48 protein-coding genes, 5 tRNA genes and 1 pseudogene (1 of these 54 only partly in view) are annotated in these 57,671 nt (G+C 58.2%); 27 read left to right on the top strand and 27 right to left on the bottom strand.

Translation table 11 applies throughout. The features are described 5' to 3' along the window. The 5 genes from HPT27_RS12950 to HPT27_RS12930 form a co-directional block, all read right to left on the bottom strand. On the bottom strand, window positions 1-1,101 hold the 5' portion of the coding sequence (locus HPT27_RS12950; RefSeq protein WP_211197956.1) for an efflux RND transporter periplasmic adaptor subunit. 111 nt of this gene lie to the left of the window's left edge; 1,101 of the gene's 1,212 nt are visible here — the first part of the coding sequence; the start codon lies at window positions 1,099-1,101; the stop codon falls past the left edge of the window. A 27-nt stretch (window positions 1,102-1,128) separates the two neighbouring features. Then, window positions 1,129-2,475 carry a TolC family protein gene (locus HPT27_RS12945; protein ID WP_172244109.1) on the bottom strand — a complete coding sequence of 449 codons (1,347 nt, stop codon included), beginning with the start codon at window positions 2,473-2,475 and terminating at the stop codon, window positions 1,129-1,131. 104 nt (window positions 2,476-2,579) lie between these two features. Then, the gene (locus tag HPT27_RS12940) at window positions 2,580-3,083 is read right to left on the bottom strand and encodes a hypothetical protein (RefSeq protein ID WP_172244106.1); all 504 of its coding nucleotides are present in this window, start codon (window positions 3,081-3,083) and stop codon (window positions 2,580-2,582) included. Window positions 3,084-3,260: 177 nt separating this feature from the next. Next, on the bottom strand, window positions 3,261-5,486 hold the full coding sequence (locus HPT27_RS12935; RefSeq protein WP_172244103.1) for a heavy metal translocating P-type ATPase: 2,226 nt from the start codon (window positions 5,484-5,486) through the stop codon (window positions 3,261-3,263). A 9-nt stretch (window positions 5,487-5,495) separates the two neighbouring features. Beyond that, window positions 5,496-7,526 carry an FTR1 family protein gene (locus HPT27_RS12930; protein ID WP_211197955.1) on the bottom strand — a complete coding sequence of 677 codons (2,031 nt, stop codon included), beginning with the start codon at window positions 7,524-7,526 and terminating at the stop codon, window positions 5,496-5,498. Between the two features lie 22 nt (window positions 7,527-7,548). Here HPT27_RS12930 and HPT27_RS12925 point away from each other — a divergent pair, with 22 nt between their 5' ends. After that, window positions 7,549-7,965 carry a MerR family transcriptional regulator gene (locus HPT27_RS12925; RefSeq protein WP_172244099.1) on the top strand — a complete coding sequence of 139 codons (417 nt, stop codon included), beginning with the start codon at window positions 7,549-7,551 and terminating at the stop codon, window positions 7,963-7,965. 285 nt (window positions 7,966-8,250) lie between these two features. On the opposite strand, the gene HPT27_RS12920 is transcribed toward HPT27_RS12925, so the two are convergent. After that, window positions 8,251-9,051, bottom strand: coding sequence for a DNA-binding protein (locus HPT27_RS12920; protein WP_172244096.1), 801 nt, complete (start codon window positions 9,049-9,051; stop codon window positions 8,251-8,253). Between the two features lie 275 nt (window positions 9,052-9,326). Between HPT27_RS12920 and HPT27_RS19715 the strand changes: the two genes are divergently transcribed. The 3 genes from HPT27_RS19715 (at window position 9,327) to HPT27_RS12905 (ending at window position 14,346) form a co-directional block, all read left to right on the top strand. Next, on the top strand, window positions 9,327-9,755 hold the full coding sequence (locus tag HPT27_RS19715; RefSeq protein WP_172244093.1) for an antitoxin Xre/MbcA/ParS toxin-binding domain-containing protein: 429 nt from the start codon (window positions 9,327-9,329) through the stop codon (window positions 9,753-9,755). Window positions 9,756-10,044: 289 nt separating this feature from the next. After that, window positions 10,045-11,103 carry a tyrosine-type recombinase/integrase gene (locus HPT27_RS12910; RefSeq protein ID WP_211197954.1) on the top strand — a complete coding sequence of 353 codons (1,059 nt, stop codon included), beginning with the start codon at window positions 10,045-10,047 and terminating at the stop codon, window positions 11,101-11,103. 585 nt (window positions 11,104-11,688) lie between these two features. Then, complete coding sequence (locus HPT27_RS12905) at window positions 11,689-14,346, top strand: AAA family ATPase (RefSeq protein ID WP_172244087.1); 2,658 nt, start codon at window positions 11,689-11,691, stop codon at window positions 14,344-14,346. Between the two features lie 144 nt (window positions 14,347-14,490). Here the strand turns inward: HPT27_RS12905 and HPT27_RS12900 are convergent, their stop codons facing one another. The 5 genes from HPT27_RS12900 to HPT27_RS12880 are packed head-to-tail and all read right to left on the bottom strand — an operon-like array spanning window position 14,491 to window position 20,268. After that, entirely contained in the window at window positions 14,491-14,970 is a 480-nt protein-coding gene (locus tag HPT27_RS12900) for a hypothetical protein (protein WP_172244083.1), read from the bottom strand. 54 nt (window positions 14,971-15,024) lie between these two features. Next, complete coding sequence (locus tag HPT27_RS12895; RefSeq protein ID WP_172244080.1) at window positions 15,025-16,635, bottom strand: TniQ family protein; 1,611 nt, start codon at window positions 16,633-16,635, stop codon at window positions 15,025-15,027. Next, window positions 16,628-17,632 carry an ATP-binding protein gene (locus HPT27_RS12890; RefSeq protein WP_172244077.1) on the bottom strand — a complete coding sequence of 335 codons (1,005 nt, stop codon included), beginning with the start codon at window positions 17,630-17,632 and terminating at the stop codon, window positions 16,628-16,630. The genes HPT27_RS12895 and HPT27_RS12890 overlap by 8 nt, the downstream gene beginning before the upstream one ends. Window positions 17,633-17,650: 18 nt before the next feature. Next, window positions 17,651-19,648, bottom strand: coding sequence for a hypothetical protein (locus HPT27_RS12885; RefSeq protein WP_172244074.1), 1,998 nt, complete (start codon window positions 19,646-19,648; stop codon window positions 17,651-17,653). Further along, the gene (locus HPT27_RS12880) at window positions 19,645-20,268 is read right to left on the bottom strand and encodes a hypothetical protein (protein WP_172244071.1); all 624 of its coding nucleotides are present in this window, start codon (window positions 20,266-20,268) and stop codon (window positions 19,645-19,647) included. Before HPT27_RS12880 ends, HPT27_RS12885 begins: the two co-directional genes overlap by 4 nt. Window positions 20,269-20,722: 454 nt before the next feature. Here HPT27_RS12880 and HPT27_RS12875 point away from each other — a divergent pair, with 454 nt between their 5' ends. The 13 genes from HPT27_RS12875 to fnr all read left to right on the top strand — a co-directional run bounded on the left by HPT27_RS12875 (window position 20,723) and on the right by fnr (window position 34,912). Then, window positions 20,723-21,448 carry a YfiR family protein gene (locus tag HPT27_RS12875; protein WP_172244068.1) on the top strand — a complete coding sequence of 242 codons (726 nt, stop codon included), beginning with the start codon at window positions 20,723-20,725 and terminating at the stop codon, window positions 21,446-21,448. Further along, the gene (locus tag HPT27_RS12870; RefSeq protein WP_172244065.1) at window positions 21,445-23,664 is read left to right on the top strand and encodes an ATP-binding protein; all 2,220 of its coding nucleotides are present in this window, start codon (window positions 21,445-21,447) and stop codon (window positions 23,662-23,664) included. The genes HPT27_RS12875 and HPT27_RS12870 overlap by 4 nt, the downstream gene beginning before the upstream one ends. Window positions 23,665-23,887: 223 nt before the next feature. Beyond that, a complete protein-coding gene (ccoN, locus tag HPT27_RS12865) occupies window positions 23,888-25,324 on the top strand; it encodes a cytochrome-c oxidase, cbb3-type subunit I (RefSeq protein WP_172244062.1) in 1,437 nt (478 codons plus the stop codon). Between the two features lie 13 nt (window positions 25,325-25,337). Continuing rightward, window positions 25,338-25,946: a cytochrome-c oxidase, cbb3-type subunit II gene (gene ccoO, locus HPT27_RS12860; RefSeq protein WP_172244059.1), complete on the top strand. Its 609-nt coding sequence runs from the start codon at window positions 25,338-25,340 to the stop codon at window positions 25,944-25,946. A 5-nt stretch (window positions 25,947-25,951) separates the two neighbouring features. Continuing rightward, on the top strand, window positions 25,952-26,125 hold the full coding sequence (locus tag HPT27_RS12855) for a cbb3-type cytochrome oxidase subunit 3 (protein WP_172244056.1): 174 nt from the start codon (window positions 25,952-25,954) through the stop codon (window positions 26,123-26,125). 2 nt (window positions 26,126-26,127) lie between these two features. After that, the gene (ccoP, locus tag HPT27_RS12850) at window positions 26,128-27,015 is read left to right on the top strand and encodes a cytochrome-c oxidase, cbb3-type subunit III (RefSeq protein ID WP_172244053.1); all 888 of its coding nucleotides are present in this window, start codon (window positions 26,128-26,130) and stop codon (window positions 27,013-27,015) included. 23 nt (window positions 27,016-27,038) lie between these two features. Then, window positions 27,039-28,427: a cytochrome c oxidase accessory protein CcoG gene (ccoG, locus tag HPT27_RS12845; protein ID WP_172244050.1), complete on the top strand. Its 1,389-nt coding sequence runs from the start codon at window positions 27,039-27,041 to the stop codon at window positions 28,425-28,427. Next, on the top strand, window positions 28,427-28,960 hold the full coding sequence (locus tag HPT27_RS12840; protein ID WP_172244047.1) for a FixH family protein: 534 nt from the start codon (window positions 28,427-28,429) through the stop codon (window positions 28,958-28,960). The genes ccoG and HPT27_RS12840 overlap by 1 nt, the downstream gene beginning before the upstream one ends. Before the next feature lie 50 nt (window positions 28,961-29,010). Continuing rightward, entirely contained in the window at window positions 29,011-31,518 is a 2,508-nt protein-coding gene (locus HPT27_RS12835) for a heavy metal translocating P-type ATPase (RefSeq protein ID WP_172244044.1), read from the top strand. Next, entirely contained in the window at window positions 31,515-31,703 is a 189-nt protein-coding gene (gene ccoS / locus HPT27_RS12830) for a cbb3-type cytochrome oxidase assembly protein CcoS (RefSeq protein WP_172244041.1), read from the top strand. The genes HPT27_RS12835 and ccoS overlap by 4 nt, the downstream gene beginning before the upstream one ends. Further along, window positions 31,696-32,490, top strand: coding sequence for a sulfite exporter TauE/SafE family protein (locus HPT27_RS12825; RefSeq protein ID WP_172244038.1), 795 nt, complete (start codon window positions 31,696-31,698; stop codon window positions 32,488-32,490). The genes ccoS and HPT27_RS12825 overlap by 8 nt, the downstream gene beginning before the upstream one ends. A gap of 148 nt (window positions 32,491-32,638) precedes the next feature. Beyond that, on the top strand, window positions 32,639-34,045 hold the full coding sequence (gene hemN, locus HPT27_RS12820) for an oxygen-independent coproporphyrinogen III oxidase (RefSeq protein ID WP_172244035.1): 1,407 nt from the start codon (window positions 32,639-32,641) through the stop codon (window positions 34,043-34,045). 123 nt (window positions 34,046-34,168) lie between these two features. Further along, entirely contained in the window at window positions 34,169-34,912 is a 744-nt protein-coding gene (gene fnr / locus HPT27_RS12815; protein ID WP_172244032.1) for a fumarate/nitrate reduction transcriptional regulator Fnr, read from the top strand. 138 nt (window positions 34,913-35,050) lie between these two features. Here the strand turns inward: fnr and HPT27_RS12810 are convergent, their stop codons facing one another. From HPT27_RS12810 to HPT27_RS12795, 4 genes are all read right to left on the bottom strand, one after another. Further along, window positions 35,051-35,641 (bottom strand): SCO family protein, encoded by a 591-nt coding sequence (locus HPT27_RS12810; RefSeq protein WP_172244029.1) that lies wholly within the window; start codon window positions 35,639-35,641, stop codon window positions 35,051-35,053. After that, a complete protein-coding gene (locus HPT27_RS12805) occupies window positions 35,638-36,435 on the bottom strand; it encodes a formylglycine-generating enzyme family protein (RefSeq protein ID WP_172244026.1) in 798 nt (265 codons plus the stop codon). The genes HPT27_RS12810 and HPT27_RS12805 overlap by 4 nt, the downstream gene beginning before the upstream one ends. Before the next feature lie 114 nt (window positions 36,436-36,549). Continuing rightward, complete coding sequence (nirK, locus tag HPT27_RS12800; RefSeq protein ID WP_172244023.1) at window positions 36,550-37,965, bottom strand: copper-containing nitrite reductase; 1,416 nt, start codon at window positions 37,963-37,965, stop codon at window positions 36,550-36,552. A 215-nt stretch (window positions 37,966-38,180) separates the two neighbouring features. Further along, window positions 38,181-38,633 carry an Rrf2 family transcriptional regulator gene (locus HPT27_RS12795; RefSeq protein WP_172244020.1) on the bottom strand — a complete coding sequence of 151 codons (453 nt, stop codon included), beginning with the start codon at window positions 38,631-38,633 and terminating at the stop codon, window positions 38,181-38,183. Between the two features lie 223 nt (window positions 38,634-38,856). Between HPT27_RS12795 and HPT27_RS12790 the strand changes: the two genes are divergently transcribed. From HPT27_RS12790 to HPT27_RS12750, 9 genes are all read left to right on the top strand, one after another. Further along, complete coding sequence (locus HPT27_RS12790) at window positions 38,857-41,142, top strand: nitric-oxide reductase large subunit (RefSeq protein ID WP_172244017.1); 2,286 nt, start codon at window positions 38,857-38,859, stop codon at window positions 41,140-41,142. Between the two features lie 184 nt (window positions 41,143-41,326). After that, window positions 41,327-42,520, top strand: a complete 1,194-nt coding sequence (locus HPT27_RS12785; RefSeq protein WP_172244014.1) for an NnrS family protein — start codon at window positions 41,327-41,329, stop codon at window positions 42,518-42,520. Between the two features lie 256 nt (window positions 42,521-42,776). Beyond that, entirely contained in the window at window positions 42,777-43,268 is a 492-nt protein-coding gene (locus HPT27_RS12780; RefSeq protein ID WP_172244011.1) for a hemerythrin domain-containing protein, read from the top strand. Window positions 43,269-43,644: 376 nt separating this feature from the next. Continuing rightward, window positions 43,645-45,681: a ribonucleoside triphosphate reductase gene (locus HPT27_RS12775; RefSeq protein WP_172244008.1), complete on the top strand. Its 2,037-nt coding sequence runs from the start codon at window positions 43,645-43,647 to the stop codon at window positions 45,679-45,681. A gap of 63 nt (window positions 45,682-45,744) precedes the next feature. Then, window positions 45,745-45,921, top strand: a complete 177-nt coding sequence (nrdD, locus tag HPT27_RS12770; RefSeq protein ID WP_172244005.1) for an anaerobic ribonucleoside-triphosphate reductase — start codon at window positions 45,745-45,747, stop codon at window positions 45,919-45,921. Between the two features lie 79 nt (window positions 45,922-46,000). After that, window positions 46,001-46,708: an anaerobic ribonucleoside-triphosphate reductase activating protein gene (locus HPT27_RS12765; RefSeq protein ID WP_211197951.1), complete on the top strand. Its 708-nt coding sequence runs from the start codon at window positions 46,001-46,003 to the stop codon at window positions 46,706-46,708. A 177-nt stretch (window positions 46,709-46,885) separates the two neighbouring features. Then, the gene (locus HPT27_RS12760) at window positions 46,886-48,709 is read left to right on the top strand and encodes a thiamine pyrophosphate-binding protein (protein WP_211197950.1); all 1,824 of its coding nucleotides are present in this window, start codon (window positions 46,886-46,888) and stop codon (window positions 48,707-48,709) included. Window positions 48,710-48,739: 30 nt separating this feature from the next. After that, window positions 48,740-49,738, top strand: coding sequence for a ubiquinone anaerobic biosynthesis protein UbiU (gene ubiU, locus HPT27_RS12755; protein WP_172243999.1), 999 nt, complete (start codon window positions 48,740-48,742; stop codon window positions 49,736-49,738). A gap of 25 nt (window positions 49,739-49,763) precedes the next feature. After that, a complete protein-coding gene (locus HPT27_RS12750; RefSeq protein ID WP_172245354.1) occupies window positions 49,764-50,657 on the top strand; it encodes a U32 family peptidase in 894 nt (297 codons plus the stop codon). A gap of 119 nt (window positions 50,658-50,776) precedes the next feature. Here the strand turns inward: HPT27_RS12750 and ubiT are convergent, their stop codons facing one another. From ubiT to HPT27_RS19340, 3 genes and pseudogenes are all read right to left on the bottom strand, one after another. After that, on the bottom strand, window positions 50,777-51,256 hold the full coding sequence (gene ubiT, locus HPT27_RS12745; RefSeq protein WP_172243996.1) for a ubiquinone anaerobic biosynthesis accessory factor UbiT: 480 nt from the start codon (window positions 51,254-51,256) through the stop codon (window positions 50,777-50,779). 46 nt (window positions 51,257-51,302) lie between these two features. Beyond that, entirely contained in the window at window positions 51,303-51,731 is a 429-nt protein-coding gene (locus HPT27_RS19345) for a putative zinc-binding protein (protein WP_172245352.1), read from the bottom strand. Continuing rightward, a pseudogene (locus tag HPT27_RS19340) lies at window positions 51,732-51,992 on the bottom strand (chorismate mutase); the annotation flags it as partial. 186 nt (window positions 51,993-52,178) lie between these two features. Between HPT27_RS19340 and HPT27_RS12730 the strand changes: the two are divergent. Further along, a complete protein-coding gene (locus HPT27_RS12730; protein WP_235951037.1) occupies window positions 52,179-52,709 on the top strand; it encodes a DUF2799 domain-containing protein in 531 nt (176 codons plus the stop codon). Window positions 52,710-52,728: 19 nt separating this feature from the next. On the opposite strand, the gene HPT27_RS12725 is transcribed toward HPT27_RS12730, so the two are convergent. From HPT27_RS12725 to rmf, 9 genes are all read right to left on the bottom strand, one after another. After that, window positions 52,729-52,819: transfer RNA gene (locus HPT27_RS12725), tRNA-Leu, on the bottom strand. Window positions 52,820-53,061: 242 nt separating this feature from the next. Then, window positions 53,062-53,137 (bottom strand) — tRNA-Gly (locus HPT27_RS12720). Between the two features lie 84 nt (window positions 53,138-53,221). Next, window positions 53,222-53,295 (bottom strand) — tRNA-Cys (locus HPT27_RS12715). A 133-nt stretch (window positions 53,296-53,428) separates the two neighbouring features. Beyond that, window positions 53,429-53,504: transfer RNA gene (locus HPT27_RS12710), tRNA-Gly, on the bottom strand. Between the two features lie 86 nt (window positions 53,505-53,590). After that, window positions 53,591-54,151, bottom strand: a complete 561-nt coding sequence (pgsA, locus tag HPT27_RS12705) for a CDP-diacylglycerol--glycerol-3-phosphate 3-phosphatidyltransferase (protein WP_172243990.1) — start codon at window positions 54,149-54,151, stop codon at window positions 53,591-53,593. Window positions 54,152-54,324: 173 nt separating this feature from the next. Continuing rightward, complete coding sequence (gene uvrC, locus HPT27_RS12700) at window positions 54,325-56,142, bottom strand: excinuclease ABC subunit UvrC (protein ID WP_172245350.1); 1,818 nt, start codon at window positions 56,140-56,142, stop codon at window positions 54,325-54,327. A 167-nt stretch (window positions 56,143-56,309) separates the two neighbouring features. Further along, complete coding sequence (gene uvrY / locus HPT27_RS12695; RefSeq protein ID WP_172243987.1) at window positions 56,310-56,954, bottom strand: UvrY/SirA/GacA family response regulator transcription factor; 645 nt, start codon at window positions 56,952-56,954, stop codon at window positions 56,310-56,312. 308 nt (window positions 56,955-57,262) lie between these two features. Continuing rightward, window positions 57,263-57,352 (bottom strand) — tRNA-Ser (locus tag HPT27_RS12690). Window positions 57,353-57,463: 111 nt separating this feature from the next. Then, complete coding sequence (gene rmf / locus HPT27_RS12685; protein ID WP_172243984.1) at window positions 57,464-57,637, bottom strand: ribosome modulation factor; 174 nt, start codon at window positions 57,635-57,637, stop codon at window positions 57,464-57,466. Window positions 57,638-57,671: the final 34 nt, after the last annotated feature.

Here is a 57,671-nt window from a genome sequence, read left to right as displayed (position 1 = left end):
GCGGTCGCCGCGGCCGGCACCGGTTTTGACCGGCACGGCGTCGAAATCACCGGGGCCGTTGGCCTTGAACAGCACCATCTGGCCGCCAAGTTGCACCAGTGCCTCTTTCGGCACGGCCAGTTGTTCACTGCTGCCTTGCGTGGCGATCCAGACTTCGGCGAACTCGCCCGGATGCAGCTGGTCCTTGTCGTTACGCACTTCGATGCGCACCGGCATCGTGCGGGTGCCTTCTTCGGCCCGATGCGACAGCTGAATGACTTTGCCGAGCAGCTCGATCTTGTCGTGCGCGACCACGCGGACGCTGGCGCCCACGGCGATCCGCTCGGCGCTGGACGGCGGCAGCTGCGCGACAATCCAGACCTGCGCTTCGTTGACCAGGGTGAACAACGTGCGTCCTGGTTCGGCACGCTCACCGATCAGAAAATCGTCGGAAGTCAGCCGGCCAGCATGTGGCGCCAGCAGGGTCAGCTCGCCGTTGGCATGGCCGGATTTGCCGGCCAGCAAGGCATCGATGGCGTTTTCATGCATGCCAAACGCGCGCCCTTTCGCCAGTGCCTGATCGCGCGCCACTTGCGCTTCGAGATAGCGGCGGCCGGAGACCGCTTCGCTGCCGAGCGCTTTGACCCGCTGCCATTCCCGATCGGCCACCAGCAGCGCGCCTTGTGCTTCTGCGAGTTCAATGCTGGTCAGCGTCACCAGCGGTTGGCCGGCTTTGACAGCGTCGCCCAGTTTGGCGTGGCGTTTCTGCACCAGGGCCGGTATGCGCGGGCTGATGAGAGTGGTGGCGTAGGCATTGGATTTGACTTCGCCCGGGGCGCGGATCTCGTCACTCAGGCGTTCGGCACGCAGCGTTTCGGTGACGATGCCGAGTTGCTTGATTTCAGCCGTGGTCAGCGCTTTTCCTTCGTCATGCGCAGCTTCTTCGTGCTGGCCTTCTTTGTGGTCGTCATCGTGTTCGGCGGCAAAACTTGTCGGCGCCACCAGGGTCATCAACGCGAACAAGGCCAGTGCGGCGAGCGTGGATGGCTCGCTGCGCAGGGGGTTGCGAACATGGGTGCGAACGTAAGTGCAAATGTCGTTCAGTCGTATGGCTTTGTTCATGTGGTCTTCCATCAGTTCGATTTCAGTTCAGCGAGCGGGGCGACGGTCATCAGCCGATGCGGTGCCGGGCGTATCGTTTTCGGGCAGACCGGCCCAACCGAGGAATTCACCGGCGGTTTGCAACCAATCCAGCCAGGCTTGCCACACCTGCGCATTCAGTTGGCGGCCTCGGGCGCTGGTGTCGAGCGTTTGATTGAGTTGCACCAAGTAGTCGGCACTGGACAACTCGCCGGCTTCCCACATCCGCTGCAGCAAGTCGGCGCGCGCCGTGACCCGGCTGGCGGGACTTTGTTGCCAGCGTTGCCAGGCGGTCAGCAGCGCGTTGTAGCGGACGGTGGCCTGATACGCTTCGGCACGCAGGCGGCGACGCATTTCGTCCAGCAGTGCATTTGCTTGCTCGGCATCGGCCTGCGCGGCAGTGACCTCAGCCCGATAGCTGTTGAAAATCGGCAGCGGAATGCTGACGTTGACGCCAACGATATTGTCGCGCAGGCCATCGGCCTCGACGGTTCCGGAGGTCAATGACAGCACCGGATCCGGACGTCGTTCGCGCTCGGCCACGCGAATGCGCGCAGTCGCCGCCTGCGCACTCTGATTGGCTTGGCGCAGCAACACGTGTTGGGCCAGTTTGCCGTCATCAACTTGCACGGTTGCGGTGGACGGCAGCGTTGCCATCAGTGTCGGCAACGCCACGGTATCGCTGCCGAGTGCGCGCAGCGATTGCTCGGCACGCGCTTGCTCGGCTTCGAGTTCGGCGAGCTGAGCGAGTGCGTCCTGCAAGGCGAGCTCAGCCAGATCGCGTTCGATCTGATTGATGTCGCCGGCCCGCAAACGCCGACCCGCCAGCTCGGCAAAGCGGGTCATCAGTTCGACCCGTTCATGACCGAGGCTGGTTTGTTCCTGCGCGGCCTGGTATGCCACGACCTCGCGCAACCAGTCGGCAGCCACTTGCTGCAAAGCCGCCTGCCACTCGGCCAACGTCGAATCATATTCGGCTTGTGCGACACGCTCGCGCGCCGCCACCTTGCCGGACCAATCGATCGCCATCGCCACGCCGATTTCGCGGCGCTCCTCCAAACCGCTTTCGCTATCGAGGCTCAGTTCCGGGTTGTAAAGCGATTGCCCCGCGGCATCGACGCGGGCCGCCGCAGCAGCGAGTTTGGCGCGTGCGGCGCGCACGGCCGGGTTGTTGGCCCAGAGTTGCTGTAACGCCGGCCGCAGTTCCTCTGGGAGTTGTCCCGCCGGTAAATGTGCGCTCGGCAGCAAGGTGTCGATATTGTGTCCGTCATCGGCTTCGGCGGCCTTCACGGCCGGCGCATTCAAAGCGAATGCGAACACGAGCAGCGGCAATGCCGCGCCAACAGAAAACTGCATGATGTTATCCTTCAAAAAAATCGGGCCTGACCGATACGCAAAAAAAACACGGTCGAGCGTCGGCTCACGCGAGGTAAGCGTTTCGAACGAAGGGAAGGACGAACTTAAATGAGCAGACGAACGGTGCGGGCAAACTCTGCCGACGCGCGCCGTTGTACCGGTTCCGAGGTGAGCCGTGAAGCGAGATGACGCGTACAGGCGAATGTTGTTGCGACTGGTGTCGGTAGCGCGACCGGCGTGACGTTGTTGAGCTTGCTGTCTTTGCCTGTTGTGGCTTGCTCGCTGTCGTCGTCACAATACGTCACGACATGGTCGCCGTGACCATGCGAGGCCGCGTCGGTGTCGTCAAGCGGATCCGCGTTGTCCGCCACGGCAGGTTCGTGCGCATCGCGATGACCGACGTGATGCACCACCAGTTGGCGGGCTTGTTCCGTCGCCATCAACACCGTGTCGGCCGGTTCAGAGGCCGTCACGCTGTGCAGCGTGGCGAGCCGATCCAGCCCGGTGGCGCACCACAGGTAGGTCAGCAACGCGAAAAGCAAGTAAGGACGATAGCGGCGCATGGCCAAGCCAGCAGACTCGGTGATGAATGAAGACAGGCTGGTCATGCTAGGGAGTCGGCTGCAATGGCGTCAAGCATGACGGGGGCTTTTGGCGATGGCCGAACGACAGGTGGTCGAGCCGTGATCACGAACAATCCGACGAAACCGGTTCCCCTTTCATTGGCGATTTTTTCCGACTGACAACGCCGCCCGTTCATCGCGAATCGCACCTGCCGCTGGTTATCACGCGCGCGAAGTCCACGCCACATTGCGCAGTAGCCGCAACCCGTTGAACACGACCAGCAGGCTGGCGCCCATGTCGGCGAACACCGCCATCCACATGGTCGCTTGTCCGGTGAAGGTGAGCACCAGAAACAGCGCCTTGATGCCGAGCGCCAATGCGATGTTCTGCCACAATACCCGGGCAGTCGCGTGGGACAGGCGCACGAATGCGGGGATCTTGCGCAGATCATCATCCATCAGCGCGACGTCGGCGGTCTCGATGGCAGTATCGGTGCCGGCCGCGCCCATCGCGAAGCCGATGTCGGCCCGTGCCAGCGCCGGGGCATCGTTGATGCCATCCCCGACCATGCCGACCGAACCGGTCAACGCCAGTTGCTCGACCTCACGCAGCTTGTCTTCCGGCAACAGATTGCCTTGGGCGCGATCGATGCCCACCTGTGCGGCGATGGCCTGTGCCGTATGCGGGTTGTCGCCGGTCAGCATCAGGGTCTTGACGCCCAGGAAGTGCAGATCGGCGATCGCGCGCCGGCTGCTGTCCTTGACCGTATCCGCCACCGCGAACAGCGCGTGCACGCGGCCGTCGGCGATCAGCATCACCACGGTTTTACCCTCGGCCTCCAGCAGCGAAAGCTGGCGCTCCAGCTCCGGCGAGCAAACGCCCAGGTCCTCCACCAGCCGGTGATTGCCCAACTGGCAGATCAGCGCTCCGATCCGGCCGCTAACGCCACGACCGGGTACCGCGGCGAACTCGCTGACGACGTGCAAGCCGACACCATCGACCTGTGCCGCGCGCGCGACCGCCTTCGACACCGGATGATCGGAGCGGGCGGCCAGGCTGGCCGCCCATTCACGGGCCGCGATCGGATCGGCGCCATTCCAGGCCAGGAAATCCGTTTGCACCGGTTTGCCATGGGTGAGGGTGCCGGTCTTGTCGAGCGCCAGCCATTGCAGTTTGCGCCCTTGTTCCAGGTAGGCCCCGCCCTTGATCAGGATGCCGTGGCGGGCGGCGGCGGCCAGGCCACTGACAATGCTCACCGGCGTGGAGATGACCAGCGCACAGGGACAGGCGATGACCAGCAGCACCAAGGCCTTGTAGATCCAGTCGAGCCACAACCCACCGGCCACCAGCGGTGGCACGATGGCAACGGCGAGCGCGATGGCGAAAACGGCCGGGGTGTACCAGCGGGCGAACTGATCGACGAAACGCTGGGTCGGGGCGCGGCTGCCTTGCGCGCTCTCCACGGCGTGAATGATGCGGGCCAGCGTGGAATGGCTGGCCGCAGCGGTCACGCCGAACTCGAACGAACCGGACTCGTTGATGGTGCCGGCAAAGACCAGATCGCCCGGGGCTTTCTCGACCGGCAAGCTCTCGCCCGTGATGGGCGCCTGATTGATCGTGGAGCGCCCCTCCAGCACCTGGCCGTCGAGCGCCAGCCGTTCGCCCGGCTTGACCCGCACGCGGCTGCCGACGGCCACCCGTCTGGCATCGACCTCACACCAGGTGCCGTCGGCTTGCTGCACCGTGGCACGTTCCGGTGCGAGCTCCATCAGCCCGCGGATGGCATTGCGGGCACGGTCCAGCGACTTCGCCTCGATCACTTCGGCCAGCGCGAACAGCGCCATCACCATCGCCGCTTCCGGCCAGTGTCCGATGGCCATGGCGCCAGTAACCGCGATCGACATCAGTGCGTTCATGTTGAGGTTGCGGTTTCGAAGCGCGATCCAGCCCTTCTTGTAGGTGGACAAGCCGCCCGTCAGCACCGCGGCCAGCGACAGCACGACCACCGACCAATGATTGCCGTTATTGAGCCAGTAGATCGTTTCCGCGGCCAATGCGGCCAGGGCCGACAACGCCAGCGGCCACCAAGGCACGTTGGTGGGCGTAGCCTCGGCCACTGGCGCTGCACTCGCGGACGTTTGATCAGTCGGGGTGTCGTCTTCGCGCACTGCCCGCATGCCGATGGCGGACAGTGCCTGCTCCACCGGAGTCAGTGAAGGCAACGTGTGCGACACCGTCAGCCGTCGCTGCACCAGATTGAACGTCAGCCCCACCACGCCCGGCAGCACCGCCAGTTTGCTGCGAATCAGCGCCTCCTCGGTCGGGCAATCCATGTTCTCGATGTGGTAGCTCGCTTGTCCTGCAGACGCTGTGGCATCGGAAGGCGTGTCGGACTTCGCCACCGGAGGCGTCGAACAACTGCACGACGTCGAATCTTTCTGGCGCATGAGTTCTCCTTAAACTTTGGTCTCTGTTACCGGAGCACGCGCGGTTCGCGTGTTGACCAGGAAACCGATCACCGCCGCGATCGCCACGGCCAGCTGTGCCAGCACCGATTGCCAGGACGGATAGATGCCGAGCCATTCAATGCGCGGCACCGCGATGAGCGCCTGCGCCACCCAGCCCGCTTCCTGCAGCGCGGCCACGCCCTTGCCGACCAGGATCACCGCCAGCACGGCGATCAGTATCGAACTGACCGAGAAGAACCGGCCGATCGGTAGGCGCTTGCTCAGCCGCAGCATCCAGTACGCTACCGCGACCAGCACCGCACTGCCGGCGGCCAGGCCGGCGACGATGGCGCCGGACGCCGGTTCGCTCCACATCGCGATATAAAACAGGATCGTCTCGAACACTTCGCGGTACACCGCGACGAAGGCCAGCACGAACAGGAAGACCGCCGAGCGCCGAGTCAACGCCGCCGACAGCTTGGCGTGCAGGTACTGTTGCCAGCGGCCAGCCAGGCTTTTCTGATGCATCCAGATGCCGACACTGAGCAGAACGGCGGCGGCGAACAGGGCCGACACGCCTTCGGTCACCTCGCGGTTGGCGCCGCTGATGTCGACCAGGTAGGTGGCCGCCGCCCAAGTCGCCGCGCCGGCCAGCAGGGCTCCGAGCCAGCCGGCATGGACGTAAGGCAGCACCTCGCGACGTTCGGCCTTGCGCAGGAAGGCGATCATGCCGATCACGATCAGCAACGCTTCTATCCCTTCGCGAACCAGAATGGTGAAGCTGCCGAGGAACGCCGTTGTCGTATCCATGTGCGAGTCCTGCAATACCGCCTCGGCACGGTCAAACAGCGCATTGATCTGGGCGAGTTGCGCGGCGATTTCTGCCGGCGCCGCGTGGCCGCTCAGTTGCGCGCGATAGCGAGCCATGGCGGCTTCGATCTCGCGCAGCAACGCCGCATTGTGCGTGGCCAGCATCGGTTCGACGGGTTCTACGCCGTCCAGGTAGGCAGACAGTGCCAGCGTCGTGGCTTGGGCCACGTCACCGGCGGCAAAGGCGCGCTCGCTGCCAGCCAATTGCTGGCGGGCCAGAGCAAGCGTGCCGGTGCCGGCAACCGATTCGGTGACCGCCTGCGGCTTCGAGCGCAGATAGGCGACGATGGCGCGGGCTTGCGCTGCTGGCCAAGTCGCCGCGAGGTCGGCTTCACGCGTGCGAGTCAACGTCTCCAACGATGGGATGCGCCCGCGTACTTCCGCGTTCTCGCGCCACAACCCCTCGCCGTCGGCACGGGCTTGTGGCGAATACGCCAGGCTGCCGACATAGAACGCCAGCGCCCACCGTTCCGCCTCGGGCAAACCGGCAAAGCTGGCCATGCTGGTGCCAGGCACGCCCTGGGAGATCACTTCATACAGGGCCAGCGGTGTGCGCTGGGCTGCGCGTTCGGCGTTGGTGAAAGCGATCGGCGGCGGCTCCAGACTGGCGGCGGCCGGACCGTCACCGTGTCCTTGCGGGCCGTGGCAGGCCGCGCATTGCTGGGCGTAGAGCGCCGCCGCCCGGGCCGGCTCCGGTGGCGAGGTCGGCACCGCCGCAATCGGGAAGCTGGCCAGCAGCGTATCGGCCAGTCCACGTGCCAGCGCAGCCACTTGGTCAGGCTCAGTCTTGGCCGCCACTGCCGCGATTAGCTGGTCGGCCTGGGCCAGCAGTTCCGGTTGTTTGGGGCTGGCAGGCAAGGACGCCAACTGCGTACGCACCGTGCCGGCAAATTCCTGCATTTCGGCATACTCGCCGGGCGCAATGATGCGACCACCCTGGACGGCGCCGGCATAGTCCACGGCGATGTAATCGAGCATCTGCCAAGTCTGGCGCGGGTCTGCCTGGGCTGACGCGGCGGCATGGACGGGCGGCTGCAGGGCCCACCCAAGCAAAAATAGGGCGAAGAGGCCGAGCCGGATTGGGATGTTTGGAAAAGACATGGGCATTGACTCTGCGGACGAGTACCGAGCTGGTACCGGCAATCCCCTCAGGGTAAAGTCCGTAGCCACTACAGAGTCAAGCGGAATGCGAATGAAAATCAGTGAAGCCGCCGCTGCCAGCGGATGCCATGTCGAAACGATCCGCTATTACGAGAGCGTTGGTCTGGTGCCAAAGCCGATGCGTACAGGAAGCGGCTACCGCGCCTATGCGCCGGCCGACGTGGATCGCTTGCGCTTCATCAGTCGCGGGCGCGAACTGGGTTTTAGTCTGGAAGAAATCCGCAGCCTGCTACGCCTGAACGACGATCCGAAGCTGTCGTGCGGCGATGTCGATGCGTTGGCCCGTACGCATTTGACCGACATCCATCAACGGATCGAGGAACTGACCCGCATGGCCGGCGAGCTCGAGCGCGTGATCTCCCAGTGCGCCGGTGGCGAGCGAGGAACGTGCAGCATCTTGGGTGCACTGCGGCGAAGAGGCAACGATACACCGGAATGCCGTCGATAACGCTGATTCTCCGCCGTTCACAAGAAAGGCACCCGAACGTGTGCGAGGAAATAGATACCCGTCGCTGGAAATTTCATAAATTCAATGAGTTAAGGCCTTAATGGCGAAATTGACGCGAATCCCGGCCCACCCTCAAGTGCAGTAATGCCAATGGTATTTGACGACGCCGTAGCGAATCAGTTGCACCGCAGCGCGAATCAGCACCGTACGCACGCTCAAAGTTGGCCCTCTCTCTGCATAACACGCTGGCAAAGATCACGGTTCGCCAGAGAGAGTACGTTACGGCTAACGACTACGTCGTGTTCGGGCTGGCTTGGAGGATGACCGCTTGGTGTTCACCGCGTCGCTTTCCGGCACCGTCACGCGCTGCCGTTTCGACGTGCTTTTCGGTGCTTGCGCGGCTACCGTGCGTTGTTTTTCCAGCAAAGCACAACGCTCGGCCAGCTCCCGCAGCTGCTGTCTCGTGGCATCCAACTGCTGCAGCCAGCGCGCCAGTTCGCTATCGTGTCGCGCCCGCTCGCTGGCCAGCTGTGCGGCCGAGGTTTTGGTGTGCTCAGTCAGCGAAAGCTCAGCCTGTTGTAGCTTAGTAGCGAGCGCCCTACTTTCCTGTTGGGATTGTTGGGCCGTCTGATTGAGTTGCAGGTTTTCCACTTGGCTGCGGCCAAGTGCTTCCGTTACCGCCGTCAACTCCTGTGACAACTGCCGCTCGCGGTGCTGCAAGCTGGCGAGTTGCTCCGTCAACACCTGCAATTGCCCCTCCCGGACGTGATCGCGTTCACGCAGAGTCTGTCGCTCTTGCTCAAGCCGATTTCGCTCGTCGGCCAATTGTGCAGCGGCCTCTTCGCCAGCGCGACGCCAAAACGCTTCAATGAGTGGCAACAAGCTTGTTGGCAAGTCGGCCAAATCGAATGACGGCGACAGGGTCGCCAGCTCGTGTCGCCATTGCTGCAGGTGCTTTAGCAGTGTGGTGCGGCTTCCTCGCCCCAGCACTTCCCGCACCCGATCAACGGTCACCGTTTGCCGCTGCGCATGCAATTGCCGCGCAACCACCACAAACTCCTCGAACGTTACCCCGATCCGTCCCATCCCGGTCCCCACAACGGCCGCCTCGCTTTTGCATACTTTATCATGTTATGTATTCCGTAATATAAAGCATCATATTGGATATAAATTCATGATTACGGCACTTATCATGAATTTGTTAGAATTACGCTCTTAGCGCCCGTAGATGGGGTTTGGGATGGCGAGAGGCATCGAAGGGATGGCGCCAGTCAGCACCTGTCTGGAAGCACCGCAGCACTCTTCGCCATGGCAGGCAGACAGGTGCATTTGAGCTATGCGCTTGGAGACCCGGAGGCCGTATGAAGAAACCAGTTAAGACGGACGCAATTCGCCAGCTAGTTAAGGGAACTGCATGGGAGTGCCTAGCCTATGAAGCCTATGGCGACTCCATTCACTTGCTACGCGATGGCCTCCCCGTAGACGTCATTAGGTTCCTGGCTCAGCTCCTGGGGCTGGACCCCACTACGTTCAGCCGAACAATCGGTGTCCGGTGCCTAAAACCTAGAAATAAGAAGTTGCCCCGTCCGGACGGTGACAAAATCTATCGGACCATTCGCGCTCTGATGGCCGCTTCGCAGACATTTGACTTCAATAATGCACGCGTGTGGCTCTGCCGCCCCATCCGGTCATTGGGCGGGTTGGCGCCATTAACCTTTATGGATACCGAGGCCGGGTTTGAATTGGTTATTCAGACGCTCGGTCGAATTGACCATGGGGTGGTTGCGTAAGCACGGCAACGACCATCTACGCCCTACGGCGCCAAGCCAGAGCCAATCCAGCTCCAGCCTGGCCCGCATACACGATCTGCATGCTCTCCAATCGCGTGTTCAGATTGGACTGCGGCAATTTATGCAAGAAACTATGCGACATGTTATGCCAGAAACCATAAAACCACTGACGTTGATAGCTGCATCCCCGGTTCCGTTCGAGGCATTGTCCGCACCGGGGCCAGGGCTGGATGGCTCGCAAGGGGGTAACCGCGGCCGCGGCCATTGCCAACTGGCGGCGGTGGACGATGTGGCAGCGGTGCAAGCCTGGCTGAGTGAGTTCGTCGACTCGCCGCAAACCTGGCGCAGTTACCGGAAGGAGGCCGAACGCTTGCTGCTGTGGTGTTGGCTGGTTGCCGGCAAGGCGCTGTCGGATTTGCAACGCGAGGATTTGCAGCGCTACCAGCAGTTCCTGAAGCAGCCGCGGCCGGCGTCGCGCTGGTGTGGCCCGCGCGCCAGCCGGGATTCGTCACAGTGGCGGCCGTTTCAGGGCCCGTTAAGCCCAGCCAGCCAAGCCCAGGCGCTGATCATCATCAATAGCCTGTTCACGTATCTGGTGACGGCGGGCTATCTGGCCGGAAATCCGATGGGATTGGTGCGCCGCAAACTGAAAACGGCGGCCCGCAGCAACAGCGAGGCAACCTCCCGCTATCTTGACCAGGCATTGTGGCAGCGGGTCTGGCAGCACATCGAGCAGCTGCCACAGGAAACCAGTTCAAACCGCGATCGGGCGGAGCGGCTCCGCTACCTTTTTACACTGCTCTACAGCTTGGGTCCCCGCGTCAGCGAGCTCGCCAGCCACCCAATGGGCAGTGTGCAATGCGTGCGGGGACGTTGGTGGTGGTTCGTCACCGGCAAAGGCGGCAAAGCAGCCAAAGTTCCGGTGACACCAAGCTGCCTCGCTGCCCTGCAGCGCTACCGCACCTACTTGGGTTGGCCAGCATTACCTACTGCCGATGATATGAGGCCCTTGGTGCCAAGCCAGAAAGGTTCGCGCGGCATTTCGGCCAACATGATTTACCGCTTGGTCAAAACCCTGTTTGCCGAGGTTGCCGACTCATTGCAGCCTGACGCGCCCGATCTTGCCAACACCCTTCGTCGGGCATCGACCCACTGGATGCGGCATACCGCCATCACGCATCTGGCCGACCGTCAGATCGATATCCGGTTTCTGAACAAAACCGCACGGCACGAAAAACTGGAGACCACTGCGATCTACCTGCATGCCGAGGACGATGCCTGGCACGACGCCATTTCTGGTGCAGTGCCGCAAGATGCAAGCAACGATTCGAAAGGACCGACACCCTGAAGAGGCGGAAGGCGTGTGAGCAAGCTCTCGCGCAGGAACTTGCAGACCAACAGCTGCTGTCGGCCAGAAGCGGACCGCCAAAGTACGTTATGCAAGCAGCTCTTGATTTTAAAAAGGGGGGCCCCATCATCGGACAACAAGCATTTATCAAGACTCTGCCATGTATGTTCGGGATTATGCAGGACTTGAGCCCGTCCTTGTTTACAGGCGACCAGCTTCTCGCTGGCGAAATGGGCCTTTTATCCATGAGATAATCGGCCTCAGAAACGGCCTTGCCTTCCACAATACGCCTGAACGAGGTGAGCATTTCGATACTATAGAAAATGCGCTTCAGGGCTTGCCGTTTCAAGTAAGACGGATTGATCCTCAGCGCCGGCGTGCAGCCCTTCGGCGGTTGTTACAGGCTTCACGCATGCCGCGAGCCTATCAACTGCTTGCCAACAATTGCCAGCAAACCCGCAGCCGCATCGAGACGGGAAAGCCGCAAAGCGACACGCTGCGATTGTTAGTGGCGAGCGTAACAGCGGTGTGCATAATCAGCGCCGCTAACGACACTCGCTAACAACTCAAGAAAGGAAAGTGGACATGCCATCTGCCAAGCGAGATTTTGAACGATTCGTCGCCTGGCTCCATCTTCCAGCCACCCAAGCACCACCAAACGTGAAGCGTTTAGCGAATTTCGTGCTGGTTGAGTTTGAGCGTGTGGCTAGGACTGTGCGGCAAAACAGCCAGCGTTCGAATTATTTGGTCGGTCTCGTCCGTCAGACTTTGGCAGAAACCTCTGACAGTCCGCCGAACATCGCAGCGGCAGATATTGACGGGTCTTGGCCGTGGCAACGGATGCGAAGCATGACCATTGGCCCCTTCCGAGGCTTTCGGACTCCCGAACACTTCGACCTACAGAAGCGAATCACTCTTTTCTACGGCCCTAACGGTAGCGGCAAGACCAGCTTTTGCGAGGGCCTGGAGTACGGCCTGCTTGGCGCTGTCGAAGAGGCCGAGACAAAACGAATCGATGGACGCACTTACCTTGCCAACCTCCACGCGCGACGCTTTGAGCCTCCCGTCCTGCGAGCGAGTGACCAACTGAATCGCGAAGTTACCGTAGCATCCAACCCCGACGCATTCCGTTTTTGCTTCATTGAAAAGAACCGCATCGATGCATTCTCTCGAATCGCTGCCAGACCACCCGCGCAACGCACTGAGCTGATCGCCACGCTGTTTGGAATGGACAAGTTCAATGAATTCGTGAGCCATTTCAATGAATCTATTGACCAGCAACTCATACTGACCGGCGCCAAGCAACTCGTTCTGAATGGCAAGCGCAACGCGCTGGCCGTCGATCAAGCCAGCGTCAACGGCGAAGCTCAGGCATTACTGGATTTGGCGAAAGAAGAATCCGCACTGGCGCTCTCGCACTCTGAGGGGATGTCGTATGAAGGACTGAAAGCCCTCATTGGCACTGCTGAGGCGCCGGGTCGTCTGAAACAACTCGAAGACATAATTAACGCTGTGCCGCCTGAGGCAATAGGTCTTTCACGCCAAGGCGTGCTCAGCGCTTTCGATACAGCGCACCAAAACCAACAAGAGCTCATAAGCATCGCGGCCAGTCTCGAATCCCAAAGCAGCCAAGTTTCATTTAAGGAACTCTACACCGCCATCTTGGCACTCAAGGCCATCGAAGGTGACCGTTGCCCAGCATGCGACACTCCTTTGACAGAAACAAAATCTGACCCATTTGAAAAAGCCAATAGTGGACTAATTCAGCTAAAGGAGCTGGGTGATCTACAAGAGCAGCTGAAGGCCAAGCAAACCGAAGTCAACAATGCTTCGCGAGAGTTGCGTCGACAGCTTGCAACGATGACAGCCTTTCTTGTGGCTAATGGGGAGCATGAAACACCTGTTTACCGATACCTTGCAAACCTACCAGGAGAGCCGGCCGCAGATTGGTGGGTGACTGTTTATCCCATGAAGTCACCGCAGCGAAATGACGCGGTGACACTCGATCAAATCTTGGTAGTCGCTGACCGAGTGGCGGCGCAAGACGCGGCCTCGCTGCTTTCGCGTCAAGAGCGCCAGCGCAACATCAGTGAGCGCGACAATCTCAACACGCTCCGCCTTGCCGTCCAAGCTCAAGATTTGAAGCGACAGCAACTCATTGATGGCGTAGCAGCGGCCAAGGGGCGGATTGCCGCTTTTGAGGCGGACAATGCCGCGCTTATCCTCGAGGTCGCACAGGAGGCGCATGACATCGGCCGCGACACTCCAATTAAGGCGGCTTACGACCATTTCCTTGTCTTGCTCAAGAGTTATCGCACGCAGCTTCCTGGCTCTCTAATGGCTGGTCTCAACGATACAGCCATGAACCTCTACAACGAGTTTAACCGTAATGACTTGGATGCGGACAAACTCGCAGCGCTGCATCTGCCACTAACGAGTGAAGAGAAGATTGAGTTGTCATTCCGGGGCAATCCTGAAGTTCGGGTGGATGCCCTGCGCATTCTAAGTGAGGGCCACATCCGTTGCTTAGGCTTAGCGATCCTGCTTGCCAAGGCCAAAACCATCCAAAGTCCGCTGATTGTGTTCGATGATGCGATTAACGCGATTGATCACGATCACCGTAGTGGCATTCGTGAGACAATTTTCGAGAGCGACCATTTCTCCCAAACACAGCTTATCGTTACCTGCCACAGCAATGAGTTTATCAAGGACATCCAGCAGCATTTGCCAGCACAGCGGCGTGACGAGTGCCAGATCTATTTATTCCGTAACCACACTGGCGACTATCAACCTCGTGTAGTCGGCAACGTCCCTAGCAAGAACTATGTGGAGAGGGCTCGAGCCTCGAAAAATGCGTTAGACGACCGAGAGGCTTTGGCGACTTGCCGCCGCGGACTCGAAATGCTGTCTGAAAAAGTATGGCGATGGCTCGGCAGTCACGATCAAGGAGTGTTGAATCTTCAGCTCGCTGGTGTTGGCGCCGAGCCAAGCTTGCGTAACTTATGCGAGTCGCTTCTGAAGCGACTCAATGATGCAGGTACCTTCACTCATGCCAATAAGTCCGCGCTGATTGCTGCGTACGGGCGGATTCTTGGCATCCCAGCCGCGAATCTTGTGTGGACGTATCTGAATAAGGGTACGCATGAGGAAGCGAACCGTGACGATTTCGACGCCGACCTCGTGGAGACGGTGGTCCAGACATTGGAGGCACTGGATGGTCTTGACCTTCGCGTAGGCCGGTAGCCATGTATTAGTTGTACCGTCTAGGATGGGAAAAACGGGACGGATTTAATTTTCTCCAATCGTCCGCAGCTGCTCGTTAGCGGTCTGAGCTAGTCATAAGTTGTCGGTTTCACAGGACGCACGGAGAAGTCTGAATCCCTCTACTCATGCCGGGGCAGCGCCAGCCAGTTCGCGGCGATGCACCACGGTCTGTTGCAGGATACGGCGGTTGATCTTTTCTTTCCACGCCAACTGCTTCGGCGACAATTTTTTCTTGAAGCGAGTATCCATGAGAAACTTGTATTCCTCTTCGTAGATGTACCCGAATTGATGGGCATGAACGATGAGATCTTCGTTGGGGTTGGCGTGGCTATCCTCCATGATCCGCTTCAGGCCGGCAAACAGGTTGCCTGTTTCGATGCCGAGAAATCGATTCACGCACACATTTCCGACGTAGGTTTTGTGGCCGTTCCATCGGTTTCGGATGTAGCAAAGCTCTTTGATTTCCTTGCCACAAGGGCAATGATCCCATTCGGGTGAAACCTCGACACCAAACAGTGACCACTCCTTGCGTGCTGCCTCGAAGTCCTGCGCAACTGACAATGGCAGGATATGGGCGGCCAAGCGTTCACGGTTATGGTCCACATCGCTTCCTTTCGCTTGCAAACATTGAACCGGTAACCGGGCTTCACGAAATCATTACCGCTCAAGCCTCGGCTCGCTGTTGGCATAATGCCCTATCTTGAACCGTTTTGGATTGCGCGATGACCACTGACGATGGCGCTCCGGTTTATAGGGTGTCATTCCCTTCAGGGTTTCCAGATGTCGCTGATAATGCGGCCGGCCCGTCTCCGCGCTGGGGGGCAGATGGCAGCCTACCAGTGGTTCCATGAGTACTGTGACCTCGCGGGGTGTCGTTTTCGATTCGAGGGCAGCCCAATAGGTGATCATGTGTCCGCAGCCTACATGTCGGTTCCATTGCCACATCTGACGCTTGGCCGAGACATGGGCGGCCCGAGCCAACCAGTGCTCAAAGGTCGCAAGACAATCCGCTGCAAACACACGGTGCCGCAGCCATTCCTGCGTTTCAGTAGGCCATGTCGCTGGACAATAGGGTGCCGCGTCGGACAACCACGCGAGGATGCGATAGGGTGCATGACGTGGTGGCTCCATCAGCTGATGTGGCGTTCCACATTCCTCCCAGAACATGCGCCACATCACGAATGCATACGCCACCGGACAGATCGGCTCGGACGCTCGCCCCTCCATGTGCCACCAAAGGTGTCGCACCGTGGCAGCGATGCAATCGCGATGTGACGCAACGACATGGTGAAAAAAATGCCGGCAGATGGCTTTGTAGATGGGGAGTACAGACCAGAACTTGCTGTCATTCTCGAACCAAGGCCGAGTGATCTTGGTGCCTTTCTCGGCAGGCCCATGGCCAGCATGCGAGGCCATGGGGCCCGAATGCAATTGCAGTAGGTCCTGATCGTCCATGTGCAGTTGGGCTGCATCTTGAGCAACGGCCCGGTCCAGCCTTGCCAAGAAACTGAAAAACTCCTCTCGACGGCGTGCCATCAATGCCAACTGGTGACCGTTCTCCAAGTCCCTTGCAAAGGCCGGATGGGTTGAGCAATTGACCAGCACACCAAAGCGCCTGCGGTCGCCAGACAGGACCTTCCAAGTTTTGCTCAGCCGCTCCACGTGGCGTTGATGAAGCAGCGGATAGCCTTTAGCTTTTTCGAAAAGTGCTGGCGCCCAGGGCAGTTCGCAGTGTGGGCAGCAAAAAGGATTGGCGGCTACTGCGGCCGTGAAGCGATACGGCATGACGGCGTGACACTGCGGGCAGTGGGTTTGCAGCCGGCGGTTGTGTGCGGGGCACTTGGCAAGAAACACCAATTGGTGCAGCGTGCTGTGGTAGCACGCTGCCAAGCAGGCGGGGCAAAACCGAAAATCCGCAGTCCACGGATACATGGTTTTGTCCCACGAGCCTTCCAGAGAAGCCTGCTGGACCTGTTGCCCGGACAGCTCTGCATGTGTCGACAAAGCCGAAGTGGATATCACGCCCATCGAGATCAGATCGATACCGCTATTCCGTGCAGTCGTCACCTTCCCTCTTGGCTCTCGCCGGACAAACAGAGTAACCAGCTGCTGCAGACCCAGTCCATTCAGATAGGCAAATTTGCTGAGTAAGCCATAGCTAGACTCATAGCGGTTTACCCAGTCCGTTCGCCAGGTGTATCGAGACTCCACCGCTTCCGGTTGTGCCACCTGGATCTGAAGAGGCTTGCGAACCCTGCGCTCAGACATCTTGCACCGACATGGTCATGCGCAGACGCAGATTTTCTTCCTGCTCCTTGAATCCGGTTTCTTCGACGGCACCGGCCCACATGCGCTCACTGACCCCGAAATCTGCATTGTCTTCACCGGAGTAGTTGCGAAAGATGTGCTCAACTGCACCAGCAAAGTACTGCATGGGAATTTCGAGCTCGCCTGGTGAACCCGCAACCTCATGATGCTTCTGAAAGACATTCCACAATGTCGTCGCCGAATTGACCGCGCGCAGCCCGCACAGATAGGCCTTGGGAAAGAAAAATCGGGTATAACTCCAACCCGACTCTTCAGGGCAGCAGGATTCGTCGTAGGCGTTCAAACAGGTCGCGACGTCAGATGCAGACGTCAGGCCATTGAAACGAAGGTGCTGGACCATGAATCGGCCAACAATTTCCATCTTGTTGGCTTTGATGAGCGCAACCTTCTGGTTGGCGAGATCGGGCTGACCGACAAGAAAGGTAATGACCGTCACTCGCTTCGCGTCCAGTTCATTGTAAATGTCAGCCAGCCACGAATACATGTTGTAGGACAGACGCTGCGCTTCATCCGCAAAAAGGACGACAAGCCCTCGCCGGCCTTTGCCGGCATTTTTTCTCAGCATTTCGGTCAGACGCACTCTTTTCTGTCGGCTTTTTCCGCTGAACGGGTCCGGATGATTAAAGGAGTACAACAGGTGCGAGAAGAAGTCGCTGGGATTGTCTGTGAGGTCCCGTGTGCAGGAGAATCGATAAACAGCAGCGTCTGGCACCTCTTTTTTCAAGGTTTGCACCGTATAACCAATTCCGGTGGTCTTGCCGCTGCGGTTAATCCCTTCCAAGATCGCACCAGGGATGCGTTGCTCGATACAACGCATGGCCATTGACACCATCGCATCAATCGCAGGCGTGGGTATCGTATAGTCCTTGTTCGTCAAGGGATGATTTGCAATAGCCATGGGGCGTATCAGATCCATGGACTGGGTAATCTCGGCCACTGCCTCCATAAGCCCCCCTTATCGGGAATGAAATGTTTGCTTGATGCGAAGTGTTTTGACCGCTGGTATGCCGTCCGCGGTTGGTTGCCGTGGCTCAACGGTAAGCGGCTCACTTTCGCCCGGATGATCTGGAAATGCGCCCGGCCGGCTAGCTTGGCTTGCAGATACCTGTTTCAACGCCCAGGCATAGCTGGTTGCCGCCTGTCTTGATCCGGTCACCTGGGCCTCTTTGAATTCAAGATACGCAGCAATGGGGTTCTGGCCAGGTCGGATCTTGAATCGACCAAGTCGCTGCGCGCGAAGAATGGCTTTGCGCAGCTTCAACGAGTGTGGTGTGCTGCTCCATGGATGTTCTGCAATGATGATTCCGAACTCCGCGCCATCCATGTAGAACGCCTTCATGCTGGATATGTCGTTTTCGTTATAGCGTATGCGTAGCTCCGTCCCTATCAGCTGCGGCAACTTCTCCATGGTCGAGTTGGTGTATTCTGCGCCGTGAAAGTTGATATGAGGTCGATCCCCTTTTTTGAGGCTCCCCCGCACCGTAACCACTTTCTCGTTGTGGAGCAGATAGAGATCGGAGCGCTTCGAGGAGGGAATATGACGCAACTCCTGGTTTGACTCCTTGAGCTTGCGCAGATGGAAGTCGACCGCCTCAAGCGGCGTTCTGGCGCCGAGCCCTATGGTCGGCGAACAGTTGTGCTCAGCAATGACGACATCAATCAGTTCCTCGAGCTCGTTCAGCCGCATCAGCCATTTGATATTGTTGTCTGGATCTGCCAGCACTCTGGCAATATCGTCCGGGCTGCGCCCTGTCGTTCCTGGTAGCTTGTGAGCAAAGTGCTGACTCAGCAGATGGAAGAAACGTTCCACAACACCTCGTACGATCGGCTCGCCAACCGGCCCGGCGTCTGTCCAGCATCCGACGGTACGAGTCACCAGTGCCAACGTGTTCTGTGCAAGGTGTGTACTCGCACGATCAAGTGCCAGTACTCGCCAACAGGCGTATGCCATCTCCGGAAACCGGAAATTGGGAAATTCTGAGCCCGCAGGATATGCCAGCATGGGAATGGTGAGTTTTCGGGGGGCTTGGGGTATCAGCGCGTTGCATATCGCATTGACCACGTCGTTGGCGCTGTATTGCCGTGCAATTGCAAGGCTATAGCCAAGCGCGGATCGTGTCGCGACATCCACCACCACCAAGATCCAGACTCTTTCGATTTCAATTATCGTTTCCATGCCGAACGGGTCGGCAATCGCGATGGAAAGGCGGAGATCTATGCGATGCCCGTCGATCTGCACTTCATCCAGCAGCCTGATGGCTGGTCGGCTCCTTTGTAGCTCATGGCCATGCCTCGCTGGCCGGACGTAGGTTGCGCCCTCACTTCTTGCCGCCAGTTCGAATGAGCTGCTCAGTCTCTTTTTGACGTACTGTTGGAGCGATCGCAATCCCATCTCGTCTCGGTTAAACGGGTATTCACTGCTTTTGATGTTCAACCCTCTGCACAGTTCGATGAACTTGCTATGCAAATCAATCAGGTAGATGCGGACCTGCCGCAATGATTTGATAGGGACAGCCCGATTTCTAATCTCCTTGTCAATAAATTCAACAAGCACACCGTGGCGCAGCAACAATTGAGCAAAAAGTCCGGAATCGCCACCTGAACCACTTCGTGTTATCGACGCCTTCTTCCTCCGCTCGTAACCCTTGCGGAACTTGTAAGGGATCAGTGCGCGAAAGCCCCACATCCTTCCATCAGACGACTCCGCGATACATTTCGCGAATAGACCCTCGATACGCTGGCGAGGCACTCCAGTTTTCCTTTCGATATCAGCAAGGCTCACCGATGAGTGTTCTACAAAAAGCCGAATTGCCTCAACGCGATTGCAGAACGACGCCAGCACCTCTTCTGGAAGTGCTGTTTGATCAACGGTTGGCCACAGACTCAGATCGCCGAGTTCGCTGGGAATCGTCCCGCGCGTGAAGTTCCTGTCTGCGGAGTCGAAGGTTTTCATGCGGCCGCCACTAACAGCGAATTGCTGAGCGGATAACTCATCAGATCCTCACACTTCAGCTTGGCGTTTTGTATCAGCTGAAAAATGGCCGCAAGGCAGATCTCCCGGTCAACGCCTTGCTGATGATTCACAATGGCATCAACAGACACAGGGCCAGCCTTTGCGGCGATCAGCACGCCTTCGAGCAACGGCTCGGTTACGTACTGGCCATTAGCAGCCAGGTGGTGAATGATCTGTATCCAGTTATCTAATCCAACGGGATGCTTTCGTGTGTCGGTCTCGTCTACGACCTTGAGCCCAATACCATTGCGGGCTCCCCACGACACTAGGTCAGCAGCGTTTCCAAGAGTGGTTCGGAGACTGAGACTTTCATCGGATGGCACGACAAACCAGAAGGTGGCGGCACCGGCTGAGGACACCCAGAACGAAACGTAATAGATGCGTCCATTCAGGGTGAAGCGGGAGGGATACTCGCAGAACGTTTTGACCGATGGGTCGGCCTCGAGCAGGACCCATGCTTCCAGCTCCAGACGGCTGAACAGCCGCAGCTGACGCTTGAGCTTTGGGCTCCAAACGTAGAAGACATGCTGCTTTTGCGGCAGCGGGCGCGCCAAGGGCACGGAAAAGGTCCCGTCACTCTCTTGGGGAAGGCCGATTCTGGGTTTTGGCACAGGCAGGCTCCCGTCCACAGGGAAACCGCCGGGATGGGGCGAAACGGCTCGAGATCGTCTCTTCTCGGTGGTACAAATTTACTTCGCGAGATATGTAATGGGGCAAATTTACTTCGTTTCTTCGCGAAGTAAATAAGTATCAGGCATGAAATTTTGGCATTATAAATCAGACACTTAGATTGCGATTGGATGGTGCAGATTTACTTCCGCGGACATCCCCGGACTTTTCCCAGGTTTACTGGTTACCGCGTTGGGAATCCCTGCCTTGCTGGCGCTTTCCATGGTTCTACCGCTGACTCTGCTTTTAGCGAGTCTGTAGCCGCAAACCGGACTCCGGCTGGTTTGGCATTTAGCCCGCCGTGCCCGGCCATTACGGCTGGACGCTAAACGGCTGAACGCTGTAGTGGCTGAACTTTGGGCGGCAGCGTCCGGGCATTTTGGCCAGAGTTACCTATTCTTATTCAAACCTTGTTGTTTAGGGATTCGTCGGTTGGCGCATTCAGTTCGAACTGCTGCGGGTTGTTGCGCGGGTCTGCCTTCGTTGCGGCTTGCGCTTGCGGCAGCCTGCCTGCTGCCGTCGTTGGCTCGTTCTGAAGCCGCGACGGTCGATCGGGAATTTCAGGTCAAAGCCGCTTTCTTGTTCAACTTTGCCAAATATGGCGAGTGGCCACCGGAGTCTCTGCAGAATTTACCGTTCGAGTTTTGCATCGCGCAGCAGCCTCAGCTGGTCAGCATTCTGCTCCGCAATGTGACGGGTCGGCAGCTGCATGAGCGTGAGATAAAGGTCGCCGAGCTGTCCGACGGACTGACCGACAATTGTCGGGTCGTCTATATCGGCGCAGACGCCGGCACAAGTCTTCAACAACAAATCATTGCGTCAGTGCGGGAAAAGCCAACCTTGCTGGTTGGGGATGCCAGCAATTTTCTGGCTGATGGCGGTGCCATCCAGTTCCATCTGGCGGCAGGTACCGTGCATTTTTCCGTCAATCTCGATAATGCCCGGGCCCAGCACATATCCATTAGTTCGAAATTGCTGCGTCATGCCGATACGGTAATCGGCAAATTCGATGCAACGGATCTTGATGCAAATGACGCCAGTTCATCTGACAAGGCTGGGGCCAAACCATGAAGTCCGGTGGCATCAGTCTGCGCCAGTCCCTGCTCCGCCTGCTCGGCGTGACTGCCATTATCGCGGTCGCGCTGGTCGCGCTGGCCATTTTGACGTACGAGGCCAGAACCCACCAATCGCGTGTTGAACAGGAAGTGGGCTCTCAATTGAGTGTGGTCGCGCTCAATTTGCAGGCCTCGCTCGATTTTGATGATCGGGAAGCCGCTCTGGAAACGCTGCGCACGTTGTCACTGGACCCGCGCTTTCGCGCCGTTCAGGTGCTACGCAAGCGTGACGGCCTGTTTGCATCGCTAAAATCGCCACTGGCCCAGAGCTTTGTCTTTCCCGAACAGCCGGCTAGCGGTTTGCTGCCGTTTGGCACAGAAGAATTGTTGCCAATAACGCAGACCATTTTCTATGAAGACGAAGTGCTCGGCGAGATCAATGCCTATTACGCATTGCCACCACTGAGCTCTCGCCTGGCGCAATATGTCGTGGTGTTGTCGGCGGTTGTGGTGGCGCTTGGCATCATGGCCGTTCTGCTGTTCATGTTTGCCGAACGCCTGATCGCCAAGCCGGCGCGGCAGTTGGCATCGCGCGCCCGGATCATGGCTGCCGATGAAGGCGGCGATGTCGATCTGCCGGAAAACGAAATCGAGCAGTTGCAAGTGGATTTCGAGCGCATGCTTGCCGCCATCGGTCGGCGTGAAGCATCGCTGCGGGAGCAGCAGGCGCGAATGCAACTGGCGCTTTCCGCGGCCCAGCAAGGGGTTTGGGAGCTGGATCCCGCGTCGGGCGCAATGATTTGGGACGACACGTCTTACCGCATTACCGGTTTGTTACGGGAGAATTTTGCCCCGACATGGAGCGGTTTTCTGCAGCTGCTGTCGCCAGATGATGCTGCCACGCTGGCTGAAACACTGGTCAGGCTTTTGCAGAATGGCAACGCCGAGTCGATCACTTTTCGCTGGCATCATCTGGACCGCGGTGAACGCTATTTGCAGCTGGTCGGCAAATTGTTCAATGCTGAGTCATCGGCAGGTCGCATCGTCCGCGGTGTGGTTCGCGATGTCACCGATCCGATTATAGCCGAGCAGGTGTTGCGCGAACGGGAGGCGCAGTTCCGGCAACTGGTGATCCATTCGCCGGTTGCCATGTCCGTGACCGACAAAAACAACGACATCAATCTGATCAATGATCAGTTTGTCCGGCTGTTTGGTTATTCCACAGCTGATATCAGTAACGTATCGCAATGGTGGCCACTGGCCTACCCGGATCCGGAATACCGCAGCAGTGTGGCAACGGAATGGCGGCACCGGATAGAACATTCCGAATCCACTGGCGAACCTTTTGAGCCGATGGAAGTCATCGTCCGCTGCCGCGATGGCAGCGATCGCGTCATTGAGTTCAGCAGTCAGCTGATTGGCGAACGGCGTCTGGTCATTGCGCTGGATTTGACCGAGCGTAAACGGGCTGAACGGGAAATTCGCCAGCTGAACGAAGAGCTCGAGAATCGGGTCAGACAGCGCACGGAAGAGCTGGAAATCGCCAACCGCGAACTGGAAGGCTTCAGCTATTCCGTTTCGCATGACTTGCGTGCACCGCTACGTGCCATCAGCGGCTTTGGTGCGGCGCTGGTGCAGGATTATCGCAACAAGCTGGATGAAGAAGGCCAACTGTATCTGGACCGCATGATGGCGGCCAGCCAGCGTATGGGCATGCTCATTGATGATCTGCTGCGCTTTTCGCGGCTGTCACGAACCGAGATGATCCGTGAAGTCGTCGATATGTCCGCCTTGATCGAACAGATTTGGCAGGAGCTGGAGGACATTCACGAACAGCCAATCGGCAAACCTGAATTCGGCAGTCTGCCGTCTTGCTACGCCGATCGCAGCCTGCTGAAACAGGTGCTGTTCAATTTGTTGGCAAATGCCGTCAAGTTCACTCGCGATGCCGATCCGCGTCGCATTGAGGTGTATTCCGAGCAGGTCGACGACGAAACGGTTTACGTGGTCCGTGACAATGGCGTCGGCTTTAGCATGGCCTATGCTGACAAGCTGTTCGGTGTGTTCCAGCGCCTGCATCGGGCGGAGGAATTCGAGGGGACCGGGGTCGGTCTCGCGCTGTGTCGTCGAATCATTGAGCGCCATGGCGGCCGGATCTGGGCCGAAAGTGCGCCAGGCAAGGGCGCCAGTTTCCGCTTTACCTTGCCCGGCCTTGAGCGGATGGTGCAATGACGGCGACCATAAAGATTCATTTAGTTTGCATCTTCTGGCCGGCTACTTTAACCTGTTGTTGATCGGCATGTATACCGGCGGCAGGCGAGCATCGCTGGCCCCTTGATCTTCATCAAAGGTGCGGACGCGCCAAACCTCGACAATTTGTAAGGACAATAAACCGGTCGAAAGGGCGCGGCGCTAGCAGCGCTGGCCTACGGCGACCATCTAACGTGGAGGCTTCATGGGGAACAACAGCGCTCCGGCAGGCGTTGACTACGAATATCGTGTCGTACGTCAATTTGCCCTTGCCACCATCCTGTGGGGAGTTGTCGGCATGTTGGTCGGTGTCATCATCGCCGCCCAGCTGATTTGGCCGGAACTCAATTTCAATATTCCTTGGCTGTCTTATGGCCGCTTGCGACCGCTGCATACCAACGCGGTGATTTTTGCATTTGGCGGCTGTGCCCTGTTTGCGACCTCGTACTGGGTCGTGCAGCGGACCTGCCATGTCAAACTGGCGTTTCCCAAGCTTGCCGCGTTTACCTTTTGGGGTTGGCAGCTGGTGATTGTGCTGGCGGCCATCACACTGCCGCTGGGCTACACCTCGGCAAAGGAATACGCCGAGTTGGAATGGCCAATCGACATTTTGATCGCTGTGGTGTGGGTCGCTTATGCCATCGTATTTTTTGAAACGATACGTCGGCGCAACACCTCGCACATCTACGTCGCCAACTGGTTTTTTGGCGCCTACATTCTGACCATTGCCATCCTGCACATCGTCAACAGTGCCGCGATTCCCGTGACGCTGACCAAGTCGTATTCGGCTTATGGCGGCGCGGTCGATGCGATGGTGCAATGGTGGTATGGTCACAACGCGGTCGGTTTCTTTCTGACCGCCGGCTTCCTCGGCATGATGTATTACTTCGTGCCGAAACAGGCTGGTCGACCGGTCTACTCCTATCGTTTGTCCGTCGTGCACTTCTGGGCGCTGATCGCGGTGTATATGTGGGCCGGCCCGCATCACCTGCACTACTCTGCCCTGCCCGACTGGGCGCAATCACTTGGCATGGTGTTCTCGCTGATTTTGCTGGCGCCAAGCTGGGGCGGTGCCATCAACGGCGTGATGACTCTGTCCGGTGCCTGGGACAAGCTGCGCACTGATCCCATTCTGCGTTTTCTGATCGTCTCGCTGTCGTTCTACATGATGTCGACTTTTGAAGGGCCGATGATGTCGATCAAGACGGTCAATGCCCTGTCGCACAACACCGAATGGACCGTTGGCCACGTTCACTCCGGTGCGCTCGGTTGGGTCGCGTTCATCACCATCGGCTCGATGTATGCCCTGATCCCGACACTGTTCGGCAAGGAGCGGATGTACAGCCTGAAATTGATCAGCTGGCATTTCTGGATCGCTACGCTCGGCGTCGTGCTTTACATCGCTTCGCTGTGGATCGCCGGGGTCATGGAAGGTCTGATGTGGCGCGCGGTCAATGCTGACGGCACGCTGACCTACACCTTCGTTGAGGCGCTGAAAGCCAAACACCCCTACTACATCGTGCGTCTTGTTGGCGGCCTGATGTTCCTGAGTGGCATGTTGATCATGGTGTACAACGTGATCAAAACCCTGACCTCACCTTCTGCCGCGGTTGCCAAGCAGCCGTCGTTGCAAGCTGCCTGAGGAGCGCAACGCCATGAATCATGAAAAAGTCGAGAAAAACGTTGGCCTGATGGCGATTCTGATCATCATCGTGGTCAGCTTTGGCGGTCTCGCGGAAATTGTCCCGCTGTATTTCGTCAAGGACACCACGGAGCCGGTCGCTGGTCTGCAGCCGTGGAATGCGTTGCAGCTGGAAGGTCGCGATGTGTATATCCGCGAAGGTTGTCACGTTTGCCACACCCAGATGATTCGGCCGTTCCGTGCCGAAACCGAACGCTACGGCCACTACACGCTGGCTGGCGAGCAGATCTACGAACATCCCTTCCTGTGGGGCTCGAAGCGAACCGGTCCGGATCTGGCCCGGGTCGGTGCTCGCTATTCCGACGAATGGCATCGCGTGCACCTGACCAATCCGCGGGTAGTGGTGCCGGAGTCGAACATGCCGGGCTTCCCCTGGCTCAGCAAGAATGTGCTCGATGGTGAAGACACCGCCGCCAAGATGAAAGCCCTGCGCATGGTAGGCGTGCCCTACACCGATGAGCAAATTGCCAGCGCCAAAACCGATGTCGCCGGCAAAACCGAAATGGATGCCGTGATTGCCTATCTGCAAGGCCTCGGTACCGTCATCAAGACCCGGAGGTAAGCGCGATGGACATGAACTGGTTTCGTGGCGCGATGACTGCGGTCTGGTTGCTGATTTTTCTCGGCGTGGTCTGGTGGGCCTACAGCCCGCGGCGCAAGGCGCGTTTCGAGGAAGCAGCCCAACTGGTGTTTGATGACCAGCCTGCACGCGATGGCAAACAAACTGATTCGGAGCGGTAATCATGAGTCTGACGATCAGTCTCTACATCATGGCACTTGTGGTGCTGAACATCGGCGGCTGCTGGTGGTTGCTGGCAAAGACCAAAAATCTGCGCGCCGATGAAGACGCCAATGGCAAAGTCCAGCACAGCTATGACGGCATTGAGGAATACAACAAGCCGCTGCCGCGTTGGTGGCTCTGGCTGTTCTACATCACCATTTTTTTCGCCATTGGTTATCTGGTGCTGTACCCGGGCTTTGGTCACCTGCCCGGCGTGCTTGGCTGGAGTCAGGCGGCTCAGCATGAGCAGGAAGTGAAAGCGGCTGAAGAAAAAGTGGCGCCGCTTTATGCCGGTTTTGCAGCCAAGTCGGTCACCGAGTTGAGTCAGGATCCGGCGGCGCTTGCGGTTGGCAGCCGGTTGTTTGGCAACAATTGCGCGACCTGTCATGGTGCCGATGCCAAAGGTGCACCGGGCTTTCCGAATCTGACCGACAAGGACTGGATCTACGGCGGCGATGCCGACACGATCAAGCTGACCATTACTGGCGGTCGCCAAGGCATGATGCCGGCATTCGGCAGTTCGCTGGATGAGCCGACTCAGCTGGCCGTGCGTCACTACGTGCTGTCACTCAGTGGTCGCGACCACGACAAGGATCTGGCCGGTCAGGGCAAGGCAACATTCGAAACCATTTGCGCGGCCTGCCACGGCCTGGAAGGCAAAGGCAATCCGATGCTCGGGGCGCTGAATCTCACCGACGATGTCTGGTTGTACGGTGGCACTCAGGGCGCCATTGCCGACACCATCAAAAATGGTCGCAACGGTGTCATGCCCGCGCACGGCGAGTTGCTCGGTGAGTCGCGCATACACGTGCTGGCGGCTTATGTGCTGTCATTGTCGGCCAAGCAATAGCCAACCAACGCAGGAGTTCAAGCATGCCCGGTGACATTCCGGTTCAACAGCTGTATGTCAAAGCACCGAAGATCTACGTCAAGCCGGTCGGCGGGGTGTTTGCCAAACTGCGCGTTGCCGCAATGTGGTTGTTGCTGGGCTGGTATTACCTTGCGCCCTGGCTGACCTGGGATAATCGTCAGGCCATCCTGTTTGATTTGCCGGGGCGCAAGTTTCATCTGTTCGGTTTGACGTTGTGGCCACAGGATTTCATTTTCCTGACTTGGTTGCTGATTCTGGCGGCGCTGGCACTGTTCTTCTTTACCGCCGTTTCCGGTCGTTTGTGGTGTGGTTATGCCTGTCCGCAAACGGTCTGGACCAAGGCATTCATGTGGATGGAGCGCATCACCGAAGGCGAACGCAATGCCCGGATGAAGCTCGACAAGCAGCCACTGAGCTTTGAAAAAATCCGCAAGAAAACCGCCAAGCACAGTCTGTGGATTGTGTTTGCCTTGTTCACCGGCTTTACCTTTGTCGGATTTTTTGTCCCGATTCGTGAGCTCTCTGCCGACATGCTCAACGGCAGTCTCGGCGGTTGGGGCTGGTTCTGGGTGCTGTTCTACAGCTTTGCCACCTATGGCAATGCCGGCAAGCTGCGCGAGCAAGTCTGTATTTACATGTGCCCCTACGCGCGATTCCAGGGCGCCATGTTTGATCGCGATACGCTGATCATTGCCTATGACAGCAAGCGTGGCGAACCCCGTGGTGCCCGCCGCAAGGATGTGCCGCGCGGCCATGACGGGCTTGGCGATTGCATTGATTGTATGCAATGCGTGCATGTCTGCCCGACTGGTATCGATATTCGCGATGGCTTGCAGGTCGCCTGCATTGCTTGCGCCGCCTGCATCGATGCCTGCGATGAAGTGATGGTGAAAATGGATTACCCGAAAGGGCTGATCAAATACACCACCGAACATCGTGACAGCGGCAAAGAAACGCATGTGCTGCGGCCGCGCATCTTGCTCTACGGCGCGCTGCTGCTCGGTCTTTTTGTCCTGTTCATTTATGCGCTGTCGGTGCGGATGCCGCTGCGGGTCGACGTCCTGCGTGATCGTGGCCGGCTGTATTCGATGACCTCGCTCGGCACCATCGAGAATGTCTACACGCTGAAAGTGATGAACCTGGATCAGGATGCCCATCGCTATCGCTTGCAGGCCAGTGCTGAGGCGCCAGTCACCGTCAAAGCCGAGACCGAATTTGTGGTGCCGGGCGGTGAGATTGTCAATGTGCCGGTACGGTTGGAAATCGACCCCTATGAATTGTCAGAGGTGACCAGCACCGTGCATTTCCGCATCGAGTCATTGGACAAGCAGGATGTGGTGGTTGATGAGACCTCCAGTTTTATCAAGCCCGCCAATACTGGAGCGCGCTGATGAGCAAACTGCAGACTCAGGAAAACGGTGCTGCCGTGATGCAGGATGCGCAGCCAGTCAATTGGCTGAAACTGCCGTGGCTTTTGTTGTGGTTGCTGCCCGCGCTTGCCGTGGTTGCCGGCTTGACCACCGTTTACATCGCCGTTCGCTACGGCGACAGCATGGTCAAGGACGATTACTACAAGCAGGGCCTTGCCTACAACGTTCAGCAACAGGCGGATCGCCAGGCTGCTGATCTGCATCTGCGCGCGATGCTGGTGCCAGTCAATAGTCAATGGCTGTTGACCCTCAGTGCCGAGAAAATGCCAGTCTTGCCAGAAGTGCTGTTGCTGCAGCTTTCACATCCAACCGACAAATCCGTCGATCAGCAAATCACGTTTACCCGGCAATCGGGCCAGCAGTATGCGGCTACCGTGTCGGCGCTCGTCGAGACCAATTGGTATGTTCAGTTGCACCCGGAAGATGATAGCTGGCGGCTGCGTGGCCGTTGGCAAAGTGGCGCTGCTGCCCAGCTGCAACCAGAAATTCTGTGAGTCTGGCTTCAGTCTGAGCAGACACCTGCACGTGCAAGGAATGTTCTGAAGTGAATTGCTACCATTGTGCTGAGCCGCTGCCGGCTGGTGCTGAAACTGGTACCGGATCAGATGCCACGTTTCGTGCCGACTTGGCCGGCGAAACGCGGGCATTTTGTTGCGCCGGTTGTCTGGCCGTGGCGCAGACCATTTACGCCTCCGGTCTCGGCAATTACTACCAGTTTCGACAGGCCCCGGCCAAGCGTCAGTCGGCCGAGCTGCCGCGTGAACTGTTGGCCGCGCTGGAGCAGAGTGCGCGCGCCACGGCCTGTTTGCAGGAAAGCGCGGACGAAAGCCGGGTGGCCTTGTTTGTCGAAGGGCTGAACTGCCCGGCCTGCAGCTGGTTGCTGGAACGGCATTTGCGCCAGCAAGCCGGCGTGCACGATGTCCAGATTCAATTGACTGCCCGGCGCCTTTTGCTGCGCTGGGATCATCGGCAATCGTCGCTGCAGCAGATGCTCGCCGAGCTGCAGCATATCGGTTATCAGGCAACTCCCTTCAGTCCCGATCAAGTCGAGCAGCAACTGGAGCAGGAAAGCCGCGATCTGCTGAAACGGTTGGCGGTTGCCGGTTTCGGCATGATGCAGGCCATGATGTATGCGGTGGGGCTTTATCTGGGTGTGATCGGTGATCTTGAGCGTAGCCATGAATTGTGGCTGCGCTGGAGTTCGCTGCTGGTCGCCCTGCCCGTTCTGCTCTACAGCTGTCAGCCGTTTTTCCGCAATGCCTGGAGCGCGCTGAAACTGCGCAGCCTGAATATGAATGTGCCAGTGGCGGCAGCGATGCTGCTGGCGTTTGTCGCCAGCAGCTGGAACACCGTGATGCAATCCGGTGCGGTGTATTTTGAATCGGTCAGCATGTTTGCTTTTCTGCTGCTACTGGGCCGTTTTCTGGAATTGAAAGTCCGGCAACGGGCGACACGCGCGGCCGGTTTGCAACAGCGCTTGTTGCCGCGCACGGCACGGCGTTGGCACGACAATGAATGGCACACTGTTGCGCTGGCGGAAGTCAAAACCGGTGAGCGCTTGCTGGTGCAGTCGGGTGAAACCGTGCCGGTCGATGCGGCCGTCGTCAGCGGCAGCGCGGGCGCCGATGAAAGTCTGCTCAATGGTGAGCCGGCGCTAGTGGCCAAACGGGTTGGCGATGCGGTGTTGGCTGGCAGTGTCATCAGCGGCGGCGCGCTGGAAATCACTGTAACCAATAGCGGCAGTGATACCTATGTCGCCAAGCTGACCCGACTGCAGGACGAAGCCTTGGCGCAACGGCCGCCGCTGCAATTGCAGGCGGATCGTTTGGCTCGCTGGTTTGTTGCCGGCGTACTGTTGTTGGCGGTGCTGGTTTTTGCTGGTTGGTATCCGGTTGATGCGACGCGCGCATTCGATGTCACGCTGGCCGTGCTGGTGGTGACCTGCCCTTGTGCACTGTCGCTGGCCTTGCCGACCGCGTGGGCAGCCGCGACTCATCAATTGTTGCAGGACGGTGTGTTGCTGCGTCGCGCTGCAGTGTTGGAAAAACTCGCGAACTTGACCGATGTGGTGTTCGACAAAACCGGCACCCTGACCACGGGGCAGTTGCAAATCACCGGTGTGCGGACCCGCTCGGTGCATTTCTCCGATCAGGCACTGGCTATTGCGGCCGCCCTGGAGCAGCACTCCTCGCATCCGATTGCCAAGGCGTTTCATGCTTATTGCGAACCGCATCGTACAGATCAACACGGTACCGCCAAACAAAGTGTTGCCCAACAACAGTCTGCTGCTCGTCTGCATGCCAGCGAAGTCAACGAAACGGCAGGACTGGGTGTAGTGGGCTTGGTCGATGGCACGCGTTATTGGCTGGGTCAAGCCAACTGGTTGCCGGCAAATGCCCGCAGCGCTGTGCAGGAAGGTGAAATTGCCTTGGCCGACGACAGTGGTTGGCTGGCATCGTTTTGTCTGCAAGACGAGCTACGTCCTGATGCAGCGCTGCTGTGCCGGCGTTTGCAGGCGCGCGGTTTGCAGCTGCATCTTGCCAGTGGCGATCATGCTGAAGCCGTCCGTGCCTGCGCGCAGGCACTCGGGATCGCCGATGCGCATGCGCGGCAATCGCCGGCGGACAAACGTGATCGCGTGCAAGCGCTGCAGCAGCAAGGCCGACGCGTGCTGATGCTGGGCGATGGCATCAACGATGGGCCGGTGCTGGCGGCGGCGGATGTGTCAATCGCGATCGGTAGTGGTGCCGATTTTGCCCGTCGCGCGGCCGATGCCGTATTGTTGCACAGTCAGCTGGCGAGCATTGATGACGCGCTGGCGCTGGCCCGGCAAACGCGCCGTATCGTGCGCGAGAATCTGATGTGGGCGCTGGTCTACAACGCTGTGGCGCTGCCAGCTGCGATCAGCGGCGTGCTGACACCGTGGCAGGCGGCCGTTGGCATGTCGCTGTCGTCCTTGCTGGTCACGGTCAATTCCCTGCGCTTGCTGCGCGGTAAAACTGTGGCCGCCACGCTGCCACCATCCGCTTCCCTCATCGAGCAACCGGCATGAGTGCAATTTATTTGTTGATCCCGCTGGCGATGCTGGTGCTGGCCGTTTCCATCTGGCTTTTTTTCTGGGCGGTCAAGCGCGGCCAGTTTGATGATCTCGACAGCCCGGCACATGCCATTTTGCTTGATGATGACAAACCGGTTGGCAAACCGGCGTCAGTCCGGGAGTCGTCGCCTCGTGACTAGCAGCAGTTGGTTGTTGGCCGCATTTCTTACTGGGCTATTCAGTGTGGGTCATTGCCTGCCGATGTGTGGCGGTTTGGTGACGCTACTGGCGCAGGGCGTGGCCGGCAAATCGTTTGGCGCGCGCTTGTTGTTGGTGTTGTCATTCAGTATTGGCCGCATTGCCATTTATACCGTGCTCGGTCTCGGCCTAGGCGTGATGGTGCAGGGCATTGTGGTCGGCACCGGGTGGCAACTGCTGGCCGCCGCGCTGCGGCTGCTGTCCGGCTTGTTGCTGATCCTGATGGGATTGTATGTCGCTCGGTTCTGGTTTGGTTTAACCAAACTGGAGCGACTCGGTAGCAAACTGTGGCCGCGCTTGCAGCCCATGCTGCAAGCCGTGCGCGCCATTCGGCATCCCGGTCAGGCACTGTTCGCTGGCGCTATCTGGGGCCTGTTGCCCTGCGGGCTGGTGTATAGCGCACTGGCCACTGCCGCGACCCGCGCCGATGCCAATGAGGCGGCCCTGTTCATGACCGCGTTCGGGCTCGGCACGCTGCCGGCGCTGACCATGGCCGGATTGGCGGCGACACCGCGCAGCAAGCCGCTGCCGGCGGCATTGCGGCTCAGTGCCGGCTTGCTGATGATGGGGCTCGGAGTCTGGGTCTGCATCATGAGCCTGCAAATGCTGCAGGCGGATGGTCAGCCGCATCAGCACCATCACCAGCAAAACGTACCGGTTGAACAAACCGGTACGGACAGCAGTGATCCACATCAAGCGCATCAGCACCAACACCCGAACAGGTCTTGATCAAGGTCAATCCTCCTACTGCCCCTGCTCCGTACACTGTCGCCATCAAAGACGGGTTTTCATCCTGAAATTTTGCTGCAAACAGGGTGCTGCGCGGATAGTTTCCGCGCCAGTGCCTGCCGCAGCGATGGCCACCGGAGCCAGGCTCATGTCACTGATACTCAATTTCCCTATCCAGCAGGTACCGACCGCAATCAATCGCGACCTGATCTCGCGTTACAACCTCAGCGGTCCGCGCTATACCTCGTACCCGACCGCGCTGCAATTCCGTGACGACTTCACCGTCGCGGATTATCAGGATGCGTTGGCCCGGTTGAAGCCGGAAACACCGCTGTCGTTGTATTTGCACATGCCGTTCTGTGCCACTCTCTGCTATTACTGCGCCTGCAACAAGATTGTCACCAAGGATCGCAGCAAGAGCGGCACCTATATCGAATACCTGAAACGGGAAATTGCCTTGCATGCGAAGACGCTGGGTCGCAAGCCAAAGGTCAAGCAGATGCATTGGGGTGGTGGTACGCCGACTTTCCTGAGTCATCCGGAAATGGCGGCTGTGGTCAAAACGCTGCATCAGCATTTTGATTTTGCCCCACGTGACGAAGGCGAATATGCCATCGAGATCGATCCGCGCTCGATTCAATCCGATACCCTGGCGTTCTTGGCCAGTCTCGGCTTCAACCGCATCAGCCTCGGTGTACAGGACTTTGATGAGCGGGTGCAACGGGCAGTCAATCGCATCCAGTCATTTGAGCAAACCGAGCAAGCAGTGCTGCAATCGCGGGCCAATGGCTTCCGCTCGCTGAACATCGATCTGATTTACGGCTTGCCGTTCCAGACCGAAGAAAGTTTCCGCCATACGCTGGAACGGGTGCTGGAACTGAATCCGGATCGGTTGTCGATTTTCAATTACGCTCATTTGCCCACCCATTTCAAACCGCAGCAGGCGATTCCCACCTATGCCCTGCCAAGTCCGGAAGAAAAGCTGCGCATCATGGAATACACGGTCGGTTTTCTGACCCGGTCAGGTTACGCCCATATCGGCATGGATCATTTCGCCAAGCCGGACGACGAACTGGCCATTGCCCAGCGCGAAGGCAAACTGCAACGCAATTTCCAGGGCTACTCCACCCACGGTGACTGTGAGCTGCTGAGCCTGGGCGTCTCTGCCATTAGTCAGATCAGCGACAGCTATTTCCAGAACGTCAAGGATCTGGACAGCTATTACGCCATGCTCGATCAACACAAACTGCCGCTGTGGCGCGGGGTCAAACTGGATGAGGATGATCGCATCCGCCGCGCGGTGATCATGCAGCTGATCTGTCACTTCCATCTGGAGTTCGCCAAGATTGAAAGCGGCTTTGGTATTGTCTTCCGCGACTACTTCAAGCGTGAGTTGGAGCGGCTGCAAGAGTTTGTTGATGACGGATTGTTACTGGTGCATGACGAAGGCATGGAGGTGACCCCGCTCGGCCGCTTGCTGATTCGCAATATCTGCACGACCTTTGACCGCTACCTGTCCGATATGGCAGAAGGGCGCTTCTCCCGCCTGATTTAAGACGGACCAGCTATGAAAACGACTGTTGGATGGCCAACAGTCGAGCTTTCCCTACAAGCTTTCATTGAACTGGTACCGGCACTGCCCTATGCTTGTCACCAGTCCCTTTCAGGAGCATGACGCATGCGCATCAATGAAGTGGCAAGTCCTATGCCAAAAATTTCTTGCCAGCAATGCAGCATCAGTCAGCTTTGCCTGCCGGTCAGCTTGGCCGAAGCCGAAGTCGAACACCTCGACAGCATCATCAAGCGCAACCGTCCCTTGCAGCGCGGCGAGCATATGTTTCGCGCTGGCGATTCCTTTCAGTCGTTGTATGCCATTCGCAGTGGCAGCTTGAAGACCTATACCGTCTCGCCGGATGGCGAAGAGCAAATCACCGGCTTTCATCTGGCCGGTGAAGTGATTGGCCTTGATGCGGTCTACAAGCAATCGCACCCGAGTTTTGCCATGGCGCTGGAAACCACCATGGTGTGCGAGCTGCCGTTTGAGCAACTGGAAGAATTGTCCGGCAGCATCCCCGGGCTGCGTCAGCAGCTGCTGAAAGTGATGAGTCGGGAAATTCTTGAAGATCAGGAACTCTTGCTGCTGCTGAACAAAAAAAATGCCGAAGAGCGGCTGGCTGCCTTTCTGATTAACCTGTCCACCCGTTACGCCCGTCGCGGCCGTTCGGCACAGCGCTTTCTGCTGCCAATGACCCGCGGTGACATCGGTAATTATCTTGGCCTGACCATTGAAACGGTCAGTCGTTTGTTTACCCGTTATCAAAAAGCTGAATTGATCCAGGCCCAAGGCAAGGAAGTCAGTATTCTCGACATGAAGACCATGAGCGAGATGGCGGGCATCAACTGTACCGTGCATTCTGACTAAACGCCGCCCCACTGCGTGGCATGAACAAGAGACCGGCTTCGCGCCGGTCTTTTTGTTTCTCCATGACCGCCGCGGCACACTTTGCCGCTGCAAAGCCAAACGATGGCGATGGCAATTTTGCGGTGAATGTTTTCCGGTTCAGTGCCGCAGCTGTTGGCGGATGGCGGTCATCACCGCATCCAGACCGCCAGCGCCGAGCCGCTGATGAATCAATCGGCCGGATCCGTCCAACACGCTGATGGTGTTCGAGTGAACAATCTCCTCGCCTTCCTGCCGATAACGGATATTGAACAGCATAGCCAACTCGCGGGTGTCGTCATCGTTGCCGCGCATGAACTGCCAATGTTCGGTATCGAGCTTGTGGGTTTGCATGAAAGCCAGCATGGTCTCGGGCAGGTCGCGTTCCGGATCCAGTGAAATCAGCGTGAAGTGAACTTGCTGACGCTCGGTATCCGTCAGCATGGCTTCCACGCGCTGCAGATCCGCGACAATGACCGGACACATGCTGACGCAATGGGTATAGACAAACGCGACCAGCTGGACCTTGCCTTGTAGCGTCGGCAGCAGCACCGACTGATTATTCATGTCCTGCCAGTGCGTTTCACTGTGATAAAGCGAGTCGGTCGGTAGCGCACCGCTCGATGCGGCGGCCGATGTTGTGGCTGCAGTGGCGCCGGAAGCAATGCCGCAAACCAGCAAACTGGCCAGGGCGAGTGTGCGAAGTTTCATGGTGTGGTCTCGATGGCGTTAAGTGAGGACGGACTGTAAGCGCAGCGAAAGCCAAGGTTGGCGACCGTATAGCGCCCCTGCAAGGACGAGCGCAGCGCGTACCGCATGAAAGCTGCGTATTGACTCGGATCCGCGCTCCCAGCGGCAGCCGAACCACAGAAGAATTGATTGTCGAGTGCGCTATCGCCGCGCGATTCGCCGGTGGTCATCGAGGCGCTGAAATCCTGGGTCCATTCCCAAATCAGGCCATGCAGATCATGTACGCCAAAAGCATTCGCAGCGCGTTGGCCAGCGGCCGGCATGAATGCCGGCGTTGTCGCGGAATACCAGCCAAGAATCAATTTTTCATCTGCTTGCGGATCAACACTGCCAGCGCTGGCCACATATTCCCACTCAGCTGTGGTTGGCAAACGACCACCTTGCGCTTGGCAATAGGCTTTGGCAGCAAACCAGGACACATTGGTGACCGGCGCCTGCAATTCTTCCGGCCGCGGCGCTGCCACGGTGGTGGCATTTTTTTGCCAGTGTTGCAGATAGTGTTCATCAGCAAACAGCGGATTGATCCGCTCTGGCTGCCAGCGCACCGCTTTGCTGACAAACGTCGCAAACTGTTGATTACTGACCGGCAAACGGTCCAGCTGAAAACCGGCGACTTGCTGTTTTGCAGCGGTGGCGCTGGCAAACAGCGGCCGGTATTCGCCGGCCGGAATGCTGACCCGCTCGGCCGCCAGCAACGCTCCAGTACAGAGCGCCGCCAGCAGCGCGATGATCCTGCGCAGATCGGTATGGGTCATGATGTGGTCTCGGCAGCGAGGTTTCAGCAAAACAGGTGTCAATAAAACTGGTATCAGTAAGATTCGCTTCATGAGAACGCGACCGGTGGCCGTTGCCACCGGTCGCCTGTGGTTTTAGTGAGCTTCCGCAGCGGGTTTACTGGTGGCGCGCACTTTGGCCACATCTTCCACGGTCACGCTGCCGCCTTTGTTACCCCAGCTGTTCAGGATGTAGTTGACGACGTTGGCAGTCGACTCGTCATCCAGTTTGATGGCGGGCATCGCACCGACGAAAGTCTTGCCGTTCACTTCAATCGCACCTTGACGACCATTCAGGACGATACCCACCGCACGCAGCTTGTCTTTCAGCAGAAAGTCAGACTTGGCCAGTGGCGGGAACGCGGCCGGAATGCCCTCGCCGTTCGGTTGGTGACAGGCGGCACAGTTTTGATCAAACACGCGCTGACCCATGGCGATTTGCTCGTTCAGGTTTTTCGCAGTGACTTTCTTGACCGGCTCGGACAGGGTCTGCACCGCGCCACCTTCCGGCAGATAGACCGTATCGGATTGTTTGCCGGAGTAAATTTCCTTGTCTTCCGGGCCGCTGACTTTCAGCATGCCGAGCGCGCCTTTGTTGAACGCGCGGAAGATTGAGTGGTCGACCATGATAAAGGTGCCCGGCACTTCCAGTTTGAAGTCGACAATCGCCGCGCTGCCAGCGGCCAGCAATTCGGTTTCGACGTTGCTGTTGGTCGCGGTGCCGCCTTCGATAAAGACGCGATCGAAAATTTCGCCGATCACGTGAAAACTGGAGATCAGGTTCGGGCCGCCGTTACCGACAAAAAGGCGAACCGTTTCACCGACATTGGCAGTGATTGCCTTGTCGCCGGTCAGCGCACCCACCGAGCCGTTGAAGACGACATAATCCGGTTGTTCCTTGATCGCTTTTTCCATGTCGAACGGTTGCAGACCGGCTTCACCGTAAGCGCCCTTGGTGTAGAAGTCGCCCTGCATCACGTAAAACTCTTTGTCCACTTTCGGCAGACCGGCGCGCGGTTCCACCAGAATCAGACCGTACATGCCATTGGCGATGTGCATGCCCACCGGTGCGGTTGCGCAGTGATAGACATAGAGGCCGGGATTGAGTGCCTTGAAACTGAATTGCGAGCTGTGTCCCGGTGCGGTGAACGAGGATGCCGCGCCGCCACCGGGACCGGTGACCGCATGCAAGTCGATGTTGTGCGGCATTTTGCTGGACGGGTGATTCGACAGATGGAATTCGACTTCGTCGCCTTCCTTGATACGGATGAAACTGCCGGGCACGTTGCCGCCAAAGGTCCAGAAGGTGTAATCGACACCATCGGCCATGCGCTTGACCACTTCCTTGGTCTCCAGCTTGACCACGACTTTGGCATTGTTGGTGCGGGTGATCGGTGCCGGCACTTGCGGTGCTTCGGTCAGCACGGCGTTTTCTACCGGCAGCTCAGCGGCAGCAAATGCGCTCCAGAGCATCGGTAGGGCCAACAGGGCATGAGGCAGGGTGCGACGCATGTCAGACTCCTTGAGCGAGGTAAATTGAACCATCGCCGCCAGTGTCTGCCCCGGCCGTCGTGGCCGAATTGATCATTGTCAATAACATGCATTTATTGTGAATCTATTGTGCGGAGCAGCAAGGGGGCATTGCCGTGGTTCTGCCGCGATTTTCCCTCGAACGCTGCCGCAGCAAACCTTGACCAAGATCGGTCCACGCCTTGCCCCGGGCGCAATCAAGAAGCGGCCGGGCCGTCTTCCAACTGCAGCAAACTGAGCAAAGGACCCCGCTGTTTGCCGAGAAAATCGGCCAACGTGTAGCTATCCAACACTTTCAGAAAGGCCTGCAGCGCCTCATACAGCGCCCGTTTCAGGTCGCACGCCGGGGTGATCACGCAATGGTTACCGGGCCCGAAACATTCCACCAGGATCAGGTCGGGTTCGATTTTCCGGACCACGTCGCCAACCCGGATCTCGCCGGCCGGCAGCGCCAGCCGGATGCCGCCGCCTTTGCCGCGGACGCCCTCGACAAAGCCTTCCTGAACCAGCTGGTTGACCACTTTCATCAAGTGGCTGCGCGAAATGGCGTAGCGCTCGGCAATCTCGCCGATGGTTGCCAGCCGGTCCGGCTGCAAGCCCAGGTAAATCAGGACCCGCAAGGCGTAATCGGTGTACTGGGTAATGCGCATTGCAACCGCTCCTCTGGGTCAACCTGCTCTGCCGTTTGACCTGCCTCAAGGCTTGTGCATTTAAAGATACATCTGTATTGCATCTTTTAAAAGATTCATTTAGTCTGAATCTTAACTTCCAATGCCCTCATTCTCGGGCCGGAAGCCAAGGCTCTGTTGCCAAAGGCGCAAATGCCAAAGGCCCTGTTCAAAAGGTCCATCAAACCTGCTCGGGAGCTCCCGTATGCAAAACATTAAACGACTTGGGCTGTACTTCGCCCTGATGTTCCTGGTCAGCTTCGGCGTGCTGATCTACCTCGGTGGCGAGATTTACCGCGAAGCGCCGCCAATGCCGGAACGTGTTGTCACTAGTGCCGGCGAAACCCTCTACACCCGTGCCGATCTCGACCTCGGTCGTCAGGTCTGGCAGACCGTCGGTGGCCAGCAGCTCGGCTCCATCTGGGGCCACGGCGGCTATGTCGCACCGGACTGGTCGGCCGACTGGCTGCACCGTGAAGCCAGCACCTTGCTCGACATCTGGGCCAAGGCCGAATACGGCAGCGACTTCGGCGCGCTCGGCGTGGGTGCCCAAGGCGCGTTGAAAGCCCGGCTGGTCGAGGCCATGCGCACGAACACTTACGATGCGACCAACGGCACCATCACGGTGTCAGCGGAGCGCGCGCAGGCGATCAAGTTGGTCGCAGCGCACTACGTCGATCTGTTCGGCGATGCTCCGGCGCTGGAAAAACTGCGCGAGCAATACGCCATCCGCAACAACGCCGTGCCGAATGCCGATTACCGGCAGGCGATGACGGCGTTCTTCTTCTGGACCGCCTGGTCGGCCGGCACCAACCGACCGAATGACGACATCAGTTATACCAGCAACTGGCCACACGAACCTTTGATCGACAACAAGCCGAGCTCAGGTACAGTGCTCTGGTCGATTGGCAGCGTGATCCTGTTGATTGCCGGTGTCGGTCTGCTGGTTTGGCATCACGGCAAGTCCAAGCATGAAGAGTCTTTGACGGTGCCAAGCAGTGATCCGCTCGGGGGTTTGAAGCCGACTGCCTCGATGCGTGCCACCGGCAAATATTTTCTGACCGTTGCCGCGCTGTTTGTCGGACAGATCACACTCGGTGGCATCACCGCGCACTACGCCGTTGAAGGCCATTCGTTCTATGGCTTCCAACTCGCCGACATCCTGCCCTACTCGCTGGTGCGCACTTGGCATACCCAGCTCGGCATTTTCTGGATTGCCACCGCGTGGCTCGCCACTGGCTTGTACATTGCGCCAGCGCTGTCGGGACATGAGCCGAAATATCAGAAATGGGGCGTCAATGCGTTGTTCGGCGCCTTGCTGATTGTCGTGGTCGGCTCGTTTGTCGGTGAATGGTTTGGCGTGATGCAAAAACTGCATCCGGACATGAACTTCTGGTTCGGTCATCAAGGCTATGAATACGTCGATCTGGGCCGGTTCTGGCAGATCCTGTTGTTCATCGGTTTGATGTTCTGGCTGTTCCTGGTCGGTCGCGCGCTGTGGCCGGCGTTGAAGGAAAAGTCGGAACAACGTCCGTTGATCGGCCTCGTTTTCCTGTCGACTGTTGCGATTGGTTTGTTCTACGGCGCCGGCCTGACCTGGGGCAAGCATACCCATCTCGCGATGATTGAATACTTCCGCTGGTGGGTTGTCCATCTGTGGGTTGAAGGCTTCTTTGAAGTGTTCGCCACGGCTGTAATCTCGCTGATCTTTGTCCGGCTCGGTTTGGTGCGGGCAAAGACGGCCAGCAGCGCAGTGCTGTTTGCCACCACCGTGTTCCTGTTCGGCGGCATTCTCGGCACCTTGCATCACCTGTACTTCACCGGTGCGCCGACGTCCATCATCGCGGTTGGCGCCATGTTCAGTGCACTGGAAGTCGTGCCATTGGCGCTGGTGGGATTTGAAGCCTATGAAACCTATCGTCACACCCAAGCCGCACCATGGGTTGCCAAGTATCGCTGGCCGATTCTGTTCTTTGTTGCGGTCGCGTTCTGGAATCTGGTCGGTGCCGGTTTGCTCGGCTTCTTCATCAACCCGCCGATTTCGCTGTACTACATTCAGGGCCTGAATTCGACGGCCGCACACGGTCACGCTGCGCTGTTTGGTGTCTACGGCATGCTCGGTATCGGCCTGATGCTGTTCTGTCTGCGCGGTTTGGCTGGCAGCATCGAGTGGAATGAGAAAGCGTTGAAAGCCTGCTTCTGGCTGCTCAATCTCGGCTTGGTTGGCATGGTTTTCATGACCCTGGTTCCTGCCGGCATCTATCAGGCTGTCGCCAGCATCGACGTCGGCTACTGGTATGCCCGTTCGCCGGATGTGATTCATTCCTCGGTCATGGAAACGCTGGTCTGGTTGCGAGTGCCCGGTGATATCGTGTTCTCGCTTGGCGCATTTACCTTGATCGCATTTGTTGCCTCGCTGGCCTGGAAGGCGCGGGCTCGTCGCGCGGCAGCGGTGGCGTCAGCAGGCGCTGCGCTTGGCAACGAAAGCTGAAGCCGTTGATTGAACCAGACAGTGCGTGGCACGCCAAATTTTCGGCTTGCCACGCACTGTTCTTGCTAGTGTGGAGATTGCCATGAGCCATTCGGGTTCGAATCCTTCCGGGGTGAATCGCTCCCCTATGCCGCCTTCTGAAGGGCCACCTTCTGGTGCGTCTCGTTCCGATACCGCCCGATCCGTGTTCATTCCGCTCGCCAGCATCCACGATGCCAGCGCGCCGCGTTATCCGGCTTGGCTCGCGCTCGGCTTTCGCCCATTTTATCTGCTTGCTGCAGCCTGGATGATTGTCGCGTTGCCGGTCTGGCTGGTGATGTTTGGTCACGGCGCAGTCATGGCCAGTCACCTGCAAGGCGTCAACTGGCATGCCCATGAAATGGTGTTCGGTTTCACTCCTGCGGTCATCACCGGCTTTTTATTTACTGCCGTCAAGAACTGGACCGGACAACCGACACCGCGCGGCTTGCCGCTGCTGGTCATCGCTGGTGTCTGGCTGCTGGCGCGGGTGCTGCTGCTGACCTCGCTCAGCAAGCTTGGCATGATTTTCGATATCGCCTTTTTTGTTCTGGCAGCAGTCGGCATTGCCATTCCGTTGCTGCGTTCCGGCAATCGTCGCAATGTCTTCTTCATCGGTTTGCTGCTGTTGCTCGGCAGCTTGTCGGCTTTGCATCACTACGCCGCGCTGAGCAGCGCACCGGTGCTGCGCACGGATCAGGTGGTGCAACTGGCCTTGACCATCATTGCCGTGATTATTACCGTGATTACCGGTCGGGTGATCCCGATGTTCACCAGCAATGCCGTTGCCGGTGCGCCGGTGAAAAAATTGCCGCATCTGGAGCAGGCCGCTGTTGTCAGCGTGATCGCCGTTGGTCTGGTGGTCGCGTTGTTCTCATCCAGCCCGGTCACTCCTCTGGTTTGCATTGTGGCCGCAGCGATTCACCTGTGGCGTTGGTGGCTCTGGGCGCCGCACTGGACTCTAGGTAAACCGATTCTCTGGATCTTGCATGGCAGTTACCTCTGGTTGCCAATCTCATTTCTGCTGCGTGCGTCAGCAAGCTGGCAACCGATGAACGCCCTGCTCGCCACTCATGCACTGACGCTGGGCCTCATCACCGGCCTCTGCCTCGGCATGATGACGCGCACCGCTCGCGGTCACACCGGTCGCGCCTTGCAAGTAGGCCGCGCGGAAACGACAGCCTATGTTTTGATCGTGCTGGCCGCCGTGCTCCGGGTGTTGTTGCCGCTGCTGTTGCCATCGCACTACCGGCTCTGGGCCAGCCTGTCAGGTTTGCTTGCCATTGCCGCATTCGCGATCTATTTCGCAATCTATCTGCCGTGGCTGTGTCAGCCGCGTGCCGATGGCCGACCTGACTGATCGACTGTGGCGGGACGGCATTGGCGGTTCGCCAAAAAACAGAGCCGGTAATGCCTGATCGACAAAAGCCGGGTCGGCTCAGCTGGTACAGCCGACTCAGTCATTGCGGCTGCGACGGCTCGCTTGACCGTCTCGATGAATCCAGAACTCTCTACAGACCAAAGCGTTGATATTGCGCAAGCTGGAGTCATCTGGCTGAGTTCACACTGATTCCCGTTGTGCTGCATTGAGCAGGCCAGAAATGGACTATCCAGCGATGAACGGTCTCGGGGAGCTCACCGACATGAAAGATTTGCTGAGTTGGTTACATCGGGATCATCACGCCGTGTTGCAGTTGTCGAAGTGGTTGTCAGATTGTGGCAAACCGCAGCTGGATGCCGGTTGCTGTTCGGTGCTGCGCCGATTGCAGCGCCATCTTGATGCCCATCTCAGCATCGAGGATGAAGTCCTGTTTCCCGTGCTGGAGCGCCAACAAAAGCAGCTGCCGATCGTCCGGATGCGTTCCGAACACCGTCAGCTCCGGCATGCGCTCGGCTTGCTGGCCGGTTCCCTGGTCAATCGCGATTGGACCCGTTTCAATTTCGAAGCCACCCAGCTTTGGCAGGATCTGCAGCGGCTGGAAATGTATGAGCAGGAACACCTGTATCCGATGGTCATGTCCGGTCTGTCAGAAATGGAGTTGAACCGGATTTGGCAGGATGCCTTGTCGATTCGGAAGCGTGCTGGCCTGATGTTTTTGGCCGCCTGAGTGCTTGCTGTGGGGTTAACCAGACGCTGTTTGATTTTTGTCAGGCCAACACGTCTGTACCGACTAACCGATAGCCGTTCTGATCAAACTGCTGCTGCCACTTTCTGATCACGACAGTTGTTGTGGTTTATGTGTTGGCCCGATTTATGTTCTGCCCTGATTTCTGAGCGGTTGCCGTTTCGCTCGCACGTTTACCGACCTCGCTGTGCCCTGTCTTCGTCCCGCTCCTTTCTGTTTTGACGCGTTGTTCCCCATTCCTGCCAACCCCATCGATTGTTGATCGCGGTCAAGCTCGCTAGGGCGAACCTGGTCGTAAGCTCCCTCCACAACATCTAGTGTCGAAATTGATTTCGACACACAACAGGGAGCCTCTGCAATGGAGCAAACCGTAAACCGTCCGACCGCACTGCCCCGTGTCATCCGCAAGCGCTCTGGTGAGCTGGTCGGCTTCGCCGCGGAGCGGATTCAGCAGGCATTGACCAAGGCCGGACGCGTGACCGGCGAATTTGATGAGAGCCGGGCAAACACGCTGACTGAGGCTGTGCTGAAAGTCATCAACCACCGCTACGGCAGTGGTGATATCCCGACCGTAGAGCAAGTGCAGGACATCGTCGAGCAGGTGTTAATCGGCAATGACTTTGTCGCCACTGCCCGCGCCTACATCGTCTATCGCGAACAACGCGCGCGTCTGCGCGCCGACCGACGCACCGTGATCGAGGTCGAGAAATCGATCAATGAATACCTGACCCGCAATGACTGGCGGGTCAATGCCAACGCCAATCAGGGCTATTCGCTCGGTGGTTTGATCCTGAACACCGCCGGCAAGGTCATTGCCAATTACTGGCTCAACCATGTTTATCCGCCTGAGATCGGTATCGCCCACCGGGAAGCGGATCTGCATGTGCATGATCTCGACATGCTGTCCGGCTATTGCGCCGGCTGGTCATTGCGAACGCTGCTGCAGGAAGGTCTCAATGGTGTGCCCGGCAAAGTCGAAGCCGCGCCACCGAAACACATGTCGAGTGCGGTCGGCCAGATCGTCAATTTTCTCGGCACGCTGCAAAACGAATGGGCCGGCGCCCAGGCGTTCTCATCATTCGATACCTACATGGCCGCCTTCGTCCGCAAGGACAACATGAGCTACGAGGCGATCAAACAATGTATTCAGGAGTTGATCTACAACCTGAACGTGCCATCGCGCTGGGGTACACAGACGCCGTTCACCAACCTGACCTTTGACTGGGTTTGCCCGGAAGACCTGCGCGATCAGATTCCGGTGATCGGCGGTGAAGAAATGCCGTTCAGCTACGGCGATCTGAAACCGGAAATGGATCTGATCAACCGGGCCTATATCGAGATCATGACCAAGGGCGATGCCAAGGGACGGGTCTTCACCTTCCCGATCCCGACCTACAACATCACCGAAGATTTTGACTGGGACTCTGAAAACGCCACGTTGCTGTTTGAAATGACTGCCAAGTACGGCCTGCCCTACTTCCAGAACTTCATCAATTCCGACATGAAACCGAACCAGATCCGCTCGATGTGTTGCCGCCTGCAACTGGATCTGCGCGAGCTGTTGAAGCGCGGCAACGGCCTGTTCGGCTCCGCGGAACAAACCGGTTCGGTCGGCGTGGTCACTATCAACTGCGCCCGCCTGGGCTACCTCTACAAGGGTGATGAAGCGGCATTGCTGGCCCGGCTGGATGAGCTGATGGAACTGGCGCGGGAGTCGCTTGAAATCAAGCGCAAGGTGATTCAGCAATTCATCGACATGGGATTGTATCCCTACACCAAGCGCTACCTCGGCACACTGCGCAATCACTTCTCGACCATTGGCGTCAACGGCATCAACGAAATGATCCGCAATTTCACTGGCGATGCCTATGACATCACCCACGATGACGGGCATCAGCTGGCCATCCGCTTGCTGGACCATGTCCGCGCCAAGATGACCGATTTTCAGGAACAGACCGGCAACCTGTACAACCTCGAAGCTACGCCCGCCGAAGGCACCACCTACCGCTTCGCCAAGGAAGATCAGAAGCGTTTTCCGGAAATCCTCCAGGCCGGTTCCCGGCAGTCGCCCTACTACACCAATTCCTCGCAGTTGCCGGTCGGCTTCACTGATGATGCCTTCGAAGCCTTGATCCGGCAGGATGCGCTGCAATGCAAATACACCGGTGGCACCGTGTTGCATTTGTACATGAGTGAGAAGATTTCCTCGGCCGAGGCCTGCAAAAAACTGGTCAAGCGCTCGCTGGAAAACTTCCGGCTGCCCTATATCACCATTACGCCAACCTTCTCCATTTGCCCGAAACACGGCTATCTGGCTGGCGAGCATGAATTCTGCCCGAAATGCGATGAAGCATTGCTGCAGAAAAAGCGCAACGAATCGGCCTGCTGCAATTGATGGCAAGGCCAGATCGCTGCCGTGGTATCGCAAAGACGTTGACCGTAATCGCAAGGAGACAATATGACAACTGCAGAAGCCAGCCGCACGGATCTGAATTCGGAAGAACGCACCCGCTGTGAAGTCTGGACCCGGGTGATGGGCTATCACCGCCCGGTTGCCGAGTTCAATGTCGGCAAGAAAAGTGAGCACCGTGAACGTAAACATTTCGTTGAAAAGCACTGTGGCCATTACAGCTGATGGCTGGGCCCCCTCGTCTAGCGAGGGGGCTTCTTCTGCGTCAGCTGTCATTGTCGAAACTGCCACTGCGCCGACGGCCGTGCACAAATCCGCTGACCAGCTTCGCATCGGTGGCTATACGCCGCTGACGACCATTGATTACCCGGGTGAGCTGGCCGCGGTGATTTTTTGTCAGGGCTGCCCATGGCGCTGCGCGTATTGCCAGAATGAGCATCTGCTCGATGCCGGCGCCGCCACGCCCTATCAATGGCCGGACATCCGTCGGCATCTGGAGCAGCGGCGTGGTTTGCTCGATGCGGTGGTCCTGAGCGGCGGCGAACCGACTGCGCAGGCGGCCTGCCTGCAAGTGGCGGCCGAACTGAAAGTGCTCGGCTTCAAAATCGGTTTGCATACCGGCGGTGCCTATCCTGATCGGCTGCGCCAGTTGTTGCCGCTCTGTGACTGGGTCGGTCTGGATCTGAAGACCGTTCCGGAACACTACGATTTGCTGACTGTGACGCCCGGCTCCGGTGCCCGTGCCTGGCAAAGTCTGCAGCATGTGCTGTCGCTCGGCATCCGTTATGAAGTGCGCACCACGGTACATTGGCATTTATTGTCGGCGCAGCGTTTGCTCAATCTTGCCGAGCAGCTGCGCTACCGTGGTGTCCAACATTGGGCCGTGCAACTCTGCCATACCGATCAGGGGTATTCCCGGCGATTGCCGAGCAACGTCTGGACTGACAGTGATCGACAGTTTGTCCTGCAGCAGATTGCGCCGCAGTTTGCACACTTTGAACTGCGTGAATAAGCCGGCCGCCGGTGTCGTCTCATGGCACGGCACTTCACAGCATGGTACTTCGCAGCAAGGAACTTCGCAGCACGATACCGCATCGCACAGCACGGCACCGAGTTGACCCGAGTCAAGATCCGCAATCGGATGGCATCGGACAATGCGGTCATTCGATTGCCTGTCGGAAGCAACGTCATGCCCGCCTGTCGCTATGAAGACAATTTCGGCGAAGCCTATCAGCAACAACTGCCTGCACTGGGTGAGGCCATGGTGGCCATCCTGCGTCATTTTGGCGCGGATTGTGTTTACGGTGTCGGTGGCGATTTTGCTGCCAACCTGATTGCCGCCTTTGACAGCAAGCTGGATGTGTTGCCCTCCAGCAATGAAATGCATGCAGCGTTTTGCGCCTGTGCCGGTGCGGAAATTACTGGCATCGGTGTCTGCCTGACAACGTACACGGTTGGCAGTTTGCCGTGCATGTCAGCGGCGGCACTGGCCAAGACCGAGAGCCTTCCGGTCATTTTCCTGTCGGGCGCGCCTGGCGAAGCGGAAGTGCACCGCAATGCCATTCACCATACGGTGCATCCGAGTGGTGCCTGGTGCGCGGACTATGATGCCGCCCTGCGTGCGTTTGCCGGGCTCGGTATCCGGGCCGAACGGTTGCAAGGTGCCCGCCACCCCGGTCAGCCCAATGTCGCGGCGTATCACTTTTATGAACTGGTGCGACATGCCTGGTTAAAGCGCGAACCGGTATTCATCGAAGTGCCGCGCGATTTGGTATTCACCAAAACTCAGGCGCTGGCACTACCGGCCAATTGCAATGAGCAGCTGAACAGTCCGATGCTCTTCTCCGGTGCCCCAGTCATTGCCACGACCATCGCCGAGAAACTGCAGCAGGCGCAGGCTCCACTGATTTATGTTGGCGAGCAAGTCAAACTCAACTCCGCCTTGCGCCAGCAGATTCAAACGCTTTGCCAGCGTCACCACATCCCCTATGCCACCAGCTGGTTCGCCAAGGGCTTGTTCGATGACTATGACCCGCTCTGCCTAGGTGGTTACAACGGCATCTTCACTGCGGCCGAGCGCCGGCGTTACATCGAGTCTGCTGTCGATTACGTGCTCGATATCGGCACCAGTATTTTCACTCAGGATACCGGTCACGCCTTTCAGACCGGCACGCACCGCATTGAGCAGATCGAAAACCGCACCGTGGTCAAGAGCACGCTGGCGCGCGAGCAGGACTTGCTGACGCTGATTGAACAAGTGCTGTACTTGCTGCCAGCGACCTATAATGCGCCAGCACTGCAGTCGACAGCGTCCAGTCAAAGCACGGCACCGGTTGAGCTCGCCGAGCAGGCGCCACTTGAGTTCAACAATCTGGCTGCGGTATTGAATTCGCTGCAGGCATCGGACGAGCGGGCCTATATCTATGTGCCCGAGGTGGGTAACTCGTTCTTTGCCAGTTGTGGTTTGCAAACCCGCGCCAGCCAGTTGGGCCGCAGCTGGCTGACCAATCCCTGGTATGCCGCGATGGGCACCAGCCTGCCCTACGCTCGGGTTGCCAGCGAACGGGTGCAAGCCATGCAGGCCTCCGATCGGGTGGTATTGCTGACCGGAGATGGCGGCTTTCATTTTCAACTCAATGAACTGATCCATTTCCAGAAACAGCAGCTACCGCTGATCATCGTCTACATGCGCAACAATATCTTTGAACTCGGAAAATCTGGTGATGGTCCGATTTACCACTGCTCCGACGCCGAGTTTGATGTCCAGATGCTGGTGCGTGCCTACGGTGGCACCGCCTATTCCTGTGCGACCGTCGGCGAGTTTCGGCGCCATTTTCAGCAGGCGGTTAACCGTTATCACGGTATCACGTTGCTTGAAGTGCCATGCCGATCAGGCAGCGAGTTCCAGAGTCCGGAAATACGCCTGCTGAATCTGTTTATCCGTTCCCGTAACGGCGATGCCGACGCAATCAAGCAATGGGCCATGTTGGGGTCCCCGCAACACGCCCAATAGTCCAGTCCATTCAGCGCGAGAATTCAGACGATGGAATTGGTTTGTCCTGCCGGAAACTTGCCGTCACTAAAGGTGGCGGTTGAGCATGGTGCCGATGCGATTTACGTTGGTTTTCGTGATGACACCAATGCCCGTCATTTCGCCGGCCTGAATTTCACCGAAGCCGAATTGCAGCAAGCCGTGGCGCTGGTGCAGCGCCATCAGCGGCGCCTGTTCATTGCCATCAACACCTACGCCCAGGCCGGCGGCTGGTCACGCTGGCAGCGCGCGGTCGATCAGGCCGCTGCACTCGGTGTCGATGCGCTGATCGCCGCCGATATCGCTGTGCTGGAATATGCCGCTGCTCGCCACCCCTCGTTGCCGCTGCATCTGTCCGTGCAGGCATCGGCAACCAGTCACGTCAGTCTGCAGTTCTATCACCGGCACTTTGGCATCAATCGAGCCGTCTTGCCGCGCGTGCTATCGCTGGCGCAGGTTCGTGCCGTTTCCGAGCAAGCGCCCTGTGCCATCGAGGTGTTCGGTTTTGGTTCCCTTTGCATCATGGCCGAAGGCCGTTGCCAACTTTCATCTTATGTGACTGGTGAGGCACCAAACACCTGCGGGGCCTGCTCACCAGCTCGCTTCGTTCGCTGGCAGGAACACGGCAACGGCGTGCTGGAATCGCGACTCAATGAGCGCTTGATTGATCGCTTTGCACCGGGCGAACGGGCCGGTTACCCGACTTTGTGCAAAGGCCGTTTCGTGGTCAACGGCAAGCGCTATCACGCGCTGGAAGAGCCAGTTAGTCTGAATACTCTGGAGCTGTTACCTGTGCTGAACAAGATGGGTATTTCGGCAATCAAAATCGAGGGCCGTCAGCGCAGCCCTGCCTATGTCGCGCAAGTGGCCCGGATCTGGCGCGCGGCAATCGATGCGGCAAAAAAAGCACCTGATGACTTCATCCCTGAGCAGCACTGGCAGCAAAGTCTGGCGGAGTTGTCGGAAGGTACGCAAACCACCTTTGGCGCCTATCACCGTACCTGGCAATGAGGATTTCATGAGTCATATCCCTGCCCTGCAAATCAGCCTCGGCCCGGTGCTGTATTACTGGGACAAACCGCAGCTGCAGTCGTTTTACGCGGCGGTTGCCGACCTGCCGTTGACTACGGTCTATTTGGGTGAGGTGGTGTGCAGCAAACGTCGCAGCCTGCGCTGGGGCGAATGGCTGGAGCTCGCCGGGCAACTGAGCGCTGCCGGTAAGCAGGTTGTGATGTCGACCTTGACGTTGATTGAAGCGCAATCCGAATTGAGCAGCGTCGAGCGTGCCTGTCACAACGGAGAATTCCTCGTTGAAGCCAATGACATGGCCGCCGTGCAATTTTGCAGTGAGCGCGGCCTGCCGTTTGTCAGCGGTCCGCACATCAATCTGTACAACGGCCGCGCACTGCGATTTCTACAGAAACAAGGCTTGTGCCGCTGGCTGCTGCCACTGGAGCTGTCGCGCGAACAGTTGCAGCAGATTCAGCAGGAAGCGCAAGCGCTGAGTCAGGAAGCGCTGCCCGAACTGGAGGTGTTTGGCCATGGCCTGATGCCGCTGGCGCATTCCGCGCGTTGCTTCACGGCGCGCCACCACAACCTGCCGAAAGACCGCTGCGAATTTCGCTGCCTTGCAGACCCGGATGGTCTGCCGGTCTACAGTCAGGACGGTGAAGCGCTGTTTACCTTAAACGGTATTCAAACCCAATCGGCGCGTTGTCTGGATTTGCGTGCCAGCTGGCAAGACATGCAGCAACGCGGCGTAAGCGCGTTTCGCTTCAGCCCCACCTCAACTGGCTGCCTGCAACGGATACGCGACTTTGCTGCCAGCATGAAGGCACAAACCTCGCCTGATCAGAACGCAGGTGGCACTGACGATTGCAATGGCTATTGGTTTGGCAAGCCGGGCATGATTCATGTCGCGGAAGTTTGATCGGCTGATTTTGATCGGCTGCGCTTGGCACTGATCAAGTTCCGCAGTGGCTGGCTTAGCAATATGCCTGTCGAGACACCTAGCAAAATTCGAAACAAAATTCCAAACAGTAAAACGAACTACATGCCAAGCGGCTTGCGTAACCACACCGGTAGCTGGTCGCGATCGACGGTATCGAGAAAATTCTTCACGGACAATGCCAACTCGGTATCCCCCTGCATGACCAGTTTGCGCTGAAAAAACAAGGTATCCGGATCGCAGTCCTGGCGTAGCAAACTCAGAAACGCAGCCAGATCGCCACGGATGCTGGCATCAGTCGGACCCTGTCTTGTTGAGACCAATAGCGTTGGGGGTGATTGCGCCGGGGTCGATTGTATTGGAGCCGATAGCTCCGATGGAGTACGGCTGATGCGGATGGGATAAGCAAATTCACGACAGTCAATCGCCAACCAGCGGCCCTGCAATTCAGCCAGTGCATTGGCCGCCAATGCCGGCGCCAATACCCGATTCAACACGGTACCGACCACCTGCTGCACCAGCAGCGGTGGCAGCAGTTGCGTCAGCACGGGCAGCGCCTGTTCGATATGTCTTGCGGACACTGGTGCCTCTTTGTGTCAATTCATGGCCGGCTCGGCCCCTGCGCGATCATGTCGTGGCTTCACTCTCATCGGTTGCTGGTTTCAGCATGGCGATGAGCTGCTGTTTGGCGAGCAGCATTTCATCGGCGTGATAATGCTGATGCAGTCGTTTGCCGATGCCCAGCTTGCTGAGCACAAGGTGTTGCTCCGGCGAGATGCCGTGGCGCTGCAGGCATTTGCGAACACAGTGCCGCGAGCAGCCATCGATCGCCAGTATCGGACGGCCGGTGCTTGCCGTCTTGACCAAAGCCGGCACATCGCCACCGACCCCAGCAATGCAGGACATTTCCGCGACCTGTTCACGGTCCAGCGCCAACGCCAGATCATTCGCCAATTGCGCGGAGCTTGAGCAGCCGGAGCAGCTGTAAACCAGCGGCAGGACTGTCGCGGTCGGGCCGGAGGTGGTTTCCGTCCGCTGCTGGCGTTGTACCGCCATGGCGTGATGGGCAATGTGTTCAAACAGTTTGACGGCAAATTCGCGACTCAAGCCCAGACTGACGGCCTGCTCGCCTCGCTGCGTGAGCATGGGCAGCAAACGCTCGTATGCTGGGATTGCCGCTGCGCTGGCTTTCAATGGCCCGATTTGCCGAACCAGCGCGAACCGCTCAACCAGCAGCGCGAGTAGCTGTTGGTCCAGCTGATCGATACGCTGTCGCAATGCACGTAGCGGCTCGGGGTCGGGATGATGGGTCGTCATGTCGATATGGTAAAGACGGCCAACACGGCGGTAGTTGATCCGCATCAGTTCAGGTGAATGCCGCAACTCTCAGGCAACGGCCTATCGGGTTCCCATTTCGGTTCTGCTACATTGGCAGCCGCCGCCGGCGACCATTACTGATGTCCTCGCCGGCCAATCACATGGAGCGTTCTTATCGTGAAGCGTATGTTCTGTCTAGGCCTGTTGCTGCTGCTCGCCCTGTCCGGTTGCGCGACATTGTCGGAAACTGACTGCCGTAGCGGCGACTGGTATGGCGTCGGTCTGCAGGATGGCGAAAATGGCCAAAGCTTGTCGCGCCTGAGTGAGCATCGCGAGGCGTGTTCAGAGTTTGGGATCAACATTGATGGCGAACGTTACCGGCAAGGTCGAGATCAGGGCCTGCTGAAATACTGCACGCCAGAAAATGGCGCTCGCGTTGGTCGCAGTGGCGGCAGCTACGGCAATGTGTGCCCGGCGGGTCTCGACGCCGAGTTTCTGCGCCAGTACCGGTTTGGCTACAAGATTTTTGAAGTCGAGCAAGCGCTCGAACAGATCGACAGTCGCATTGCCGCGATAGACAGTGAATTGGCGCAAAAAGATTTAAGCGATGACAAGCGTCGTCAGCTGCGTCGCGAACGTGATGATCTGGAAGATGAACACGATGACCGCGAGCGTGAATTGCGGGTTCTGGATGCGGTGGATTTGCTGCGGCGTTAACGAAAGCAAATGAAGGAGATGGTGCCCGGGACCGGAATCGAACCGGTATACCGCTATGAGGCGGTGACGGATTTTAAGTCCGTTGCGTCTACCTATTTCGCCACCCGGGCACGCGCAGGCATGATAATCAGGCCATCTGATTGCGGCAATCACTAACGCAATTTTGTCGGGAAACTTACCGCAATCACCGAGAGGTCTGGATGCCGGCGATTGCTCTGTCGGTGTTACGTCACGATTGGTTTGAACCAGCCGTTGCGCACAGACCACGCGGACAACATTGGCAATGCCAACCACAGAAAGCACAAAGCCCCGATCAACGGGGCTTTGTGTCGGCATCGTTCGATGCTGAATTTGGAGCGGGAAACGAGACTCGAACTCGCGACCCCGACCTTGGCAAGGTCGTGCTCTACCAACTGAGCTATTCCCGCAAACTGCTTGGTCATTCGGCTTTCATCTGTATTGCTACAGCATAGCGCCGGGTACTGCTGAAAACCGGATTTTGTTGAAAAACATGGAGGCGGAGGTCGGAATCGAACCGGCGTACACGGATTTGCAGTCCGCTGCATGACCACTCTGCCACCCCGCCGTGGCACGCTATGTTTCCAACTTTACTGCCGTACTCAAATAAAAAACCCCGGCGTGGACTTGTGCTGCATTCGTCTCGGTGCCGAGGTTTCTGCCAGTAGCGTCGGCCAACAGCCGGCAACTACCGAAAATTCTGGAGCGGGAAACGAGACTCGAACTCGCGACCCCGACCTTGGCAAGGTCGTGCTCTACCAACTGAGCTATTCCCGCAATGCGGGGCGCATTTTACTGGTTGCCGGTCCCCTGTCAAGCGAAGTTACAGGGATTTTTTCCGGCTGGTTAAAGCATAAACAGCTTTATTTTCCAGCATTTGCGCGCAGTGTTGGCCAAGCCGCGCGCAGGTAGACAAACATCGACCACAGGGTGAAAACCACCGCGACATCCAATAACACATGGCCGACCCGCACCCACCAGTGATCCCAGCCCGGCGGATTGGCCAGCAGGATAACAATGGCCAGCATCTGGCACGCTGTCTTTATTTTGCCAATCATCGAGACTTTGACCATTGCCCGATTGCCGAGCTCGGCCATCCATTCCCGCAGCGCCGAAATGGTGATTTCCCGCGAAATGATCACATAGGCCGGCACTGCCAGCCAGGGGCTGGCATGGCGTTCGACCAGCATGACCAGAGCCACGGCAACCATCAATTTGTCGGCGACTGGGTCCAGAAACGCGCCGAGCGGCGAGGTCTGGCCCAGTTTGCGGGCAATGTAACCATCGAGCCAGTCGGTGGCGCTGGCCAAGGCGAAAATCGAGGCGGTCAGCAGGTAATGCCATTGCCAGGGCAGGTAAAAGCAGATGACGAACGCCGGGATCAGCGCAATGCGCAACAGCGTCAGGATGTTCGGGATGGTCATACAGGTCCGTATTTCTGGGCCGGCTCGCTGCATCCGCAAGCACGACTTGTAGTGCTATTCAGTATGCCAGTTCAAGCCCGGTTTTGCTCGGGAAAGGCTGGCAATCCTGTGGTTCGTCGGCGCGGCCTGCTGTCTGTTATGGCGTGGTTAGCTGTTGGCAGCAGCGTGAGTCTTCAGCTGGCATGCAGCGCCGCATGGATGCGCTCGGCCAGCGTGCGGCTGATGCCCGGCACTGCGGCAATGTCATCGACCCCCGCCTTCAACAGTTCCTGCAGGCCACCAAAACGGCGCAACAGCTCACGCCGTCGCTGCGGGCCGACGCCGTCGATGCCCTCCAGCGGCGAGCGGCTGCGCTTCTTGTCACGGCGGGCGCGGTGCCCAGTGATGGCAAAGCGATGCGCCTCATCGCGGATCTGCTGAATGAAATGCAGCAGCATGGCGTCTGGCGGCAGCTGGATTGGCGCGGCCTGACCCGACAGGTGCAGTTCTTCCTGCCCGGCCCGGCGATCCGGCCCTTTGCTGATGCCAACCGCCAGCACATTTTCAATTTGCATTTCTTCGAGGATTTTTTCCGCCTGCGCCAACTGGCCCGGGCCACCGTCGATGAACAAGACGTCAGGCAACTGCCCTTCGCCACGTTTGAGCCGGGCGTAACGACGTGACAGCGCCTGATACATGGCGGCGTAATCATCGCCGCCGGTAATGCCTTCGATATTGAATCGGCGATAATCGCTTTTGCGCGGGCCGTTCAAATCAAACACCACGCAGGAAGCGACCGTCTGCTCGCCCATCGTGTGACTGATGTCGAAGCACTCAAACCGTTGTGGCACCACATCCAGCGCAAACAGTTCGCGCATCTGCTCGCCCCGCTTCTGGCCTTCGGCTTGCTGGGCAAACCGGCTGGCGATGCTGTTCTGGGCATTCTTTTCCGCCATCTGCAGCCAGGCGGCCCGATCACCACGAACGGAGTTGGCGATCCGCAATTTGCGGCCAGCGCGTTGCTCCAGCAGCACGGTCAGCGATTCGCCATCAAATTCGCTGGCGTTGTGAATGATTTCGCGGGGAATATCGCGCTCGGCCAGATAAAACTGGTTCAGGAAGGCGTCGATCAGATCATCGACATCGGCGCCGGCCGGCAAGCTCGGCATCGCACAATGGCTGCCGCTGACCCGGCCATCGCGCACGTACAACACATAGACGCAAGCCAGGCCTTTTTCGATCACGCCGGCGACCACATCGACATCGCCGCTGTCGGCCGAGACTCGCTGCCGGTCCAGCACGCGGCGCAACTGACCAATCTGATCGCGCAGCTGCGCGGCTTTCTCAAATTCTAGCGCGGCGGCCGATTGCTCCATGCGCTGGGCAAGCTCGCTGATCACATCCTGATTACGGCCCTCGTAAAACATCGCCGTCAGGCGGACATCGCGGTCATATTCTTCCGGTGTGACATAGCCCACGCAGGGCGCGGTACAGCGGCCAATCTGATATTGCAGGCAGGGCCGGGTCCGGTTGGCAAAATAACTGTTCTCGCATTGCCGGACCTTGAACAGTTTTTGCAGTAACAACAGGCTTTGTCGGACCGCGCCCGCGCTGGGAAACGGGCCAAAATAGCGGCCTTTTTCCTTGCGCGGGCCACGATGAATCGCCAGCCGCGGATAAGTTTCGCCAGACAGAAAAACATACGGATAGGATTTGTCATCGCGCAACAGGATGTTGAAGTGCGGCTGCAATTCCTGAATCAGGTTGTATTCCAACACCAGCGCTTCGCTTTCCGAATGCGTGATGGTGATGCTGACATCGGCAATCTGGCTGACCAGCACCTCGGTCTTGACGCTGTCGTGTTCGCGACGGAAATAGCTGCTGACCCGTTTCTTGAGGTTCTTGGCCTTGCCGACATAAAGCACCTCGCCTGAGGCCGCCAGCATGCGATAGACGCCGGGCTCGCTGGTGAGCAGTTTCAACAGCTCGCGCAAGCGTTCCGGATCATCCATCAGGATCGGTTTGGGTTGAGTCAGCTCGTCAGCCATGATGTCAGTGTGGGTGGAGTCACAAGTTACGGCTTCCGAAATTTCGGTCTCTGAAAATTCGGTCTGTGAAAACAACACCAGCGCTGAAGAGCGCTGGTGTTGGCTGGCCGTGAGGCAAAATCGGGGAGTCGCTAGCCGGCCTGGGTCTGGACCACGCCATGACGAATGGCCAGGTGGGTCAATTCGACATCGCTGGTGACTTTCAGTTTTTCAAACAGACGATAGCGATAGCTGTTGACGGTTTTTGGTGACAGGCAAAGTTTGTCAGCAATGTCTTGAACCTTGCAGCCCTGCGTAACCATCAGCATCACCTGGGTTTCCCGCTCGGACAGCAACTCGAACGGGCTCTCGGTGTCGTCGGTCACTTGGCGCAACGCCATTTGCTGAGCGACATCCGCCGCAATATAACGACGGCCGCCGGCAACCTGCCGAATCGCCCGCACCATCTCCTGCACATCCGCGCCCTTGGTCAGATAACCGTGCGCGCCAGCCTGCAGGAATTTCGACGGAAATGGTTCGTCACCGTGCACGGTCAAGGCAATAACTTTGGCCTCCGGCACTTGTCGCAAAATGCGCTTGGTCGCTTCCAGACCACCGATGCCGGGCATGTTGGCATCCATCAGCACGACTTGCGGTTTCAGTTCGCGCGCAAGCTTGATGGCATCCTCACCGGTTGCCGCTTCGCCAATGACTTTGATATCGCCCGCGTCTTCCAGCAGACGTTTGACACCGGTCCGCACTAAATCGTGATCGTCTGCGAGCAGCACTTTGATCACAATGATTCTCCCCTGATGCAAATGGACTTCATGAACGGCATGCACCGGCAGAACAACGGGGTCATTTTCGTGCGGAAGACCATCGTGCCGGTCGGGCTACGTTACTGCGCCCGGCGACGAGTGACAAGCACAAGAGATCGCCGTTGACCGGGTACCCCGGTCAACGAAACGAACGGTCATGCAGGGACCGGCCGTTTTATCAGCGATTTGATGAAACTTTGAACGATTTGGGCAGGCACTGATACCGGCGAAATGCTGAGTTGGCAGCAAGCGCTGATAATTAATTTGGAGGTAATACAAAACAAGGGTGGCGGAGAGAGTGGGATTCGAACCCACGGACGACTTACGCCGTCGCCGGTTTTCAAGACCGGTGCATTCAACCGCTCTGCCATCTCTCCGGCGCGGGGCGGCAAGAATACCGGAAGCTTTTGTGCGGATGAAGCGTCAAGACATAAAAAACGCGGCCCGAAGGCCGCGTCAAGGTGACTGGAGATGCAGATTCCTGCCGATCAGAGCAGATTTTCACCACCGAGACTCATTCGTGCCTCGCGCCAACCGCCTATCCAATGCTCGCGGACATCAGTCACGGCGTAGGGACAAGCCTCTCTTGACTTGCCTTCCAAACCTGCCTGATAGCCCCGGGTATGGGCACGGCTCATGCGATCACGCTTTTGTCTCTTCATGATGCTCACCTCAAAGTTCGGCTAGAAAACCGGA

Source organism: Permianibacter fluminis (assembly GCF_013179735.1).
Taxonomy (GTDB): domain Bacteria; phylum Pseudomonadota; class Gammaproteobacteria; order Enterobacterales; family Permianibacteraceae; genus Permianibacter; species Permianibacter fluminis.
The sequence above is the reverse complement of the archived record's forward strand: the minus strand, read 5'-3'. Positions and strand labels throughout refer to the sequence as shown.

Excerpts from the sequence above, each read along its gene's own strand:
- HPT27_RS19715 (WP_172244093.1), top strand. The coding sequence starts at position 9,327 with ATGAAGAAACCAGTTAAGACGGACGCAATTCGCCAGCTAGTTAAGGGA.
- HPT27_RS12805 (WP_172244026.1), bottom strand. The coding sequence starts at position 36,435 with ATGACCCATACCGATCTGCGCAGGATCATCGCGCTGCTGGCGGCGCTC.
- HPT27_RS12775 (WP_172244008.1), top strand. The coding sequence starts at position 43,645 with ATGGAGCAAACCGTAAACCGTCCGACCGCACTGCCCCGTGTCATCCGC.
- HPT27_RS12760 (WP_211197950.1), top strand. The coding sequence starts at position 46,886 with ATGCCCGCCTGTCGCTATGAAGACAATTTCGGCGAAGCCTATCAGCAA.
- uvrC (WP_172245350.1), bottom strand. The coding sequence starts at position 56,142 with ATGGATGATCCGGAACGCTTGCGCGAGCTGTTGAAACTGCTCACCAGC.
- HPT27_RS12895 (WP_172244080.1), bottom strand. The coding sequence starts at position 16,635 with ATGTCTGAGCGCAGGGTTCGCAAGCCTCTTCAGATCCAGGTGGCACAA.
- ccoG (WP_172244050.1), top strand. The coding sequence starts at position 27,039 with ATGCCCGGTGACATTCCGGTTCAACAGCTGTATGTCAAAGCACCGAAG.
- HPT27_RS12840 (WP_172244047.1), top strand. The coding sequence starts at position 28,427 with ATGAGCAAACTGCAGACTCAGGAAAACGGTGCTGCCGTGATGCAGGAT.
- fnr (WP_172244032.1), top strand. The coding sequence starts at position 34,169 with ATGCGCATCAATGAAGTGGCAAGTCCTATGCCAAAAATTTCTTGCCAG.
- HPT27_RS12945 (WP_172244109.1), bottom strand. The coding sequence starts at position 2,475 with ATGCAGTTTTCTGTTGGCGCGGCATTGCCGCTGCTCGTGTTCGCATTC.
- HPT27_RS12810 (WP_172244029.1), bottom strand. The coding sequence starts at position 35,641 with ATGAAACTTCGCACACTCGCCCTGGCCAGTTTGCTGGTTTGCGGCATT.
- HPT27_RS12780 (WP_172244011.1), top strand. The coding sequence starts at position 42,777 with ATGAACGGTCTCGGGGAGCTCACCGACATGAAAGATTTGCTGAGTTGG.
- ubiU (WP_172243999.1), top strand. The coding sequence starts at position 48,740 with ATGGAATTGGTTTGTCCTGCCGGAAACTTGCCGTCACTAAAGGTGGCG.
- HPT27_RS12920 (WP_172244096.1), bottom strand. The coding sequence starts at position 9,051 with ATGGGACGGATCGGGGTAACGTTCGAGGAGTTTGTGGTGGTTGCGCGG.
- HPT27_RS19345 (WP_172245352.1), bottom strand. The coding sequence starts at position 51,731 with ATGGCGGTACAACGCCAGCAGCGGACGGAAACCACCTCCGGCCCGACC.
- HPT27_RS12935 (WP_172244103.1), bottom strand. The coding sequence starts at position 5,486 with ATGCGCCAGAAAGATTCGACGTCGTGCAGTTGTTCGACGCCTCCGGTG.
- rmf (WP_172243984.1), bottom strand. The coding sequence starts at position 57,637 with ATGAAGAGACAAAAGCGTGATCGCATGAGCCGTGCCCATACCCGGGGC.
- HPT27_RS12730 (WP_235951037.1), top strand. The coding sequence starts at position 52,179 with ATGTTCTGTCTAGGCCTGTTGCTGCTGCTCGCCCTGTCCGGTTGCGCG.
- HPT27_RS12925 (WP_172244099.1), top strand. The coding sequence starts at position 7,549 with ATGAAAATCAGTGAAGCCGCCGCTGCCAGCGGATGCCATGTCGAAACG.
- HPT27_RS12790 (WP_172244017.1), top strand. The coding sequence starts at position 38,857 with ATGCAAAACATTAAACGACTTGGGCTGTACTTCGCCCTGATGTTCCTG.
- hemN (WP_172244035.1), top strand. The coding sequence starts at position 32,639 with ATGTCACTGATACTCAATTTCCCTATCCAGCAGGTACCGACCGCAATC.
- HPT27_RS12940 (WP_172244106.1), bottom strand. The coding sequence starts at position 3,083 with ATGACCAGCCTGTCTTCATTCATCACCGAGTCTGCTGGCTTGGCCATG.
- nirK (WP_172244023.1), bottom strand. The coding sequence starts at position 37,965 with ATGCGTCGCACCCTGCCTCATGCCCTGTTGGCCCTACCGATGCTCTGG.
- ccoP (WP_172244053.1), top strand. The coding sequence starts at position 26,128 with ATGAGTCTGACGATCAGTCTCTACATCATGGCACTTGTGGTGCTGAAC.
- pgsA (WP_172243990.1), bottom strand. The coding sequence starts at position 54,151 with ATGACCATCCCGAACATCCTGACGCTGTTGCGCATTGCGCTGATCCCG.
- nrdD (WP_172244005.1), top strand. The coding sequence starts at position 45,745 with ATGACAACTGCAGAAGCCAGCCGCACGGATCTGAATTCGGAAGAACGC.
- HPT27_RS12870 (WP_172244065.1), top strand. The coding sequence starts at position 21,445 with ATGAAGTCCGGTGGCATCAGTCTGCGCCAGTCCCTGCTCCGCCTGCTC.
- ccoN (WP_172244062.1), top strand. The coding sequence starts at position 23,888 with ATGGGGAACAACAGCGCTCCGGCAGGCGTTGACTACGAATATCGTGTC.
- HPT27_RS12855 (WP_172244056.1), top strand. The coding sequence starts at position 25,952 with ATGGACATGAACTGGTTTCGTGGCGCGATGACTGCGGTCTGGTTGCTG.
- HPT27_RS12885 (WP_172244074.1), bottom strand. The coding sequence starts at position 19,648 with ATGAAAACCTTCGACTCCGCAGACAGGAACTTCACGCGCGGGACGATT.
- HPT27_RS12905 (WP_172244087.1), top strand. The coding sequence starts at position 11,689 with ATGCCATCTGCCAAGCGAGATTTTGAACGATTCGTCGCCTGGCTCCAT.
- HPT27_RS12795 (WP_172244020.1), bottom strand. The coding sequence starts at position 38,633 with ATGCGCATTACCCAGTACACCGATTACGCCTTGCGGGTCCTGATTTAC.
- ccoO (WP_172244059.1), top strand. The coding sequence starts at position 25,338 with ATGAATCATGAAAAAGTCGAGAAAAACGTTGGCCTGATGGCGATTCTG.
- ccoS (WP_172244041.1), top strand. The coding sequence starts at position 31,515 with ATGAGTGCAATTTATTTGTTGATCCCGCTGGCGATGCTGGTGCTGGCC.